Origin of the sequence: Paenibacillus xylaniclasticus, assembly GCF_004001065.1 — a bacterium.
In the GTDB taxonomy this organism is placed as follows: Bacteria; Bacillota; Bacilli; order Paenibacillales; family Paenibacillaceae; genus Paenibacillus_T; species Paenibacillus_T xylaniclasticus.
In genome coordinates this window covers 57,672-115,342 of the sequence record NZ_BIML01000005.1, presented here as the reverse complement: position 1 = coordinate 115,342, position 57,671 = coordinate 57,672, and the positions used below count along the sequence as shown (strand labels likewise).

45 protein-coding genes and 1 riboswitch (1 of these 46 only partly in view) are annotated in these 57,671 nt (G+C 49.7%); of the genes, 44 read left to right on the top strand and 1 reads right to left on the bottom strand.

Features of this window, described 5'->3' with window-relative positions:
- The first annotated feature begins 141 nt into the window (after window positions 1–141).
- The 10 genes from PXY01_RS07775 (at window position 142) to PXY01_RS07730 (ending at window position 11,531) form a co-directional block, all read left to right on the top strand.
- Complete coding sequence (locus tag PXY01_RS07775) at window positions 142–3,201, top strand: S8 family serine peptidase (RefSeq protein WP_246027835.1); 3,060 nt, start codon at window positions 142–144, stop codon at window positions 3,199–3,201.
- A gap of 21 nt (window positions 3,202–3,222) precedes the next feature.
- Window positions 3,223–3,474: a DUF1146 domain-containing protein gene (locus PXY01_RS07770; protein WP_246027834.1), complete on the top strand. Its 252-nt coding sequence runs from the start codon at window positions 3,223–3,225 to the stop codon at window positions 3,472–3,474.
- A 444-nt stretch (window positions 3,475–3,918) separates the two neighbouring features.
- Window positions 3,919–5,292, top strand: a complete 1,374-nt coding sequence (gene murA / locus PXY01_RS07765) for a UDP-N-acetylglucosamine 1-carboxyvinyltransferase (RefSeq protein WP_127569015.1) — start codon at window positions 3,919–3,921, stop codon at window positions 5,290–5,292.
- A gap of 221 nt (window positions 5,293–5,513) precedes the next feature.
- Window positions 5,514–6,797: a stage II sporulation protein D gene (spoIID, locus tag PXY01_RS07760; RefSeq protein WP_127569013.1), complete on the top strand. Its 1,284-nt coding sequence runs from the start codon at window positions 5,514–5,516 to the stop codon at window positions 6,795–6,797.
- A gap of 109 nt (window positions 6,798–6,906) precedes the next feature.
- Window positions 6,907–7,626 carry a M23 family metallopeptidase gene (locus PXY01_RS07755; protein ID WP_127569011.1) on the top strand — a complete coding sequence of 240 codons (720 nt, stop codon included), beginning with the start codon at window positions 6,907–6,909 and terminating at the stop codon, window positions 7,624–7,626.
- A 190-nt stretch (window positions 7,627–7,816) separates the two neighbouring features.
- Complete coding sequence (gene spoIIID, locus PXY01_RS07750; RefSeq protein WP_127569009.1) at window positions 7,817–8,101, top strand: sporulation transcriptional regulator SpoIIID; 285 nt, start codon at window positions 7,817–7,819, stop codon at window positions 8,099–8,101.
- Between the two features lie 137 nt (window positions 8,102–8,238).
- On the top strand, window positions 8,239–9,249 hold the full coding sequence (locus PXY01_RS07745) for a rod shape-determining protein (RefSeq protein WP_127569007.1): 1,011 nt from the start codon (window positions 8,239–8,241) through the stop codon (window positions 9,247–9,249).
- A 172-nt stretch (window positions 9,250–9,421) separates the two neighbouring features.
- A complete protein-coding gene (locus PXY01_RS07740) occupies window positions 9,422–10,288 on the top strand; it encodes a flagellar hook-basal body protein (protein WP_127569005.1) in 867 nt (288 codons plus the stop codon).
- Window positions 10,289–10,338: 50 nt separating this feature from the next.
- A complete protein-coding gene (locus PXY01_RS07735; RefSeq protein ID WP_127569003.1) occupies window positions 10,339–11,151 on the top strand; it encodes a flagellar hook-basal body protein in 813 nt (270 codons plus the stop codon).
- Between the two features lie 20 nt (window positions 11,152–11,171).
- Window positions 11,172–11,531, top strand: a complete 360-nt coding sequence (locus PXY01_RS07730; protein ID WP_127569001.1) for a DNA-directed RNA polymerase subunit beta — start codon at window positions 11,172–11,174, stop codon at window positions 11,529–11,531.
- Window positions 11,532–11,695: 164 nt separating this feature from the next.
- Here PXY01_RS07730 and PXY01_RS07725 read toward each other — a convergent pair whose 3' ends face one another.
- Window positions 11,696–13,876 carry an Ig-like domain-containing protein gene (locus tag PXY01_RS07725; RefSeq protein WP_127568999.1) on the bottom strand — a complete coding sequence of 727 codons (2,181 nt, stop codon included), beginning with the start codon at window positions 13,874–13,876 and terminating at the stop codon, window positions 11,696–11,698.
- A 248-nt stretch (window positions 13,877–14,124) separates the two neighbouring features.
- Between PXY01_RS07725 and PXY01_RS07720 the strand changes: the two genes are divergently transcribed.
- The 34 genes from PXY01_RS07720 to PXY01_RS07555 all read left to right on the top strand — a co-directional run.
- Entirely contained in the window at window positions 14,125–14,688 is a 564-nt protein-coding gene (locus PXY01_RS07720; RefSeq protein WP_127568997.1) for a CDP-alcohol phosphatidyltransferase family protein, read from the top strand.
- Window positions 14,689–14,858: 170 nt separating this feature from the next.
- Complete coding sequence (gene fabZ, locus PXY01_RS07715; protein ID WP_127568995.1) at window positions 14,859–15,290, top strand: 3-hydroxyacyl-ACP dehydratase FabZ; 432 nt, start codon at window positions 14,859–14,861, stop codon at window positions 15,288–15,290.
- 136 nt (window positions 15,291–15,426) lie between these two features.
- The gene (locus PXY01_RS07710; RefSeq protein WP_127568993.1) at window positions 15,427–17,145 is read left to right on the top strand and encodes a phospho-sugar mutase; all 1,719 of its coding nucleotides are present in this window, start codon (window positions 15,427–15,429) and stop codon (window positions 17,143–17,145) included.
- Window positions 17,146–17,158: 13 nt separating this feature from the next.
- Window positions 17,159–19,330: a DUF5693 family protein gene (locus PXY01_RS07705; protein WP_127568991.1), complete on the top strand. Its 2,172-nt coding sequence runs from the start codon at window positions 17,159–17,161 to the stop codon at window positions 19,328–19,330.
- The gene (gene csaB / locus PXY01_RS07700; protein ID WP_127568989.1) at window positions 19,285–20,418 is read left to right on the top strand and encodes a polysaccharide pyruvyl transferase CsaB; all 1,134 of its coding nucleotides are present in this window, start codon (window positions 19,285–19,287) and stop codon (window positions 20,416–20,418) included. The genes PXY01_RS07705 and csaB overlap by 46 nt, the downstream gene beginning before the upstream one ends.
- A gap of 23 nt (window positions 20,419–20,441) precedes the next feature.
- A complete protein-coding gene (locus tag PXY01_RS07695) occupies window positions 20,442–21,242 on the top strand; it encodes a WecB/TagA/CpsF family glycosyltransferase (RefSeq protein ID WP_127568987.1) in 801 nt (266 codons plus the stop codon).
- Between the two features lie 104 nt (window positions 21,243–21,346).
- A complete protein-coding gene (locus PXY01_RS07690; protein WP_127568985.1) occupies window positions 21,347–22,477 on the top strand; it encodes a glycosyltransferase family 4 protein in 1,131 nt (376 codons plus the stop codon).
- Between the two features lie 210 nt (window positions 22,478–22,687).
- Window positions 22,688–26,785 carry an S-layer homology domain-containing protein gene (locus PXY01_RS07685; protein ID WP_127568983.1) on the top strand — a complete coding sequence of 1,366 codons (4,098 nt, stop codon included), beginning with the start codon at window positions 22,688–22,690 and terminating at the stop codon, window positions 26,783–26,785.
- Window positions 26,786–27,352: 567 nt separating this feature from the next.
- Window positions 27,353–29,944 (top strand): S-layer homology domain-containing protein, encoded by a 2,592-nt coding sequence (locus PXY01_RS07680; protein ID WP_164744334.1) that lies wholly within the window; start codon window positions 27,353–27,355, stop codon window positions 29,942–29,944.
- 178 nt (window positions 29,945–30,122) lie between these two features.
- Entirely contained in the window at window positions 30,123–32,666 is a 2,544-nt protein-coding gene (locus tag PXY01_RS07675) for a hypothetical protein (RefSeq protein ID WP_127568979.1), read from the top strand.
- A gap of 69 nt (window positions 32,667–32,735) precedes the next feature.
- Window positions 32,736–33,254 carry a hypothetical protein gene (locus PXY01_RS07670; RefSeq protein ID WP_127568977.1) on the top strand — a complete coding sequence of 173 codons (519 nt, stop codon included), beginning with the start codon at window positions 32,736–32,738 and terminating at the stop codon, window positions 33,252–33,254.
- A gap of 179 nt (window positions 33,255–33,433) precedes the next feature.
- A complete protein-coding gene (locus tag PXY01_RS07665; RefSeq protein ID WP_127568975.1) occupies window positions 33,434–33,724 on the top strand; it encodes an alpha/beta-type small acid-soluble spore protein in 291 nt (96 codons plus the stop codon).
- A gap of 150 nt (window positions 33,725–33,874) precedes the next feature.
- Complete coding sequence (metK, locus tag PXY01_RS07660) at window positions 33,875–35,077, top strand: methionine adenosyltransferase (protein ID WP_127568973.1); 1,203 nt, start codon at window positions 33,875–33,877, stop codon at window positions 35,075–35,077.
- A 127-nt stretch (window positions 35,078–35,204) separates the two neighbouring features.
- The gene (locus tag PXY01_RS07655; protein ID WP_127568971.1) at window positions 35,205–39,557 is read left to right on the top strand and encodes an Ig-like domain-containing protein; all 4,353 of its coding nucleotides are present in this window, start codon (window positions 35,205–35,207) and stop codon (window positions 39,555–39,557) included.
- A 224-nt stretch (window positions 39,558–39,781) separates the two neighbouring features.
- Window positions 39,782–42,523: a stalk domain-containing protein gene (locus PXY01_RS07650; protein WP_127568969.1), complete on the top strand. Its 2,742-nt coding sequence runs from the start codon at window positions 39,782–39,784 to the stop codon at window positions 42,521–42,523.
- A gap of 131 nt (window positions 42,524–42,654) precedes the next feature.
- Window positions 42,655–43,821 carry a sensor histidine kinase gene (locus PXY01_RS07645; protein WP_127568967.1) on the top strand — a complete coding sequence of 389 codons (1,167 nt, stop codon included), beginning with the start codon at window positions 42,655–42,657 and terminating at the stop codon, window positions 43,819–43,821.
- A 6-nt stretch (window positions 43,822–43,827) separates the two neighbouring features.
- Complete coding sequence (locus PXY01_RS07640; RefSeq protein WP_127568965.1) at window positions 43,828–44,556, top strand: response regulator; 729 nt, start codon at window positions 43,828–43,830, stop codon at window positions 44,554–44,556.
- A gap of 141 nt (window positions 44,557–44,697) precedes the next feature.
- The gene (locus tag PXY01_RS07635; protein ID WP_127568963.1) at window positions 44,698–45,138 is read left to right on the top strand and encodes a hypothetical protein; all 441 of its coding nucleotides are present in this window, start codon (window positions 44,698–44,700) and stop codon (window positions 45,136–45,138) included.
- Between the two features lie 218 nt (window positions 45,139–45,356).
- Window positions 45,357–47,375, top strand: coding sequence for a helicase-related protein (locus PXY01_RS07630; protein ID WP_127568961.1), 2,019 nt, complete (start codon window positions 45,357–45,359; stop codon window positions 47,373–47,375).
- Complete coding sequence (locus PXY01_RS07625; RefSeq protein WP_127568959.1) at window positions 47,372–48,355, top strand: ComFC family protein; 984 nt, start codon at window positions 47,372–47,374, stop codon at window positions 48,353–48,355. The genes PXY01_RS07630 and PXY01_RS07625 overlap by 4 nt, the downstream gene beginning before the upstream one ends.
- A gap of 118 nt (window positions 48,356–48,473) precedes the next feature.
- The gene (locus tag PXY01_RS07620; protein WP_127568957.1) at window positions 48,474–48,881 is read left to right on the top strand and encodes a TIGR03826 family flagellar region protein; all 408 of its coding nucleotides are present in this window, start codon (window positions 48,474–48,476) and stop codon (window positions 48,879–48,881) included.
- Window positions 48,882–49,013: 132 nt separating this feature from the next.
- Window positions 49,014–49,298, top strand: coding sequence for a flagellar biosynthesis anti-sigma factor FlgM (gene flgM, locus PXY01_RS07615; RefSeq protein WP_307719371.1), 285 nt, complete (start codon window positions 49,014–49,016; stop codon window positions 49,296–49,298).
- Between the two features lie 24 nt (window positions 49,299–49,322).
- The gene (locus PXY01_RS07610) at window positions 49,323–49,826 is read left to right on the top strand and encodes a flagellar protein FlgN (RefSeq protein ID WP_127568955.1); all 504 of its coding nucleotides are present in this window, start codon (window positions 49,323–49,325) and stop codon (window positions 49,824–49,826) included.
- 13 nt (window positions 49,827–49,839) lie between these two features.
- Window positions 49,840–51,375: a flagellar hook-associated protein FlgK gene (flgK, locus tag PXY01_RS07605; RefSeq protein ID WP_127568953.1), complete on the top strand. Its 1,536-nt coding sequence runs from the start codon at window positions 49,840–49,842 to the stop codon at window positions 51,373–51,375.
- Between the two features lie 25 nt (window positions 51,376–51,400).
- Window positions 51,401–52,306, top strand: a complete 906-nt coding sequence (flgL, locus tag PXY01_RS07600; RefSeq protein ID WP_127568951.1) for a flagellar hook-associated protein FlgL — start codon at window positions 51,401–51,403, stop codon at window positions 52,304–52,306.
- Window positions 52,307–52,330: 24 nt separating this feature from the next.
- The gene (locus PXY01_RS07595) at window positions 52,331–52,900 is read left to right on the top strand and encodes a DUF6470 family protein (protein WP_127568949.1); all 570 of its coding nucleotides are present in this window, start codon (window positions 52,331–52,333) and stop codon (window positions 52,898–52,900) included.
- An 82-nt stretch (window positions 52,901–52,982) separates the two neighbouring features.
- Window positions 52,983–53,384, top strand: a complete 402-nt coding sequence (gene fliW, locus PXY01_RS07590; RefSeq protein ID WP_246027850.1) for a flagellar assembly protein FliW — start codon at window positions 52,983–52,985, stop codon at window positions 53,382–53,384.
- A 2-nt stretch (window positions 53,385–53,386) separates the two neighbouring features.
- Window positions 53,387–53,644, top strand: coding sequence for a carbon storage regulator CsrA (gene csrA, locus PXY01_RS07585; protein ID WP_127568945.1), 258 nt, complete (start codon window positions 53,387–53,389; stop codon window positions 53,642–53,644).
- A 107-nt stretch (window positions 53,645–53,751) separates the two neighbouring features.
- On the top strand, window positions 53,752–54,558 hold the full coding sequence (locus PXY01_RS07580; protein ID WP_127568943.1) for a flagellin N-terminal helical domain-containing protein: 807 nt from the start codon (window positions 53,752–53,754) through the stop codon (window positions 54,556–54,558).
- Between the two features lie 177 nt (window positions 54,559–54,735).
- A complete protein-coding gene (fliD, locus tag PXY01_RS07575) occupies window positions 54,736–55,665 on the top strand; it encodes a flagellar filament capping protein FliD (protein ID WP_127568941.1) in 930 nt (309 codons plus the stop codon).
- Window positions 55,666–55,683: 18 nt separating this feature from the next.
- Complete coding sequence (locus tag PXY01_RS07570; RefSeq protein WP_127568939.1) at window positions 55,684–56,037, top strand: flagellar protein FlaG; 354 nt, start codon at window positions 55,684–55,686, stop codon at window positions 56,035–56,037.
- Window positions 56,038–56,045: 8 nt separating this feature from the next.
- On the top strand, window positions 56,046–56,435 hold the full coding sequence (fliS, locus tag PXY01_RS07565) for a flagellar export chaperone FliS (RefSeq protein ID WP_127568937.1): 390 nt from the start codon (window positions 56,046–56,048) through the stop codon (window positions 56,433–56,435).
- On the top strand, window positions 56,432–56,791 hold the full coding sequence (locus tag PXY01_RS07560) for a hypothetical protein (RefSeq protein WP_127568935.1): 360 nt from the start codon (window positions 56,432–56,434) through the stop codon (window positions 56,789–56,791). The genes fliS and PXY01_RS07560 overlap by 4 nt, the downstream gene beginning before the upstream one ends.
- Window positions 56,792–56,857: 66 nt before the next feature.
- Window positions 56,858–56,954, top strand: a riboswitch (cyclic di-GMP riboswitch).
- 69 nt (window positions 56,955–57,023) lie between these two features.
- On the top strand, window positions 57,024–57,671 hold the 5' portion of the coding sequence (locus PXY01_RS07555) for a choice-of-anchor Z repeating domain-containing protein (protein ID WP_127568933.1). Its footprint extends 2,247 nt past the window's final position; the window shows 648 of its 2,895 coding nt (coding positions 1–648); it begins with the start codon at window positions 57,024–57,026; its stop codon lies beyond the right edge, outside the window.

Below are 57,671 nucleotides of genomic sequence, written 5' to 3'. Positions count from 1 at the left end.
CTGTGACAGACTGGAATTATCTCTGCAGCTGCAAGGAGTTTGTGGGATGAAAATCGAAACTATTGTAAGGTAAATACGTTAATATGTGCATAACGATACAGGAGTCTCAGTTACTAAGGACTCGGGCTAGGACGAGGTTACATGAAATATTATTCAAGCAATCGAAGCATTCTGTATTTGCACGCTATGTTAAGAAGTTTGCTGACGGGCAAGGCTTTGTGGCTGCTGTTGTCCTCTGTACTGTTATGGAGCAGTACAATGGACTACATCGCGGCTTATTCGTCGCCTTTGAATGCGCGGGCTCCGTCTGTTTACGAATTGTCCGAGGAGTTCGATCAAGCGGCAGACAGTTCCTTACTGCAGGGGAATGCACGTGCAGGATCAAGCTGGCTGCTGAAATGGAAATCGGCTCCGCCTGACACAATGCCAGCAGCAACGCGGTTAATTGCGCGGCAGGCTGAAACAGCTGTAGACGTCGTCGCCTTCGATGGTGAAGATCAATCGGAGCAGCAATGGCTTGATCGTCTACTAGCGGACGACTGCATAGAGTACGTGCATCCGAATGAGAAGGTACAAGCGCTATCATTCGTCTCGCCGGCTTCGTCTTCATCCTCAATTGTGGCCGCATCTAAGGCTGAATCTGTAGACAGATTAGTAAGTGCGTCAGCTAACGAATCGGTGATGGCATCACAGGCGGAATCGAAAGCAAGGGCCGCCGCTGCCGGTCAGGCGAACGATCCTTATTTGGAGAAGCAGACATATTTGAACCTAATTGGAGCCAAGAGCGCTTGGAAGAAAGTGAACAGTCAGACTGATATAACGATCGCTCTAGTCGACACAGGCGTGGATTGGGATCATCCGGATTTGAAGAACAATTTGGTTGAAGGGGCCAATTTGATTCATCCCGGGCAGCTGCCGATCGACGACAATGGGCACGGTACAAGCGTGGCGGGTGTGCTGGCCGCATCAGGAAATAATGGTATCGGGATTGCCGGATTGCTATGGAAAGCGCGTATTATGCCGATAAAAGCGCTAGATGAGGATGGCTCGGGTGATGAGAGCAAGCTGGGCGAGGCGATACTGTACGCTGTTCGCAACGGGGCCCGTATTGTTGTGCTGTCCGTCGGGCTTTATCGCTATTCGCCATATATGCAGGATGTGGTACAGTATGCAGAAAGCAAGGGAGTACTGCTCGTAGCGGCAACTGGTAACGACGGCACACTGCTTGGCAGTCGTGCCGCCGTTAAATATCCGGCAGCTTATCCGACGGTGCTTGCGGTAGGAGGCGTGACGGAAAACGGTAAGCCTGAGCCTCGTTCCAATCCGGGTCCAGAGGTTGATCTTGCTGCGCCTTGGAACGTTTATACGACTGCGATGGGCGGTGGCTATAAGAGGGAGGAAGGTACCTCATTGGCTGCCCCACAGGCGGCGGCCGCTGCCGCTCTTGTGCTTGCACAGCATCCGAATTATAAGCCTTATGAGGTTCGGGCGCTGCTGCGTCAGACGGCTAAGGATATCGGTCCTGCAGGGGTGGACGAGGCGTCGGGCTATGGACTGCTGCAGATCGGCGCTGCTGTAACGGCTAGCTTGAAGCCGGATGCATACGAGCCGAACGATGCTCGGGACCGTGCAGCTTATTTTCCGATCGAGACTCAAATTGCAGCTCGGCTGACCGGCGGAACAGACATCGACTGGTATGTGATTGATGCTCCTTATGACGGTTCGATAACGCTTCAGTTGCAAGGCTTGAACGAACCGGGAACAGCAATGCCGCCCGTGCGATTGACCATGTACGCGGGGAACAAAGCTATAAGCACACAGGATGCGAAGCTGGTCAACTCGACGATGGAGTGGGATGTGAAGAAGGGGAAAAATTATGTTCAAGTGCGGTTATATGATCGTGAACGAACGGATAAGCTGCCTTACTTGTTGACGGCTGATTATCATATTTATTCGGACGACTATGAGAACAACGATAAATCTAACGAGGCGGCTCCGCTGCAGCCTCGTTCGCAGGTCATACAGGGAACGTTCAGCAAGCAGGGCGATCGTGACTGGTATGCGGTGGAATTTAAGCGAAGCGGCACACTCCGGCTGAAAATGTTCACAGATACGGTGCGAATTGACCCGAGCATTGCTGTGCAGCGCGAAGGTCAGAAGCTTGTAACCTATGACGACAATGGAGACGGGGAGCCGGAACAGTCGCCGCTCATTACTGTCACGCCCGGAAAGTATTTAATCCGGGTACATAATGCAGCAGCTGTAGACGCAAGCGCTGTAACGGGGCTGTACACCCTTCGGATGGAGGTTGTAACTAAGTACGATGATCCGAATGAGCCGAATGACAAATCGTATGCTTCAACTTCTCTTCGTGCGGGTACGGAATATTTGGGCGTTATCAGCAGCAAGAATGACGAGGATTGGTTTCAGATCCGGCTAAGCGATATTTCGTTTGCGATTGTTGATTTGAATGGGATTCCGTCGGGCAGGTCAATGACGATCCAAATCTACGATAAGAAGCAGCAGCTTGTACGGGCGACCCGGTCTGAGGAGGGCCGATCACGTATCCATGCTGGCTTCCGCCTGGAAGCTGGTTTGTACTACATGAGACTGACAGCTGATGCGCCGTTCGATCAACAGTACTACCACTTCACGGTGAACATAGAATCGCTTAAGTCGGGCTATCGGGATATTAATGGACACTGGGCTGAAGAAGCAATTGCAGCTTTGGCCAAGAAAGGCATTGTATCCGGTTATGCGAATTACCGGTTCGAGCCGGACGGAGCTGTGACCCGTGCAGAAGGCGCCGCGATGCTGGTACGAGCGTTCTCCCCTGCTTCTTCGACAGCCGGTCTGTCCTTCCGTGATGTATCCTCGCGGCACTGGGCTTATAAGTCCATTATTCTATCAGCAGGAGCAGGTTATCTCAGCGGCTACCCAGATGGAACGTTTAGACCGGAGAGGCTTATGACCCGTGCGGAAATGGCGGTCACATTAGGGAAGGCTGCAGGATTGAGTCCGATTCGTTCTTCGTCGCCTTATGAAGACGTTGCTGCGTCGAATTGGGCTGCGCCGATGTTGACAGCTATGAAGCAGAGAGGCTGGCTCGGCACCTACGAGGGAGGCAGATTTGAGCCGGACCGATCAGCAAGCCGTGCTGAATTTGCTGCGCTGTTGTACCGGATTTTAAGTTCCATCTAATGTACGAAGGGAAATATTCCGATGAATATGGAAGATATAGAATTAAACTACGCAGTTAATGGGTTATTATCCATTGTTGTCGTTCTGTTAAGCATTATTTTGGCTTGGACGGTACTGCAGGAGCTGAAGCTGGATGCATTTCTTAGACATCCCCGTGCTCCTAAGGCACGTCTGCTGTTAATCGTGCTTGCCGTCGTTATTGGTCATTCCTTCGCGTCGTTCATTTTGGATTATTTTGAGTGGACGAGGATGTTGAGCGGGTTTGTCGAATAACGTAATCGAAACTTGTCAATAATGGGTAGCATATGACGGAACGAAAAAAGGAGGCCGCTCCGAATGGTATGAAAACGGTTGTCGAAAGACAGTGCCGGCGGACGGCTTCAATCTCCAAGCTCATGACCGGAAAACCGCGGGGTTATGGGAATTTCTATTCCCTGCCCGGCCAAGCTCGAATGCAGGTGTTTATGAAAATAGCCCTTGTCGATTGGTGTTGGAGAATGGTATGATGAAGGTTGGAGCAAATGACTATCGGGCAACATAATTGGAATAATCAGTAATTTCTAGATCGGCAAGTTATCACGTTTTCCGGGCGATGCATGGGAAGCGCAACTGCCGTTATTCGCAGTCATGATTGAAGTCCAATACGCAGTTTTAACCTTTATAATAGTCATGAAGCGGCAGGGAACATATTTTGCAGCGTGCGGAGGGAAAGCATAAATGAGCAAAATTATCGTCCGCGGAGGCCAGCGGCTATCAGGTACGGTCCGGATTGATGGTGCGAAAAACGCAGTACTTCCTATCTTGGCGGCGTCTTTGCTTGCAAGTGAAGGGGAGAGCGTTATAGCCGATGTGCCTCTCTTGGACGACGTGTTAACGATACGGGAAGTTATTGCATCACTGGGAGCGGAAGTCTCGCACGGACAAGAGACGATGAGCATTCGCGCAAACCGATTAGCGGTATACGAGCCGCCATACGAATTGGTGCGCAAGATGCGCGCCTCGATTCTAGTCATGGGGCCGCTGCTTGCCCGCACGGGACGGGTGAAGATATCGCTGCCGGGCGGCTGTGCGATCGGCATGCGGGCAATTGACCAGCATTTGAAAGGCTTTGAAGCGATGGGAGTCGATATTGCACTGGGACAGGGCTTTATCGATGCGACAGTGAACGGGCGTTTGAAAGGCTCGAAGGTGTATCTGGACGTCGCGAGCGTCGGTGCAACAGAGAATATTATGATGGCAGCAGCGCTTGCCGATGGAACTACGACGATCGAGAATGCGGCGAAGGAGCCGGAGATCGTCGATCTCGCTAACTACTTAAACGCAATGGGCGCTCGAATTCGCGGAGCAGGTACGGATATGATTCGGATTGAAGGCGTTGAAGCGCTGAAGGGCGTACGCCATACGGTCATTCCTGACCGCGTGGAAGCGGGTACTTATATGATCGCAGCGGCGATTACAGGCGGCGATGTCGTTGTTGAAGGTGCCATTGCGGATCATTTGGCGCCTGTTATTTCGAAGCTGCAAGAGATGGGCGTAACGGTAATGGAGATTGACAACGGATTGCGTGTTATTGCTGACAAGCGCTTGAAGGCAGTAGACGTTAAGACGCTGCCATATCCAGGCTTCCCGACCGATATGCAGTCGCAGATGATGTCGCTGTTGCTTACATCAGAGGGAACAAGTGTTGTGACGGAGACGATATTCGAGAATCGCTTCATGCACGTAGAGGAGTTTGCCAAAATGAACGCACAGATTAAAGTGGACGGCCGTTCCGCAATTATTAACGGCGGCGTGCAGTTGAATGGTGCGAAAGTGATGGCAACGGATCTTCGTGCAGGTGCAGCGCTTATATGCGCAGCGCTCGCAGCGAACGGCGAATCGGAAATTTCGGGCACGCATCATATTGACAGAGGCTACGTGAACATCGTCGGCAAGCTTGCTGCGCTCGGCGCCAGCATTGAGCGTGTGGAAGCTGTCCCTGCCCCGATGTCCGTACAGGAGCCTTCACCAGCAAGCAGCGTCGTTGAGACGGTGGCGTTCAAGCGAGAGAAGGAAGTCATCGTTCGCAACGTACAGCCAACCTGGGCTTAATATGGGGAATAATGAAGACGGAGCCGGTATATCGGCTTCGTCTTTATTTGGATTAGCGGGGCTCCTTGCGTGATGAGTCGGCGTATCCGCTGTATTTTTTTGACCAGGGATCTTCTAGCCTATCATTTCCGTTCATATAGTAGTGCTATAGGGACAAGAAGAGTCCGCGCCCGTGCGCGGGCTTTTGTCTTCCACATGCACACATAGAGAGGAAGAGGGATATGATAGATTGGCTGCGGGATTGGCGGACAAGTCGTAGAAGACAGGCGCGGAGACGGACGAATGCATGGTTATGGGGAGGGCTGTTATGGTGGTGCGCTTTCGCTGCCGGCATCATCATTGGAACTGTGATCGTGCTGATTCAGGCTGACGGCGAGATCATCGACCAGGATGATAAGCTGCTAACTGCTATAGATCATCGTGCGCCGCAGACGAGGGCTGTATCCGGACTGAATATGGTGGATAAAGCGAATAAGGAGAAGGCTGCCGGAGCTTCATTAAATGAAGATACGATGGAGCAGTTAGCCCGTAATTTGGAGAAGGTATCTGCGGTCGGCGGGCAAGAGTCGACTGTTAGGAAGCCGGGAGCCGGGAAAGCGGAGGCTGCTGCGGCGCCCGCTGTGGATAAGTCGTACAACGGGTTGGACAAGGTGCGGGTGCGCATATATTTGACTGAGACCGGACGCGTAGAAACGGTACCGCTTGAGCTTTATGTTCGGGGAGTGCTGGCCGGTGAGATGCCGATTGATTTCGAGCTTGAAGCGCTTAAAGCGCAGGCTATTGCTGCACGGACCTACATTGTTCGGCGTCTTGCATTGGATGACAAAAGCGGGGTGCCGGACGGTAAGGCGGATGTGACCGATACGGTGGTTCATCAGGTGTACATTCCGCTGAAGGAGCTGATCGACAAATGGCCGGCGGGCAAGGAGCGGGGTGAGGCGCTGGGCAAGCTGGAACGGGCGGTGCAGGAAACGAAAGGAATGGTGCTGACGTATGATGGGATGCCGATAGAAGCCGCCTTTTTTTCCACCAGCAATGGCTATACGGAAAACGCGGATGAATATTGGCAGCTGTCGCTGCCGTATTTGCACAGCGTAGCTAGTCCATGGGATGAGCAGGTGTCTCCTCGATATAAGCAAACGGTGTGGATGAGCGAGAAGGAGCTGTATCGACGGTTAGGCGTGAAGGACGACGGCAAGCCCCCTCGTATATTAGAGACGACGCAAGGGCATCGGATCAAGGAGATTGTTATCGGAGGCGAGACGTTCACGGGACGTCAGGTGAGAGAAAAGCTGGAGCTTGCCTCCTCGCATTTTGAATGGACCATTAATGACGGTAAGGCTGAAATTACAACGTACGGCTTCGGCCACGGTATCGGAATGAGCCAGTGGGGGGCGAACGGGATGGCTAAGGAAGGAGCGACGGCCAAGCAAATTTTGCTTCACTATTATACCGGCGTTAAGGTAGAACAAGCTTATAAGCTACTGGATATTGAAGATTCATAATGTCGCCTCAGGGCTTGATACAGTGCGAATCTCAAAATTTATGAAAATAGCGTCACCTCACGTATAAACCGTATGGTTCTGGCAACAATGGCTGATGAGGTGATCGACAATGAATGATCAGAACAACAAGCCGAAAGAAGCTCCCAAAACTATTCCGGGAGGTCCATCGGCCAAATCGAAAGGCTTACGCAGACTGCTCGCCAACAAATGGGTGACACCGGCGGCTTTCATGGTAGCGGCGGCAATTATCGTAACCTTAATGTGGCTCTATCGGGGAGAGCAGCAAGATCAATCGACGACAGCGCCCGAAACGGAAGTCAGTCAAGGTGAAGACGTGACGAAGCCGCAAGACGATACGATTGCCGTTATGACAGAAGGCGAGGAAATGCAGTGGCCTGTCGTCGATTTTAGCAAGATGGAAGTGGCTCTCCAATATTACGATGCTAACGGCACGGCAGAGGAGAAGCAAGCTTCCATGGTGCTGCAGGCGAATACGTCCACGTTCGCGCCGCATGTCGGCCTTGATCTGGCGAAGCCGGACAATACGACGTTTGATGTACTGGCAGCATTAAGCGGCAAGGTAACACATGTCGAGAAGGGTCATCCGACGAACGGAGACTCCATCGAGATCTCACATGGCGACGGTCTGGTGACGATTTACCAAAGCCTTAGCGACATAAGCGTCAAAGAAGGCGACGAGGTCCGGCAAGGTACAGTCATCGCCAAAGCCGGTCGCAATGATCTGGAGAAGGATGAAGGCATTCACCTTCACTTCGAAGCCCGCCAGAACGGTAAAGTGCTTAATCCGAACGATTTGATCAAAAAATAAGTCACCTGAAACGTCCGCTGCTTCTTATGAAGAGCGGGCGTTTTGCTGCTTAGTGGGACGTTAGTCCTGCTCTAAATACGAAATATTGAAAATAATTGGCTATTGCGGCTTGTCACGCTTGGCCTTAAAGAATATATAACCGCCCCCCTCATATAATGTACCAAACTATCTCGAGTAGGGAGGCGGGAACGTGCACGATTACATCAAAGAGCGAACCATTAAAATAGGCCGCTGCATCGTGGAAACGAAGCACACGGTTCGGACAATCGCCAAAGAGTTCGGGGTCTCGAAGAGCACGGTTCACAAGGATTTGACCGAGCGGTTGCCTGAGATCAATCCCGACCTGGCGGATCAGGTGAAGCACATTCTCGAATACCATAAGTCGATCCGGCACTTGAGGGGAGGAGAGGCGACCAAAATCAAGTATAAAAAGAACAGCAAGAAGCGTGAGGTGTTCGCCGCTTCGAAAAGCTGATCGAAATAAAAATTTCTACAAAAATAGAGGGATTTCGAGAATTTCAGCGAATAATAAATCGTAAGAAGTCTCTGGGAAATTCAGGGCTTACGCGATCGTTGCAATATATTCTTTATTCGTTGGAGGACTCTCGCCTTATGTTCAGCAAGGATATCGGAATCGATTTGGGAACGGCCAATGTATCGATACATGTGAAAGGAAAAGGTGTCGTCCTTGACGAGCCGTCTGTAGTTGCAATTGAAAGTGATACAAAGCGTGTATTAGCTGTCGGGGATGAAGCGCATCGGATGGTCGGGCGTACCCCCGGCAACATCGTAGCGATCCGTCCGCTGCGGGACGGCGTCATCGCGGACTTCGAGATTACGGAAATCATGTTGAAAGCGTTCATCGACCGGATAGGCGGCCGCAGCTGGTACGGCAAGCCGCGTATTCTGATCTGTGCGCCAACCAACATTACCTCCGTAGAGCAGAAGGCGATCCGTGAGGCGGCGGAGCGCAGCGGCGCTCGCGCGGTATACCTCGAGGAGGAGCCGAAAGCAGCGGCGATTGGTGCGGGAATGGATATCTACCAGCCTAGCGGGAATATGGTGGTCGATATTGGCGGAGGCACTACGGATATCGCCGTTCTATCCATGGGCGACATCGTGACGTCGTCGTCGATTAAGGTGGCGGGCAACAAGTTTGACGACGCCATTATGAAGTATATTAAAAGTAAGTACAAGCTGCTTGTCGGCGAGCGGACAAGCGAGGATATCAAAATTAAGATTGGTACGGTTAATTCGGAAGGCCGCGACGGTGAGATCGATATACGCGGACGCGACATGGTCACCGGCCTGCCGCAGACCGTGACGATTCGATCGGAGGAAGTGCGTGAAGCGCTGTGGGATTCGGTTATGCAGATCGTTACAGCTGCGAAGACCGTACTTGAGCGTACGCCGCCTGAGCTGTCGGCTGACATTATCGACCGGGGCGTTATTTTAACCGGTGGGGGAGCGCTGCTTGACGGACTGGACACACTCCTCTCGGAGGAGCTGATGGTGCCGGTGCTCGTCGCAGAAGATCCGATGCACTGCGTCGTGAAGGGGACAGGCATTATGCTGGATAACCTTGATAAAGTCGTCGGAGGGAAGAAAGCATCTTACAAATAGAAATAGACAAGTTCGGCGGGTAGGGCGTTCGGGGGGGACGTGCTGAGGCCGGCAACAGCAATCTTGTAAGCGGGTCATACCAAAGATTTATTAATGGTATGACCCGTTGTGCCGATATATAGAGTAGAAGAACATCTGACCGTAGGATCGGACAAGCTGGGAGGAATATGAAATGCTAAGAGGGCTGTATACAGCTGCCGCCGGATTGACGACGCAGCAACGCCGCCACGACACGATTACGAACAATATTTCGAACATTAACACGCCGGGGTATAAGCAGGCGAACGAAGTAACGCGTACATTCCCGGACGTGCTGATGGCGCTGACTGGCACAAGCGATAACTCCGACCGGACGATTGGACGGATGTCGACAGGCGTCTTCGCCGAGGAGAGCATCTCTTTACAGGTTCAAGGTGACTTGACCGAATCAGGGCTGGCAGGTGATTTTGCATTAATGTCCAGCATTCAAGTTCCGGGCGTTACGTTTGACAGCTCGGGCAAAGGGGTGACGGAGGACGGAGAAGTTGTATTCCGGCCTCAAGCGTTTTTCACAGTAGAAGGAGCCAACGGGGAGCCTCGTTATACGCGTGATGGACGGTTCGCTCTGAATGCAGAGGGCTATCTTGTGACGTCAGGCGGTCAGCGTGTCCTGGGCACGAATGGACAGCCGATTCAATTTCCTGCGGGCTCAAGCTTGAATGATGTTACGCTGACGAACGATTTCCGTTTTGTCGACCGGCTTACGGGAGCAGATATAGGAAGCGGACTGCAGCTTACTCGGATCAACAATCCGAATATGCTTGTACGTGAGGGAGATGGCAATTTCCGTCTGGAAGGGGACGAAACTTTAGCTGTACCGGTAACGGCGGCAGATGGCGTAGAAGTGCGTCAAGGCTACTATGAACGTTCTAATGTCGATGCTGCCCAGTCGATGGTGGATATGATGTCGGCGCTGCGTGCTTACGAGGCGAATCAGAAGGTCGTACAATTTTATGATAAAAGCTTGGACAAAGCGGTAAACGAGATCGGACGCGTGTAACCGCTGACGAACGATAAGACATAACGGTATCTGAGACGGAGGGTTGCTCGATGAACGGTTCAATGATTAATGCAATGGTATCGATGAACGGGCTTCAGCAGAAGCTCGATATTCTGGCGGACAACATCGCGAACGTGAATACGGTTGGATACAAGCGCAAGGATGCGTCGTTCCAAGATCTGCTGACGAATATGAAGGTGCAGTCGGACGAGTTCAAGGAGCCGGGGCGTTTGTCGCCGATGAACTATACACAAGGCTGGGGCTCCAGATTGATGGCGATTCAACCAGATTTGACGCAGGGGACGCTGAAAGCGACGGACAATGGACTCGATATTGCTATTGAGGGAGACGCATTGTATCAGGTTCAGACGCCTGAAGGAAGCGCATTTACACGCAACGGCGCATTCCAACTGTCGCTGCAGACTGACGGCAGAGCGCTGCTGGCGACGAGCGACGGCTACCCGGTTATGAGCGAGAACGATCAGCCGATTGTCATTCCGGCTAACCGTACGATTCGAGTAACTACGGATGGGACGGTTCAAGCAATCGCGCAGGATGATACGGTAACGACGATCGGCAAGCTGAAGCTGCTTCAGGTTACACGTCCGACGATGCTTACGACAGTTGCAGATAACTTGTATGCCGTGGCAGAAGGTGTTAATGTAGAAGATGTGTTGAGAACCGTAACGGCCGGAGAAGGCAGTGACATCGCTGTCCGTCAAGGCTTCCTCGAACAGTCGAATGTGGATTTGACGAGCGAGATGACGGAGCTCATTAACGTGCAGCGCGCCTATCAGTTGAGCGCCCGTGCGCTGACCTCCAGCGATACGATGATGGGACTGGCCAACAGTTTGCGCGCATAAACGGAGTTGAATGAATCGAGATGAATACGAACTGGCAGCAATCGACGGTTCATGGCAGTCGAACCGCGAGAACGGCCGCGTCGCCGGATGCAGACGATCGACGTCTGAATGCATCAGCAGAAGGTAACGAACATATTGAGCCTAAGCGTGCTGAACGCGGCGGCTCGTCACCATCGTCCAGCAAGAAGCCGCGGCGACGGAAGAAGCGCAGCATATGGCTCAGGTTATTGAGAATGACCATCGTGCCGATTCTGCTGCTCTGCTCAGTTGTTGCCGGACTATACGTTGGCTATAGTGTGTTCGGTAACCAATCCGGCGCCGAAGTGTACCAGGTAAAAACCTGGAGGCACTTGTATGATCTTATGTTTTCAAAGTCATAATGAACGAAGACAAGCCTGGTCTATGGACCGGGCTTGTTTATTTGTGCTGGACTGCATATCGGATTAATGTGCGTGAGCATGTATGATCGGGCCGTGACGGAACGGTCAGCGAATAAATAAAAGGCGTCTTCACGAGAGTGCTCTCGAGAAGACGCTTGTTTGCTCTATTTAACGGTTACACGGACGGTTGCTGTCTTTCCGCCGAACTTCGCTTTGATTGAGGTGGTGCCTTTCGCTTTCGCTACGATGACGCCATCAACAATCTCTGCAACTTTCGTGTTGGAGGAGGTCCATTCCGCCGCATTCGTCTGTATCGTCATCGTGCCGTCATTGTAGAATGCTTTAAGCACGACTGTGTGCGAAGCGCCGATCGCAAGGTTGAGCTTGGAATCGGACAGGACAAGCGACTTCAGCTTCGGTACGACACTAAGCGATATGGTAACCGATTTGTCCTGGTAAGTACCCGTAATGACCGCCGTTCCCTGCTTCACTGCACGAATCGTATTTTTACTAGAGAATTCGGCGACTGTCTCATCGCTGATGCTCCAATTTACTTTCGTGCTTACCACGGCTGTTTTGCCGCTTTTGTAGGTGGCTGTTACTTTCAGTGACTTAGATTGCTTTGGATTAAGTGTCAAGGTTTTCGGATCGACGACCAGCTTCACAGCTTCTTCTTCGATCGAGACGTTAACCTTCACCATCTTGTTCAAGTAAGTACCGGTCAACGTTGCGTTGGCCGCTGCGAGTCCTTTCAGGCCTTTGGCTTGAACGAGTAGATTAGCGGCAGAGGATTTCCAGGTTACCTTATCCGTAACGTCCATCTCCGTACCGTTCTCGTTCACAACAGTTACGGTCGGAAAGCTATATTCTTTGCCGATAATCATGCTTAGATTATCAACAGCTGCTGTGAGAAGAAGCGGCTTCTCATTAACGGTAACCGATACGCTAACCTTCAGTCCGTTAACGGAGGCGCTCAGCTCAGCGGTGCCTGCTGCTTCTGCTTTCCACTTGCCATTCGATATCGATACAACGCTCGAATTGCTAGACTGCCACGTTAGTAACGATGAGATGCTGATCGCATCGCCGCCGAACGAAGTTGCTTGGACTTGTGGAAGCGTTCCGGTTTGACCTGTATAGGTTTCAACTTTTTTGTCCGACTCGCTGATGGTCATAGTCGAGACCGACGGCAAAACTGTTACTTTAATGGAGCGGCTCGCACCTTTGTATGTCACTTTAATAGTAGTGGTGCCTAGACCTTTCGGCGTGACGACGCCTCCGGATACTGTAGCTACCAGAATATTCGACGACGACCATTCCGCAGTGTCTGTAACCTCAATAACGGTGTTGTTATTGCTAAGAGCCTGCGCCGTCAGCGTGACCGGCTGATCGTGCAGCTGGAGATTTAAATCAGCTCCAGGCGTTATTTTCAAATCCTGTGCACCTTGACGGACGGCAACTGTGACAGTGTCTGTAACGCCCATATACGAAGCGGTAATCGTCGTCGTACCTGAGCCGACAGCTTTGATGACACCCTTGTCTACCGTTGCGACAGAAGCAGCGGAGCTTGTCCACTCTGCCTTATCTGTCACGGACTCCGTACCGCCGCCTTGAAGCTGTACTTGCGCCGATAATGATACAGCGGCGTCGCCTACCGCCAGCTCGATCGTGTCGGAGCCGGAGATGACAAGCGATTGATAAGGAGAAGTTACCGTAATTTTGATGGAATCGGTCTTGCCTTTGTAGCTGGCAGTAATCGTTGTTGTGCCGGCGCTGTTAAGGGTAAGCTTACCCTTATCAACGGAAGCAACAGCTGTATTGGAGCTGCTCCAGCTTGCGCTGCTCGTAATGTTGGTGATTGTACCGTTCTTCGTGCCGTTGAGTGTAAATGCTACGCTCTGATCTAATGTATAGGCAGCTTCGTCCGGTGCGGCGCTTCCGCCGGATTGAATTGAAATTTCATCGTACAGCTCTTCGACTTTCACGTTGATCGACTTTGTATATCCGCCATAGGTAGCGCTGATCTTCGCGCTTCCTTTGGCAACGCCGACGATTGCGCCTTGCGTTACTTTGGCGACGGCTGTATTGGATGATTTCCAGGTTGCAGAATCTGTTACATCTACTCGCGTAGAGAGATTAGACATAGTGGCGTACAGATTCAAATAGTACGCGTCGTCAGCGGCGTATACGAGAATTTCGGACGCCGTCGTATCGAATTCAAGATTAGTAACTGTGTCGGCTGCGAAAGATCGGTCCGAAAGCCATGTGATGGTCAACATAAAGGCCAGCGCTAAGGCGATAAAAGAGCGCGCCGACTTCTTCTTCGGAGTCAAAATGTGTCGCTGCATAGAGTGGATTGTACCTCGCTTTCTCCATTTGCTGATTAGGTTCTCTTACTAATAACGGCTTCATGGACGAGATATTGAAGACCGAAAGAAACTTTTGGCAGTTTAATTAGGGTGAACAAGCAGCAGTAAAAGTCGTATGCAACGAGGCGGAGAGCAGGCGGACAGTTTTTTTTTTTAATAGGTAGAGGTATAATGGTTGGGTAACTTTGAGGCAGTATCCATTTCGTACCGGCAAAGGACGTGAACGTTTGAATCTTCCGAATCTGCTCACAATATCGCGATTTCTGCTTATACCGATCTATATCGTTGTTTTCGCGGGCGGAGAACGAATGATTCCGGCGTTCGGTGTTGTCGTGCTTGCCGGGTTAACAGACGTATTAGACGGTTATATTGCACGTAAGAGGGGGCAAATTACGGCAGTCGGAGCGATGCTTGATCCGCTGGCGGATAAGCTGATGCTCATTACCGTCATTTTGTCCTTGCTTCTGACGGGGCATATTCCGCTTGCGGCGGCGATCCTGATGTTCACTCGCGATTTGGGGATGATTATAGGGTCGGCGGTATTTCATTTCAGCGGGAGAAAGACCGTTCCAGCGAACTGGATGGGCAAGCTAACGACGGTGCTGTATTACATCGCGATATTGTTTATCTTCTTTGAGGCGCCTTTCGCTCAAGGCTACCTTTGGAGCGTCGTCATCTTCTCATTCGTGACGACAATGATGTATATGATTCAGATTTTTGCGATCAACCGCGGCGGGGACAAGTCTCAAGGCGGCAGCAATGAGATGACGACAGAACAAACGGGCAGCTAATCGCAATTCAAAGAAGCTCGAATGCGCTAGCGTCTTGCAGCTAACGGCATTCGAGCCCCCTTATCTCAACCTGCGCGAACTGCAGTTTCGCGAAGGATAGTTTTATGTTGTCACCGATCAGGGAGATTATGCTTAAGGCGGGTCATAATTTTATGGAGGAGGAGTTCCAAATGATGGACATTAATGAAATTCAACAAATTATTCCGCACCGTCAGCCTTTTCTGCTTGTAGACCGCATTGTCGAGGTAGAAGAAGGCGTACGCGCCGTCGGAATCAAAAATGTTACGATGAATGAACCGTTCTTCGCTGGACATTTTCCGGGATATCCGGTTATGCCGGGTGTTCTGATCGTAGAGGCGTTGGCGCAGGTCGGCGCGGTAGCGATATTGAAAATCGAGGAAAACCGCGGTAAGCTTGCTTTTTTTGCAGGGATTGATGAGTTCCGCTTCCGCGGACAGGTGACGCCGGGTGATACGCTTCGGCTTGAAGTCGAAATTACACGCCTGAAAGGCAAAGTAGGCAAGGGCCACGCAGTTGCGAAGGTGGATGATAAGGTTGTTGCTGAGGGCGGCATTATGTTCGCCCTGTCTGATCCTTCCTAAGTCTTATCACACTCTTATCGCATTAGAATCTAATTTCAAGCATCCGTTGATATCATCTTGGATTTAGACAGAAGGCATGAGCCGGATAGAGATAAGAACGTGATAAGTGAGAAACATAGAGAGAGGAATGGTTGAGATGTCTATATCCGTGAATGAGGCGGCGCTTGCAAAATATAAGGAGTGGCTTAACGATCCATCGATTGACGAAACGACCAAGGAGGAGCTTCGTCAAATTGCCGACAATGAGAAGGAGATTGTCGATCGGTTCTATCGGGATTTGGAGTTCGGTACGGGCGGCTTGCGCGGCGTAATGGGAGCGGGAACGAACCGGTTGAATGCTTATACAGTCGGTAAAGCGACTCAGGGGTTGTCGGATTGGGTGCTCTCGCAAGGAGCGAACAGTCCTTCGGTCGTGATCGCACACGATTCCCGCAACAATTCACCGGAATTCGCGCTAGATGCAGCGCTTGTGCTTGCGGCGAACGGCATTAAAGCTTATTTGTTCCCATCGCTTCGTCCGACACCTCAGCTGTCGTTCTCGGTGCGCGCGCTGAAGGCGACAGCAGGCATTGTCATTACGGCCAGCCATAATCCGCCGGAGTATAACGGCTACAAGGCTTACAATAAGGATGGCTGCCAGTTAGTTCCGCATGAAGCGGAACAGGCGATTGCGAAGATTCAGCAGGTTACTTCATTCGATCAAGTACGCAAAATTAGCCGCGAGCAAGCGGAAGCTAATGGTCTGCTGCATTGGATCGGCCAAGCGGAAGACGATCTTTACATTGATACTGTGGCAGCTTGCAGCTTGAATGCAGAGCTGCTGAAAGGCGGATTAGGTGATCGGGTGTCCATCGTCTACACGCCGTTGCATGGATCGGGTAATTTGCCGGTACGTGGGGTTCTCGCGAAGGCGGGTTTTAAACATGTACATATCGTGCCGGAGCAGGAACAGCCGGATGGATACTTCAGCACGGTCAAATCGCCGAATCCGGAAGAGCGCGAAGCGTTCACGAAAGCCATTGAGCTTGCCAAGCAAGCGGACGCGGACATCATTATCGGAACGGACCCTGATGCGGATCGGATGGGCGCCGTCGTGAAAAACAATCAGGGAGAATATGTCGTTCTGTCTGGTAACCAGTCCGGAGCGATAATGGTGTACTATACACTCAGCCAATTAAAGGAGCAAAGCCGGCTTCCGGCTAACGGCATCGTTGTCAAAACGATCGTGACGAGCGAGATGGGGGCGGACATTGCGAAATCTTTCGGAGTGGACGTTGCGAACACATTAACGGGCTTTAAGTACATCGGGGAGAAAATGACGCAGTATGAAGCGACGGGTGAGCGTACGTTCTTGTTCGGTTATGAGGAAAGCTACGGTTATTTGACAGGCACCTATGCACGCGATAAAGACGCTGTCGTCGCTTCCTTATTGATTTGCGAAGCTGCGGCATACTATAAAAATCAAGGGAAAACGCTGTATGATGTATTGCTAGAGCTATACGCGCAGTACGGTACTTATTTGGAGGGCCTCCAGTCCCGGACGCTCAAAGGGCTCGATGGCGTACAGAAGATCAGCGCTATTATGGAAGACTGGCGCAGCAATCCACCGAAGGAAATCGCGGGCATTAAAGTTGATCGTGTGCTTGATTACAGCGCAGGTCTGAACGGTCTCCCGCCGGAGAACGTACTGAAATACATGCTCGCCGATGGATCGTGGTTCTGCTTGCGACCATCCGGCACTGAACCGAAAATTAAAATATATTTCGCCGTTCGTGGACAATCGCAGCAGGATGCTTCGTCGGCGCTCAATAAGCTAACGACCGTCGTAATGGAACGTGTCGATCAACAAGCGTAAGGAGAGGACATCCGTGCTTCAATGGCAGTTATGGAACCGCAAGCTGAAAGTCGTATTGTGGGCGCTCGCGCTCATTGGCGTTATTGCCGCAATACCGCTGGGCACTTTGCGGTGGCAGATGGAACAATCATCCAAGCAAGTTGAATATGTAATGGATTTCAAGGATATCGAGCTGGTCGCATCTTATCAATATGATCCTAAAGGGTTCGTCGAGCAGCAGCTTACGCGATTGAAGGAGGCTGGCGTGACGACGATGGCCATCTTCGAAACGACGCTGGACGAGCTCGTAATGGCCAAACGTCTGAATGTGTATAATAATTCGCAGCTGTCGCTGCTTGAAGGCAGCACGCCGGTGCCGGGCCGTAACGAAACGTTCGTATTATTCGCCGGCCCCGAGGAGGAACGGCAGCTCAGTCCGCTAATTAATAGTGCGTTCGAACGCGTCGGCATTGCGGTTGAGCCTTGGTCGTTGAACGGTCGGCCGGGTCTTAAGCTGAGTGCTCCGATTGAGACCGCAACTTTAATCTCCATGAATCCTGATCCGATTGCGCTGGAACAGATTCATCAAGCGGGCTTCCGCATATTACCGCGTTTGTCAGATCGGATTCGTCCGTATAACGAAGAAGAGACACATGCGCTCATTAAGCAGTTGAAAGAGAAGTATGGTGTCGACCGCATTCTTTTTGACGGTGAAGCTGTCAAAGGTTATAACGACCATGCGGATATGAACAGTCTCATCTCGTTCGCAGATATATTGAAGGAAGAAGGAGTAGGAATTGCCGCGATTGAAGGCTTAAAGGCTCCGCAGCTTGGATTCAGTACACTGGCTTATTTGACAGATTACAACGTCGTGCGTCTCCATTCGATTGCTGACAGTCTTGCGGCGACAATTTCACCGGAGAAGCTCAGAGACCGGTTCCTGCTCGCGGCTAAGGATCGCAGCATTCGGATGTTCTATCTGAACGTCGGAGCAAGCCGCAGTCTGGACAAAGGCGGCGTTGTTCATCCGCTGGATAAGCTTGCGGAGGCGCTTGAAGGACCAGACGGCACCATTGCGAAGCTGGAGGAATGGGGCTTCCATCCAGGACCGGCTCAGCCGTTCGAGGTAGACAAGCCGGGTTGGACGAAGGCAGCCAAAGCAATTGTCGGCCTGGGAGCCATCAGCATGATTGCGCTGCTTATTGGCGCATTCGCAAGCTGGCTTACGATACCGGCGTTTGTACTCGGTTTGATTGGCAGCGCCGGCTTATATGTCGTGTCGATGCCGACCCTTGAACAAGGTCTGGCGCTTGGCGCAGCGATAAGCGCACCAACGCTTGCGGTGATTTGGGTGCTGCATGTAATTCGCAGACGGACAGAAGGAAGCCGCCGACTTGTCAGCGGCTCGGATTGGACGGTGAACAATAATCGTACGCATGCGGCAGCTGGCGCTGACAACAATGTACCAGGCTGGGGCGCTATGCTCAGCGATATTTTCAGCACGAGCCGTGTGAAGTGGGTTTTCGAAGGGTTGCCTGCTAGAAGTCGGTTCAGCAGCGCCATCGTCCTGTTCATTGTAACGTCGTTAATTTCGGTGCTTGCTATACCGCTTGTCATTGGACTTCTGAACAACATTACGTATACACTCTACATTCAACAGTTCCGCGGTGTCAGCCTGCTGCACCTTGCGCCAATTTTCCTCGTCGCGGTGTATCTGTTCCTCTATATGGGATCTTCCGTATGGGTGAGCCTGCGCCGGCTTCTGTCGATTCGGATTAACATTCTGATGGTCGTCGCCGCTGGAGTGCTTGGTTTTGTAGGCATGTACTATTTGTCACGGACGGGCAATGAAGGTCAGGCGTCTTCGCTCGAGATGGTGATTCGTAACGTACTGGAGACGACAATTGGCGTTAGACCGCGCTTCAAGGAGTTCGCGATCGCTCATCCGCTGCTGCTGCTCGGATTGTTCCTGTCGCTTCGTTACCGGGCGGCGTGGGTATTAGTTATTGTAGGTGTTATGGGACAGCTGTCGATGGTTGACACGTTCGCACATATTCATACGCCGCTGTATATTTCGACGATTCGCGACCTGCTTGGTCTCGGAATTGGATTAGTATTCGGCTGTGTATTCATTGCTGTATGGCAGATCGGAGAGGTAGTATGGCATCGTTGGGCTCGCGCCAAAATCATTCCGTCCGCCGAATAATCGTCTCCGGTTATTACGGCTTCCGCAACAGTGGCGACGAAGCAGTGCTCAAATCAATCTTAATCGCACTTCGTGAAGCAGGCGAAGCGCAGGGCGTTACTATTCATCCTGTCGTCTTATCTGGCGACCCGGCATGGACGACGAAGATGTACGGCTGCGAGGCGGTACCGCGGATGAGCCCGTCGGTGCTGCTGAGCGAAATTCGGCGATGTGATGGCCTTATTAGCGGCGGAGGAAGCCTGCTGCAGGACGCGACGGGCTGGAAGTCCGTTCCGTACTATACGGGAGTGCTCAAGCTGGCTCAGCTGCTGGGCAAGCCAACGTTTATTTATGCTCAAGGCATTGGACCGATTCATCGCCGTTGGCTGTTCGCGCCGATTCGCAGCGTCATGAAGCGGAGCCGGTACGTATCGGTGCGGGATGAGACCTCCGCAGCATTGCTTGCCTCGATGGGCTTGCCCCGTGAGCGGATCGAGGTAGTGCCGGATCCGGTGATGGGCTTGCCGTTGCCGGATGCGCCTGCTCCCGTTGCGGGTGGAGCTGGGCTGCCTGTTGTCGGTGTATCGCTGCGCCACTGGCGCAAGGACGGTGCCGACCTAGAGCGTTATGCGTCTGCACTTGCCGAACTGGCAAGGAGACGAGCGGTGTGTCTGCGCTTCTTGCCGTTCCATACGCCGGATGATCATGAAGCTTCATCCATCGTTATGAAGAGGCTTGAGGAGCTTGGAACGGGCGAAAGCCGAATCGAGCTGGCATCGCCGGGCGACGATCCGCAGCAAATGCTGCTGGAGGTTAGTCGGTGCGATATGCTGTTCGGCATGCGCTTGCACGCCTTGATTTATTCAGCGAATCAGCGTGTACCGATGCTGGGGCTGTCTTATGACCCTAAGATTGATGCATTTCTAAATCGGCTTGGGCTTACAGCAATCGGTACAACCGAGCAATTGAATCCGAAGCTATTCGCAGATCAGGCGGAGGCGCTGCTGGATGATCCGGAAGACTGGCGTACTAAGCACCGGGATGCAATCGATAAGCTAAAGCGTGAATCGCAGCATCCGGCGCAGCAAATCGCCGCGCTGCTTCGTTAAACGACAAGAAGGTGAACATTCGCATGACGACATCAATATCGAAGAATAAGGCTGCGTCCGAAAGTGTGAAACAGGTTCCTACTGTTTCGATTTACGGGCTGCCGTTTAGTAAATTAAATATGAACGACACGGTCGCCTATCTAACAGATGCGATCGAGCAACGTTCTGTTACGCACGTCATTACCGCGAATCCAATTATGGTCATGACAGCTGTAGAGGACCCTGGCTATCACGCGATGATGCGAACGGCGGAACTTATTATTCCGGACGGAACGGGTGTCGTCTGGGCCGCAGGGTATGTAGGTGAGCCCGTCGCGGAACGGGTGCCAGGCTTCGACTTGCTGCATCGGCTGATGGACGTCGGTCAGACGAAAGGCTGGAGCGTCTATCTGCTTGGTACGGACCAGCAGACGATTGATACAGCAGCGGATAACTTGCGCTTGAAGTTTCCTCGAACGCGAATTGTCGGCGTTCGCAACGGCTATTTCGGTCCGGAGCAGGATGCGGAGGTGGTCGCCGCAATTCGTGAGGCCAAGCCTGATATACTGTTCGTCGCACGCTCGGCAACGACGCAGGAGCCGTGGATTGCCCGCTATAAGCATGAACTGAACGTTCCGCTTGTAATGGGAGTCGGGGGCAGCTTCGACATCATTGCGGGTAAGCTGAAACGGGCACCTAAGCTGTTCCAGAAGCTGCGGCTCGAATGGTTCTATCGTCTTCTGCAGGAGCCCTCGCGCTATAAGCGGATGCTTGTTTTGCCGAAATTCGTCATCAAAGTGATTCGCGAGAAAGAAAAGGTGACGAAAGCTAGTCCCCACTCATGAAAACTGCTGAAAATCGGCTAAATCGGCGGAAATCGAGGATAGCGATTATTTTCGGCTCGGAGTATAATCATTCCGGTAGAAAATAAGAGGAGTTGGATGCGCCTGTGGGTATTCTCTATGGCATTTCATTCGTAATTGCATTAGGATTGGCGCTTGTTATGACGCCGCTTGTGAAGCGGCTCGCGTTCGCAGTCGGTGCAATTGACAAACCAAATTATCGAAAAGTGCATACACGCATTATGCCGCGTCTAGGCGGGCTTGCTATATATGTCGCATTCGTAGGTGCTGTTCTTATTGCGCTTCCGTTCATTCCGGAAGGGACGCTTCGCAGCTACGATTACAATATGATTCGCGCCATCCTAGTCGGTGGCACAATTATTGTAATCGTCGGTGCTCTGGATGATCGGTTTGAGCTGTCGGCCAAAGTGAAGCTGCTCGGACAGATCATCGCAGCCTGTGTTGTCGTATTCGGCTTCGGCGTTAAGATTGATCTGCTGAACATTCCGTTCGGCGAAGCGATGCAGCCTATTGCTTCGTGGTTGAGTATTCCGCTCACCATCTTGTGGATCGTAGGCGTAACGAATGCGATTAATCTGATTGACGGGCTGGACGGCTTGGCTGCCGGCGTATCGGGGATCGCGATTGCGACGATTCTCGTAATGGCTGCGATTATGGGCTTCGTGCCGGTTATATTGTTAAGCACGATTTTGCTCGGCGGTATTATCGGATTCCTTCATTATAATTTTCATCCGGCGAAGATCTTTATGGGAGACTCGGGCGCCTTGTTCCTAGGCTTCTGTCTTGCTACGCTGTCGATGCTCGGGTTCAAGCAGGTGGCGATCGTATCGTTCGTCACGCCGCTGCTCATCATTGGCGTTCCGCTGTCCGATACGTTCTTCGCGATTGTACGCCGCTGGCGCAACAAGAAGCCGATCTTCGCGCCTGACAAGGGCCATCTGCATCACTGCTTGCAGGAGCTTGGCTTCAGCCACCGCCGTACGGTATTAATTATTTGGGCGATTGCTGCTTTCTTCGGAGGCTGCGCAATTGTACAATCGACGCTTACGAGCTCACATGCGGCGAATTGGGTAACCTTCGCTGTTATATGTGTGCTGATGTTCTTCTTACAGATCGGCGCTGAGCTTATCGGAATCGTCGACAAGACAAAGCGGCCTATATTAGACTTACTGCTGCGCAACCGACTTAAGGCGCATCCGGAAACACGTTCGAAATAATCCAGCTCTTATTCATATATTTCATGATATTCAAGCTCCGGCTTCCTATTGGAACCGGAGTTTTTTATATGCTGGTCGGATGGCTGCTGGATCTGGAATGATTTGCGGTAAGGATGAATTAGTGGAACGGACTAAACTTTTACGTTCTTGTCTCCGATAACTAAGGTACATGAATTATTCGAGACTTAAGGTTATTGGAGGAGGCTTATTGTGGCTAAGAAATGTGGTATTTGGTTCGTTGTCCTGTCACTCCTGATCGGCCTGTTGCAATTTGCCGGAAGCGAGCAGGTGACAGCCGCGACATCCGGCAACTTCTCGTTCCCTAGCGAATTTGATAAACCGGAAAACGCTCGGGTGACGTCGAACGGAATGGTGACCATTACAGGTACGCTGAATGGTGTTGATCCTTCAACGGTCTCTTACAGCGTATTACAGATCACGGACCCGAATGATCCAAAGCAGAATGAGAATAATAGTAAGCGGGAAAATTTGACGAGCAACATCTATATTAACGGCAATACGATACAAGTGTTCAATGTTCAATTGTTCTCTGGACTCAACGAGATTAAGTTCCAAGGGGTTAAGGGCGGAGGGATCGTCGAGAACTCCATTTATATCGATTATCATGACGGTCCAACTCTTTATGACCTTGAAGCATCCTTGTACGGCAACAGCTTTCCGTTGAACGAGTCGACCACGACGGTTGTACATTCGACCGCAACGAAAGGAAAAAGCCAAACTGACATTTCGATCTCCGGTAAAGCTCCGAATGCTCAGAGCGTAACGGTTGAAGTGAATGGTAAAAGCCGCACGTTCAGTGTGAACAGCACGAACAATTATTCGTTTATCGCATCGCCGGTTACGGTTCAGAAAGGTAAAAACTTAATTAAGATTACAGTCGGCAACGGTACCCAGAAGATAGAGACGACTAGGGAGGTTGCTTTCTATAATGGTTCCGTAACTTTCTATGATATGTCGTTAACCGACGCATCGAGTAATAAGGTCTCGCTGGAGTATAGTCCAAGCTTGGTTACGGATAAGAACGGCACCCTAACTGTAACGGGACGAGTCATCGTACCGAACTTCTACGGCAAAGTCGGCTCAGAGATAGCTGATGCTCCGCACCCTAATCCGACCCTTGCGCTCCAATCGTTGAAGGGCGAAATTTTTGCGCAGGGCAGTGCTACGCCGGTGCTAACTTTCGATAATACTACCATCACTTCTGCTGCCGTACAGCCATATGATGTGAAGGACGCATTCTTTGTCTACGATTTAACATTTAACCTCGATGGATCGCAGTTGTTATATAACCAGCGTTATAACGTCCGCATGCAGGCTAATAACGAGGTTAACATTGCGAATGGCACGACGCCTACAGTAGAAGGTACCAATGCGCTCAATTTCACGCTGGTCGACTCGTCAACGCCATACATTGAGCAAGTGAATTATCTGCCAGGTTATGAGCCGGGCAATTATCTAGGGTTGACAGGCGATGAACTGGAAGGCAAGAGCTTGTACGGTATGCCGATTGGCGTTGAGGTAATCATAGGTAATTATTCGAATATGGATACAAGCGGAGGGCTAGGCGGTAGCGGTCTATATATTGATCAAATTACGAATTCAGCAGGAAAATCAGCCACGACTGGCTATACAACGACAGTGCTGAATCAAAGTGATGAAGTTCTCACGATTAACGGCAAGACCGGCAGCTACAGAAGAATCATTCTAGAGGTAAGCAAGCTTCCGTTCGAGGGTAAGCAGACAATTCAATTTAGCGTGAAGAGCAGCACCAGCGGCACATCGGTTACACATAAAGTTACGGTAACGATGCTGTTCGGACCATATGTAAGTTATACGAAGCTGTATGATACGATGCAATATAAATATGACACAACATCCAGCAACGTAGCTTATGATTTGATTAATGTTACGCTGGATATGTTCGCGGGCGAAATTCAGAACGTCAATAATACGGATGAAATCCGATATAAGCCTGATGCTAATGGTGCGCAATCTATCTATTTCTATGTGAACAACGTCGCATTCCCGCTGGTGCAGAAAAACGCTGCAGATGCTCACGATACGAAGTTTACGCTTGATTCTAGTGTAAATATCAATGATGTATTTGCAGTCATGTTCAGCGGCGAGAACAAGATTCGTTTCGTATTCCAAGGCACTTCGACGTTCTACGAGCGTACGGTTAAGCTGAACTTGATTCCGACGAACTTGCCGGTCATTCCGGTAGAAGGCTCATCCGGCGTATTCCCATTCACTTATGTGCCAACGGTCAGTGACTCGGAAATTGTTCCGACACCGAACGATCCGAACTTTCCGCTCTCCGGCTCGATTTATACAACCTCGAAGTCGAAGATGAACATTCATGGCACATTCGACTTCATTGATTTGGGTCAAAGTATGACGGAAGCCGATATTAAGGCAAACATGCCTGCAACGCCAAGCGATTATATTTTGAAAATTTCAAGCTCTACGTCCAAAGAGTATGAATGGAACTTGTCGCAGCCTTTCGTTGTCGTGAACAGCGACGATCCGAGCGCAAGCATGATTTATGATCCGGATAATAAAGGAATTTCTGGCCTGTTGGTGGTTCGTTATGATGTTAAGGAGCAGACGTTCTCCTTCATTTTGAAGGAGCAGGAGCTGAACAGCGATGGAAGCTCGAGCGTCTATAACTTCTATGTGTACAACAGTGGGATTTATGGTCCAAAGGCAAGCTACCGGCTCGAGGTTGATCCTACGGCATTGCCATACGACATTGTACGCCCTATTCTGCCTGCTAAAAGCATTGTGAATCAGAACTTCGTCGAAGTTGTCATCGATGCGAAAGGGGCAGAATCCGTCGTCATCAATAAGACCGAAGCGGTGAAGTCACAGTTCGATGCCGACTATGATGGCACAATCGATTATTATAATGCATACCGTGCAATAATCACCGATTTGAAGGTCGGCAAGAATACGATTAAATTTACAATTACTAGCGCAAACGATAAGACATCGGGCAGCTTCGATATTACTTATGCACCGACGAATATTCCAGGTGCGCAGTATATGAAGCAAATGTCGAATTCGCAGAAAGTATTTGACGGTGCACTTACGCTTACGTTCCCGAAAGGAACGACGCTGGTCCGGAGTGATTATAACGTGCCGGCAGAATTCAAGAACCAAGTCTTTACGAACCACACGCTGCTATATTCGATTGCAAACTCTGAGGATGGAGTTGTCGACCGACATGAATTTGACGGTTGGCCAGCTGATTTTGATAAGATCATAACGTCGTATGGGGAACAATTTAAATTCTCATTCCCGTCTCGATTCATGAAGGCTAGTCCGGTATACTGGATTGATGCAGGTCTGGCTGACGATACGACGACCAAATCTTTGTACGATCCGTTGACATACGGCGCGGAGCCATATCAGTTCCCTAATAGCGGCATTCCGTCCTATAATGATCGTGCTTCGGACCGTGAGCTCGTTGCATCGAAATCGGGCAAATTGACATTGTCCTTCGATCCGAACATGAAGGACGCGGTTGGTACGCTGATTACCGTATATCGTTATGACAATCAGAATAAATATTGGGAGAACTTAGGTGGCGTCGTAGATACGAAGAAGAATACGATCACGGTTCCATTCACCAAGTTTGGTTACTATGTCGCAGCGAAGATGGTCTATTCCTTCAGCGACATAACGGGTCATCCATATGCACGTAACTACATGGAATCTATCTACTCCAAGGGGATTTCGAACTCCATTGGATATGAAGATTTCGGTGCCGATATGTATACGACGCGCGGCGAGTTCGCTCGCATGATCGTTAAGGCTCTTGATATTCCGCTGAACTATGAGCTGGGCAACCCGTCCTTCGACGATGTGCCGCAGATTGTGAATCCAGATGCGATCTGGGATTACCGTTACATTGAGACGGCAGCGAGGGAAGGGATTATTCGCGGCACTCAGCCACGAACCTTTGATCCAAGCGGTAACATCACTCGCGAGGAAGCGGCTGTAATCTTGGCGCGGGCTCTAGAATTGAAGCTTGCTACCGATCCGGACAAAATAGCAGCGGATTTGGAAAAGCAGTTCAAAGACCATGGCAACATTAACTACTATGCGAAAGCATCTGTAGCTGCTATCGCGAAGAAAGGTTATATTAAAGGTTCGCCGGTTGATACTAAGGATCCGAAGAAGGGCTACGTATTCGAGCCGAGATCCAATCTTCTTCGTTCGGATGCGGCGATTATTGTAGGTAAGATGATGGCCGATCTGAAGAAGCTTCCGAAGCTGAACTAGTCGATAGAGAAGGGATTCCCGTTTTTATCCGGGAATCTCTTTTTTTACACTCATATCTCTAAAATCGACAACATTTTCAGCAAACAACGCTTTGGTAAATCTTTAGTATCGACGGTGCCATACGGACAAGTTATACTATAGAAGTCATTAAAGGATAGAATGTATTGGAAAGCATCGCAGCAGTAGAATTTGAAAAAAAAAGTTTCGCTTCAAGCGCAACCTTTCGTGATTCTATGCGTCTAAGTGTTAGGAAGACGGCGATGAACCAGCGATGATTAGAATGATGAGAAGTGGTACATATTCTCAAAGTCCTCTTTACGCTGGAAGTAGACTACTGTATAATGTTATAGTGTCCTAGCTTTCCTACCAGAATTTTCTTCGCCAGTTTACGAGTTTCTGCGACATGTTTTTACATAATGGGTTTAACATGATTGCAGACTGCATCTATAACAATTTCTGCTCTACTCTGGAAAGGAGGTGAATCGGCCAATGAGGGAAACGAGCAATTCACTATCCACTCAACACTCTCAACAACCGAAGCAATTTAGAGGAGGAGAAAAAAAGGTTATGAAGAAAAGTTTATCCTTGCTCGTAGCTATCGCTATGGTGTTCTCGATGTTCGCATCCGTAGCGTTCGCAGCTGAAGACGCACAACCGAGCACGCAAGACAAATTCGACACTCTTAAAGAAAAAGGCATTTTTGAAGGTTTCCCAGATGGTAGCGCAGGTCTTGACAAAAACATGACGCGCGCTCAATTCGCTAAAGTTCTGGGTCTCATCAATAACCTGACGGAAAACGCTGCAGCATCGAAATACAAAGACGTTCCAGCTAACCACTGGGCGAAAGGTTTCATCGGCGCTGTAACGGAAGCACAACTGATGAACGGCGTTGGTGCTAACAAATTCGATCCTAACGGTAACGTAACGATCGAAGCACTGGCAAAAACGCTGGTACTGTCCAAAGGCCTTGAGCCAGTTGAAGGCGCAACGGTAGCAGGTACGAGCGCATGGGCAGCTGGTTATGTTCAAGCAGCTCTGGACGCTGGCCTGATCCCTGCTCTGTCTAACTACAAAGTAGCAGCTACGCGTGCTCAACTCGTTGAAGCAACGTACACGTATGTTGTAGGTGCAGTAGACAACAGCGTACTGAAAATCACGAAAGCTGCTCAAACGGGCGCTAAAAAAATCACGATCGAATTCAGCAAAGCGGTAGATAAAAACATCGCTATCGATGCTAAATATCTGGCGCAATCGCTGTCGGTAACGAAAACTTTCGCAGAAGACCTGAAATCGGTTGTTCTCGAAGCTGGTTACCTCCCAGCAGGCGACGTTGTCGTTAAAGTTGGCGATCTGGAAGAAGTAACGGTAAAAGCTGAAGCTGAGAAAGCAAGCAAAATTGTGATCGAAGCTGAATCCCTGCAAAAAGCAGCTAACCAAAAACTGGGCGTTAAAAAACTGAACCAATTCGGTGAAGAAACGTCTGTTGGTCAAACGGTTTACACTCGCGTATTTAACTCGACGAAATCCAAAGACCTGACGTCTCTGGTAAACGACGACAAAATCGATCTGTCGCATGACGACAACGCTAAAATCGATGATGTAATCGTTGTAACGGCAACTTCTGCAGATGCGCTGAACGAAGCTAAATCTTTCAAAGTGACGGCAGCTAGCTCCGCTACGAAAATTAAACTCGGCGCTCCTGTTCCACTGAAAGACAAAACGCGTATCACGGTTGGTGAAGAAGGTATCGTTCTCCCAATCGAGCTGACGGACCAATTTGGTAAATCGGTAACGCTTGCTACTTACGGTCCTTGGACGCCACAAAATGGTCAATTCGAACTGAGCGGCATTAAATTCTATGTTGGTCAAGACGGCGAAATCGACCAAATTAAAGTTGACGACAAAGGCGTAGTAACGTTCACGGCTAAGAAAGCTGGTACGGTAGTTCTGACGGCAAGCAACCCAGCAACGGGTGCTTACGACGCTGTATCGTTCAAAATTGAAGATGCAGTTAAAGTTAAAGAGCTGAAACTGAACGCTCCTGCATCGCTCGTTGTACAAAAAGAGAAAGTAGTAGTACCTTACACGGCTGTTGACCAATTCGGTAACGTAATTGCACCTAAAGATGTGAAGCTGGACAACGTAAAAATTCACTCTACGGTTGACGCTACGTACAAACTGAATGGTAAAGGTGAACTTGAGTTCACGTTCAGCGGCAAAGGTACAACTCTTCTTCAAGCATTTGTTGATAATGCACTGACTTCTTCGGTAACGTTCGAAGTTAGAGAAGAAGCTACGATCAAATCGGTTAAAGGCCTGAAAGACGTTCTGACGACGCTGGAAAACGGCGCTTCGGTAACGATCGCTGAGAAAAACATCGAAGTTGTTGACAACTACGGTCGCGTTAAAACGCTCGACGCACTGTCTGTAACGGGCAAAACGTACTCGATCACTGCAAGCGGCAGCTTCAAGTATGAAAACGGCAAACTGAATGCTATCTCCGTAGGTACGGGTAAACTGACGATTGAATACAGCGACTCCAAAGTATCCGGTCTGAAATCGTCCGAAATTTCGTTGACTTCGGTTAAACACGAAGACATCAAATCGTACGAAATCAAATCGATCGGTACGATCTACGGTAACAAAGACAATGTTTCCGGCGGTAAATACTCCAAAACGGTTGAACTGAACGGTAAAACGTCCGGCGGTACGTCCGTAGCTCTGAAAAATACGGCTCCTGAGTTCGTAACGAGCTCCGACGAGACAATCGTTAAAGCTGATACGGTTAATAACGCTGTATACGGTCTGAAAGCTGGTACGGCAACGGTTGTTGCATACCTCGACGGCGACAAAGTTGCTGAAGCTGAAGTTACGGCTTCCGATGCAGCTCCAGTAGCTGCAACGGCTAAATTCGTTGACAAAGACGAGTACTCGCTTGCTAAAGGTGCAACGGTAACGCTGACTGTAGAAGTTAAAGACCAATACGGCGTAGTAATCGAACCTGCTGGTCTTCTGACGACGAAAGATACTGCAGTTGTTAGCATCGTTAAAGTTGACAACAAAACGTTCAAAGTAACGGGTAACGAGAAAGGTTATGCTACGGTAACGTACATCTCGTCGAACAACACGACGGTAACGGCTACGATCGTAGTTGACTAATCAATTACTCATCACAAACAAGCAGAAGCTTAGGCTTCTGCTTGTTTTTTTATACCGTAATTTATTCAAACAGCGTTCATATTAGATTACAATAGTTTTGAGGAAAATTTAGGTGATGCGCGAAACAAAGTAGAGGGTTCATACGTCATATTAGTAATATTGAATAGGGGGATTGAAATTGAAGAACAAGTGGATGAAACGCGGAACCGCAGCGGTTGCCGTTGCTGCATTAGTATGGAGCAATGCACCGATTGTAACGCATCAGATTCCTGTCGCCAGCGCAGCTGCCACAGCGGAGAAATCGTTGTCTTCTCAAATTGTTAAATTGAACAGTAAGAGCACGCTTTCGATTAGTAATGCGCAGTTTCTGATGCAGGACAAAGGCAAAGTGCTTGCTTTTACAGTTACGATTACGAACAACAGCTCTTCACCAATTGATCTGACAGACTATTGGCTTCGGATTAAGACGAAGAGTGGAAAGTCGTTTAAAGCGAACGTTAAGGAATCGGATAAAGAGATTACAACGATCTCTCCTAAAACAAGTCAGTTTATTACATATTACTCCGTAGTCGATAATGCAACGACATTAACAGATCTGATGTTTGAAGTCGTGAAATGGGATTTCAATGTTGCCAACTACGAGAGAACGCTGGGCGTTATTAAAGCGTCCAGTAAAGAGACGAATCAGGCGGCCGCATACAAGGCTCAAGTGATGATCGTGAACAGCACGAAGATTCGCTCGGCGATTAAACAAGCCTTCATTACGAAAGATCAGGGTAATGCATACATTGCGGTTAACTTTTTATTGGAGAATGTAGGCTTGAAGCCGGCCGATTTATCGAAGATCAACTTCTATATACAGACGGAGAGTAACTCGGTTTATAAGGTAAGTGCAGCCGAGCTGGAGACAATGTCTCTGCAGCCGAATGAGCGTAAAATAACGACGTTAACCGTTAAGCTGCCAAGCTCGGTAGCGAGTAAGAAGTTATCGTTAGTTATGGGGATTAATGATGAAGCTAGTAAAGTTATTTTGCCTACAGGTGCATTCTTGCTGCCCGCTTTAACATCCTCTCCTGTTACAGCAGTCGGCAAGCAGCGTTCGGTTTATTTGTCCGGCCAGCAAGTGACAACCTCGATCGGGAAGGCGTCTCTTGAGGATAAAGGTGATGAATCAGGCCTATCAGTCGATTATAAATTGGTGAATAACGGTTCAGAAGCTATTAAGCTTCCAGAGCTAGAAATTTACCTGAGAACGAAGCAGAACGTGAACTATCCGCTTACGTTCACCAAGGATGAGACCAACCTTCTGCCAGGTATTGAGAAAACGTTGACGCTTACGGGAGATATTCCATCTAGTGTGAAGGTCGCGGATGCAGAAATCGTCGTACGGACGGTACCGAGCGACAAAGATCTGGGATATGTAGTCGGTACGTACAAGACGAATTCTACGATTCAAGAAGGCTCCTTAGGAAGCGCCTTCACGCTGGACAAGTACAGCATCAAGCTGAACAATATTCAGCGTTCGCCGCTTGAAGATTCGGATATGCTCGTGGCTGACCTGAGCATTACGAATAATGATAAGGTTTCACGTAAAATACCGTCGCTGAGCGGATACTTCCTAATTAATGGAGTTAAAGTAGAGGGAGAGGCTACAGCTGTCGCACTGGACGATACGATATCAATTGCTCCAGGTGAGATATACAACATGGTTGTCTATACGAAAATTCCGTATACGACAACGGTGAATAAAATTGCATTTGTAGCAGTTGAACCCGTAAAAGATAAAGCAGCGAAAGTGCTTTACCAGTTCTCTGGACAGTCGTTAAGCGCAGTACCATCTTATTCTACTACGACACCTTATGAGATTACGAGCGTAGGTAAGAAATCGAGCGTTAAGCTTATTCGGCATGCCGTGTTCAGCAGCCTGTCTAATAAGCAATTTTATGCAGAATTTGTGGTTGAGAACAAAGAGAGCCGTATGGCTAACATCGGCAATCTCGGAGGGTATTTGCTGGACAGTCAAGGACAAGTTGTGCCAATCACATTCGCATCGCTTAAGAATAAAGTGCTTCCGAATGGCAAAGTGCTTCTAACAGCGTGGGCGATACTCCCTAGCGGCTTCACGAGCGATCAAGATTATAGACTATATCTTGGACAAGCCGTTGGTTCGACAGATGGATCAGGCGGAGGAACAACTGGAACGGAGGGGAACGCTGCTTCATCCAGTAGTGCAATCGCCCGAATGGTATCCTATCAACTAACGAAGAGCAGCCAGGTAGGTGTCAATACAAGCTTGAATAACATCTCGGTAGCTGGTTACAGCATCTCGTTATCAAAGCTGTATGCCCAATTAAGAACAAGTGGAAGCTATACGATTGAAGGTGTAGAGGTTCGCTCTTATTATACGCTTGAGAAGGATAGCCAATATGATTATGTAACTGGTGATCACAAGCTTACGTTCGAATTTGTGAATGGAGACAGTAAGCAAGCAACGTTCACCAAGACGTACAGCTTGCCGTCATCTGTAAGCGACGGCTCGAAATCACAAGAAGATCAGCTGAAGACGGGGACAAATATTGAGCTGTCCATTCCATTTAACGCTGATAATGTTCAAAGTCAAATTGATGAATACAAACAGTATACTCTTAACATCTATGATGAATTCCAAGGTACGAAGCTGTTGATCGCAACGAAAGAACTAACTTGGTTCAAGGAACAATAAAAGGGTAGTCTACCTGCTCTTTATCTAGTATGCTAGTCATATAGCATACGAGAGGAAGGTATTGACTGAATGAAGAAAGCGGTATTAAAGCTCACGATGGCAGTCGTCCTTCTCGGCGGCGGAATTTTGCTGGGAACGCAATGGACAAGCACTGCGTTAGGCGACGGAGATCAGCCGACACCAGGATCTGTTAACGATCCTGTCGTGACGAAGAGCTACGTAGATCAAGCGGTCGCGCAGCAGAGCGGTGGTATTACATCCGAACAGGTACAACATATGCTAGAGCAATTACGGGAAGAGCTGAGCTCCTCAAGTGATGATGTTGTTATCGTATCTGTACCGAATGGCAAGACGCTTATTGCGAATGATGGAGCTGAATTCGTCGTTCGAGCAGGCAAGGCAGTCGCGTACAGCGCGGATGCGAACGGTATTTCCGATCTTACGGACGGCCAAGATATTACGAATGGCAACCGGGTTCCGAATAATCATCTCATTCTGTTCCCGCGAGGCGGGCGCGGCGTTATGCCAGACCCAGCGCAGAAGAACGGACTTACGGTACTCGTACGCGGACAATATGAGTTAAAGTAGTAATGATAACATTATTTCTACGACGGTCTCCCTATATTGGAGACCGTCGTTCGTTATAGTCGATACCAAACGCTCCTAATCTTTCCCGTTATAACAAAAGGTTATACGCTTCAATTGGAGCCGAACTGCACACGATAATAGCACAAGAAACATATTAATTTAACGGAGGTGCTGTTAGCATGAGTCGTCGTTCTAATTTGAAAGTCGTTCCGGAGAGCCGGCAAGCACTGAACCAAATGAAGTATGAGATTGCTGCTGAGCTTGGCCTCGTACAGTATACATCATCATTACAAGGCGATGATACCGAGTTTGCTTCTGAGCTTGGAGCAAGCGGTGGAAGCAATGGAGGAGGAAGTGCGTATATCCCGTGGTCGCAGCTGGAGACTCGTCAGGCAGGAGCGGTAGGCGGAGCAATTACAAGACGACTAGTTCAACAGGCAGAGGCTGTGTTAAACGGCTATTCAACATGACTCCATTGACATATAGTAGTCATTCCGGTATCATATTGTTTTAGAAGAGTTGCTAATGACAACCTTTTCCTCTCGGAAAAGGTTCATTTTTTGTGTAGCCACATCTCTCTTATGCGCATAATAAAGTAAAGGGTTTAGGAGGTTGATGAAATGTCGTTGAAAGGTAGACATTTGTTTACTTCGGAATCGGTTACGGAAGGCCATCCGGACAAAATTTGCGACCAGATCTCTGACGCAGTTCTTGACGCATTCCTCGAAGTTGATCCGCACGCTCGTGTAGCGTGTGAAGTATCAGTAGCAACGGGTCTTGTACTCGTTATCGGTGAAATCAGCAGCCGTGCCGATTATGTCGATATTCCTGCTATCGTTCGCCGTACGATTAAGGAAATCGGATATACGCGTGCGAAATATGGCTTCGACTCGAGCACTTGCGCTGTACTGACTTCACTCAACGAACAGTCAGCCGATATCGCGCAAGGCGTTAATGCGGCATTGGAATCGCGTGAAGGTAAAGACGTGCATCAAGAGAGCGAAAATATCGGTGCAGGTGACCAAGGTCTCATGTTCGGCTTCGCGACGAACGAGACGCCAGAGCTTATGCCGCTTCCAATTGCGCTTTCGCACCGTATTGCGCGTCGTCTGTCGGAAGTACGCAAAAGTGGTCAGCTCGACTATCTTCGTCCGGACGGTAAGACACAAGTTACGATCGAATATGTGGACGGCAAACCAGTTCGCGTAGATACGATCGTCGTGTCGACGCAGCACGCAGAAGAAGTTACATTGGAGCAAATCCAAGCCGACATCCGTGAGCATGTCATTAAGCCTGTCGTTCCAACTGAATGGCTCGACGAGGAAACGAAATATTTCATCAACCCTACGGGACGTTTCGTCATTGGCGGACCACAAGGCGATGCTGGTCTAACAGGCCGCAAAATCATTGTCGATACGTATGGTGGCTATGCTCGCCATGGCGGCGGCGCATTCTCTGGTAAGGATCCAACGAAAGTCGACCGTTCGGCAGCTTATGCTGCTCGTTACGTAGCGAAGAACATCGTAGCGGCAGGTCTGGCTGATAAATGCGAAATTCAGCTCGCTTATGCGATCGGCGTAGCTCATCCGGTATCGATCAACGTCGATACGTATGGCACGGGCAAAGTAAGCGAGGAGAAGCTTGTTGAAGTCATTAAGAACAACTTCGACCTTCGTCCTGCAGGTATAATTAAGATGCTTGACCTTCGTCGTCCGATCTATGCGAAGACGGCGGCTTATGGTCACTTTGGCCGTACCGATATCGACCTTCCTTGGGAACGCGTCGACAAGTCGGAGAAGCTCAAAGCAGATGCACTCGCATAAAATTATTTTGTTAGCAGGACCGGTTCGCCTTATGGCGGATCGGTCTTTTTTTGCATCCAGCCTAAACTTTCCTCTTACATTAACCGACAAAATATATACGACTGTCTTGCTGGGGAGTGAATGAAAATTGAAACGTTCTACGAAATATATCGCCACGGCTACGATTGCTGCGCTGTTGCTGCAGTCCTCTGGAATGACGCCATGGACGGCTGTTCATTATAAAGCAGAGGCTGCCTCGGCAGGTCCCGTCGTCGTAAGCACCTACCCGGCGAACGGCGCCGTCAGCATCCCAAGCAATACGAGCCTGAAGCTAACCTTTGACGAGCCGGTTAATAAAGGGGCTGAATCCGCATACATTCATGTGCGTCGAGTGGATACGAACGAAGAAGTGCAGACGATTTCGGCTGCGTCAGCTGCGGTATCCATGAGCGCAGGGGGATTGCTTGCGACGATTAGCTTACAGAACGCGCTAACAGCAGGTGCTGCTTACTATGTGCGTATTGATCAAGGAGCATTCGTTAACGTATCGAACGGTGCGAATTTTGCAGGCATTAATGATGCGACCAACTGGCGGTTTAGTGTGGAAGGGGCAGATACGACGCCGCCGTCCATCACGGCAACATCGCCGGCAGTGAACGAAGCGAACGTTCCGATTGGAGCGTTAAGGATCGAGTTTAACGAGAACGTATACGCTTCCAGCGGCTACATTACGATTACAAGAACGGGCGGAGATACACAAAGCATTGACGTAGGCTCTGCATTGGTTAAAGGCAGCGGTACGGGAGTCATTACGATTTTTCCGGATACGCCGCTGCTAGCGAACAGCGAGTATACCGTTAACGTGCCAGCTGGTGCGTTCAAGGACGGAGCGGGTAACAGCCATGCCGGTATAAGTGGTTGGAAGTTTACGACCGCGGCTGCTAATTTGGCAGTAGTTATGGCTCCTGAGAGCCGTTCGATGGGAGCCAGCCGTACTGGTGACCTAACGCTGACGGTAACGAATGCTGCTTCCGTAGCGAAGAGTACTGTCGGTAAAATAACAATTAAGCGAGTCGGGGACAATTCGCAATTTCAACAGCTGGACGTCACAGCTGCCGAAGTGAGCGTGACCGGCAACGTCATAACCATTAAGCATAACGAATTCGAGGTCAATCAAAGCTATTATGTATTGATCGATCCTGGTACCTTTACAGCCGATGGTCAGGTCTATCAGGGAATAACGGATGCTTCTACATGGACGTTCTCGACGGCGTCCGGAATCGATACAGCGGTACCCAAATTGTTGTCATTAAGCCCAGCTCCTAATGGCACCGCATCCATTGCAACGGCCAGCCTTTATTTAACGTTCGACGAGCCTGTATATCCAAGCAGCGGATCGATCGTTATTATGAACGCTGCGAACGATTCTATATTCCAGACCATTCCGATTACCTCTCCGAACATTAAGGGCGGCGGAACGAATACCATTACAATCGATCACAATGCCTTTATTACGAATAGCTCTTATTATGTTCAAGTAAGTCAGCAAGCGTTCAGGGATTTAGCCGGAAATTATTACGGGGGCATATTGAATAAGGATTGGTCGTTCCGCGTAACAACAGACACGACAGCACCGCTCATCAGTTCATTGTCGCCTGCCAGCGGCGTGAACAATGCATCGGTCAACTCACAGGTGTCAATTACGTTTAACGAACCTGTTCAAGTCCGACAAAGTACAGGAAGCGCTGTATTCCGCAGAACGGGAAGCTCGAGCGGCGCGATCAATGCAACCTTATCCGTCGATCCGGCAGACAATAGACGAGTCATTCTGACTCCGAAGTCGGCACTAGCAGCGTCCGCCAATTATTATGTTGAGATCAGCAACACGGCGATCGCGGATTTGGCTGGGAATGCATTCGCTGGCATTCAGAATGCTTCACAGTGGACTTTCAGTACAATTGGGACGGACCGGACGGCCCCGAATCTGACGGGTGCTGCGATGTCAGGCTCTTCAACTATCGTATTGACCTATAACGAGGCGCTGGACCCGAGTTCTGTTCCGTCAGCTGGAAGCTTCTACGTAACCGTGAACGGCGAAGCACGTCAGGTAACGTCGGTTACGATATCGGATAAGACGGTATCACTGACCTTAAGCAAAGGGGTTATTTTCGGACAAACGGTTACGGTCTCTTATACGAAAGGGCTGTCGCCAATTCAAGACGCGTCAGGCAATGCAGCATCCAGCTTAACGAATCGTACCGTGACGAACACATTGGATACAACGCTGCCGAAACCAACCAGCGGAACGATCAATGGCAATATCATCGTCGTGCTGACGAATCAATCGTTAGGTCTGATTGACCCGAATACGATCAGTCAATTTACCGTTAAAATTAACGGAATTATTACACCGATTCTGGGAGTTAACGGGGCTGGAAACATGATCGTTCTGACGCTTGGAACGAACATAACGACAGGCGTTCCAGTATCGGTCAGCTATGTACAGGGTTCTAATCCTATTGTTGATGTGAATGGCAATGCACTGCAATCGTTCACGGATTATTATGTCAGGAACGTTGCTGATAATATCGCACCGAAGCTGCAATCCACTACGGTTAGCGGCAATACGATAACACTCACGTACGACGAGGGTCTGGACAGTACGAATGCGCCAGGTAAAGCTTCATACTCCGTCGTCCAGAACGGAACGTCGAAGACGATCAATACTGTAGAAGTTAAAAATAATCAAGTCATATTGACATTGTCCTCCTCAATCTCGACGAGCGCTGGTCCTGTGCTTGTCACCTATGTGCCTGGGGAGAATGCACTTCGTGACTTGGCAGGCAATTTGGCGGTCATGTTCAGTGGCATTCAAGCGGTTGCAGGGACAAGCGGGGCGACGGTAGGTCAACCTACAGCGACAGTAGACAAGGCGACGTTGACGCTTACGTTCAGCGAAGCACTGAATACATCCTATGTGCCTAAGGTCAATCAGTTCACCGTTAAGACGAATGGATTGACCAGCCCTGTTGCGAACGTCACGTTGAATGGTTCAACGGCCGTGTTGACGCTCTATACTGCAGTACCGGCGGGCAGCACCGTTACGGTCAGCTACGCTGCGGAATCCGGGGGGCTTCGGAATCAGAAGGGAACGCTGATCAGTTCGTTCAGCAATATTACGGCGGTCAATTCTACACAGGGTGAGTCGGGGGGCGTATCTGGCAGCTTTGAAGCGACGCCCGACGGAGCGATTGTTCTCCAGCCTTCGCATTACACAGTCGCTTCGTCGTTGTCACCAGGTAAGCAGACGGCTAACCTATATACGGTGAAGGAAGAAAGCTTAAATAATGGCTTTGATGCGGCTCGCTCGATTAGTAAGAATTCGCCGAAGGTTATGCTCACCATTCCTAGTACTGAGAAGGCTGGCTTGGCGTCGATTCCACTGCAGGCGTTAGAGAATGCGAAGAATGCTGGCGGTGATCCGGTATTCGTGATTCAGTATGGCGATGTAACCTACGAGATTCCATGCTCTGCGCTAGATTACGCACAAATCATAAGGACGCTGAACGTTGGTGGAACTACGGGTTATCTTATCGTCAAAATTGATAAGACTACGAATCTTACCTACTCATTAACTAGCGCACTGAACAAGGCTGGTACGGTTGCGTTTATAAACCCTATTCACTTTGAGACGAGTGTTATGGTCGCAGGTACGGAGAAAGAAATGCCGCCGTACAACAAACATGTAACGATCAGCATCAATACACCGAGTACGATGCTTGCAGAGCAGACGGCCGTCGTAACGTTCGATTCAGAGACGAATGCGTTATCGTATGTACCGACCAAAGTGGCAGCAAGCGGTACATCAGGCTCCAAAATATCGTTCATGCGTAAGAACAACGGCGATTTCGCCGTGGTGAAAGGAAACGTCAGTTACAGCGACATCAGTAGTCATTGGGCGCGCAAAAGCATTCAGCTGCTCGCGAACAAATACATTGTCGAGGGGCGTACCACAACCAAATACGAACCGAATAAGCCGATAACGCGCGGGGAATTCGCGATGTTCATCGCGCGGGGGCTAGGTTTGTCCGGCGATAAAGCGGCAGCGGGGGCCTATACGGATCTGAACAAGAATACGGCGCTTGCTGCCTACATCGGCGCTGCGTCGAAGGCTGGGATCGTGACGGGCAATTCGGACGGTACGTTCAAGCCGAACAGCTTTATTACTCGTCAAGAGGCGGCTGCCATGTTGAACCGGGCTGCCGTATATGCAGGCGTTAACATTACGCTTCCGCAATCGGCTGATTCATACTTGAATCGGTTCGTTGATCGTGCGAAGATCGGTACCTGGGCTAAGCAGGACGTCGCGAAGTCAGTCAGCACAGGCTTTATGACCGGCGTGACCGCGAAAACGTTCGTACCGCTGGCCAACACGACTCGCGCAGAGGCTGCGATTATGATCCAGCGTTTGCTGACATACGTAGGCTTCCTGCAAGCATAGTTCAATTCGTCATAGCATAACTAGTTTTACCAAGATGAAAGACTATCGTTCTTCGTCAGTCGCTTCGATCCGGCTGACAGAAGGCGATAGTCTTATTTTTTGTACGATAGAGTTTTCTCTGTTTGGGCGGATGAGTGATAGAGTTATTCTATCACCTGTAACTTTTTATCGAGACGGTAGTCTATAATGAAGTAGAGTTCTAGGATGGGAGTGTTGAAATTACAATGAAATTCGGCAGCAGCGAGAATCGTCAGACGAAGAATAAAGGAGCATCTAAGCTCATTATTGTAACATTGGGAGGAGCACTTCTGCTGCAGACGCTTCAGATTGGCTCGTCGGTTGTGTTCCCGGATATCGTACGTGCTGGGCATGCGTATGCTGCAACGGCGTCAACAGCCGTTATTCAGGCGGCGAACGCCAAGCTGACTCTGCAGCAGCAGCATATGATTGCATCGGGCGTGAAGCGGCTGGATTATGTGTGGACGCCGAAGTCGGGCAGCGGGACGGTTAATTTACATGTCATCGAGGTCGATTTGACGAATCCGTATGTTCAGCTGAATGCGCTCAGCGGCAAGAACAACACCGTCGCTAACTTGAACAACGTATTGAATATGGCTAAGGAGACAGGGGCCGTCGCAGCTGTGAATGCGGACGTATTCCAGACGGGGAGTACTACGGAGCATTCCCCGATGGGTCCGCAAATTACGAGCGGCACCATGATGTCCGGGCCGATGGAATTGAAGGGCATGTATGCATTCGGGTTATCGAAGGATAAAGTGCCGTCGATTGATTTGTACAGCTTCACTGGTACCGTGACGGCTGAGGATGGAGCGACGTTCCCGATTCGTGGTATGAATGAGTCGGCATATCGCACGGAACCAGACAATGGCTATAGTCATGTCAATTCGATTTATGTATATACAAGCGCATGGACCGCGGCGGAGCGTCCGCAAAGCAGCGGATCGACGCCGACGGAGGTGCTTGTGCAGGGCGGCGTCGTTCAACAGATTCAGGACAACGGTCAATCGCTGCCTATGCAGCCTCCGGAGGATGGCTACATCTTGCGCGCGCACGGAACGGGAGCCAAATACGTCCGCGAGCATTTACAGGTTGGCAGCCGAGTGACCAGCGATTACAGTCTCGTATCGCAGACGACTGGCAGCAAGGTTGATCCTTCATCGTTCCAAATGATGGTCGGCGGACATACAATTCTCGTCGACCAAGGCAAGGCGGCAGCCTTCTCTCGCGATATTAGCGGAGTCAGTGGCTCGAGCGCAGTATACCGGACGGCTGTCGGCTATACGAAGGATGCCAAGAAAGTGCTTATTCTGACGGCGGAAGGGACGTCTACGCGCAACGGTATGTCATTGAAGGAGCTGCAGGAGGCCATGATTGCGCTAGGCGTCTGGAAAGGCGTAAATATGGATGGAGGCGGCTCGACGACAATGGTCGAACGACCGCTTGGCGAGTTTAATTTGAAGACGTCTCATCCGACAACGGGAGGCACTTACTTGCGTCCGGTTGCCAATGGCATCGGCGTATTCAGCACGGCGCCTCAGGGCAAGCTGGCTGGCTTGCTGCCGAGCGGTCCAACCGTTCTGTTCATCGGTCAGTCTGTGACTTATACAGCGAAGGCTTATGACAGCTATTATAATCCGGTAGACGCTTCTACTCTGCAGACACAATGGAAAACGGAAGGCTCGCTTGGCATGTTTACGGCTAACACCTTCACGGCGCTTAAATCGGGCACGGGCAAAGTGCAGGTCACGTCTGGTGGCGTTACGGGTGAACAGAACGTAACCGTTATCGGCGCTGATCAAATCGCGAGCATGACGATTGAAGCGTCTGGTGCGACTTTAGACCCAGGAGCGAAAATTAAGCCCGTGGTCAAAATGACGACTAAAGACGGGTATACGTATACCATTCCTTCCGAACTGGTTGAGTGGGAATATAAAGGGTTTACGGCCGAGGAAGGCGAAGGCTCCTTCACGGTTAAAAGTGTAAGTGATAACGCTGCTGCGGGCTATGCTATCGCTCGTTATGATGGTTATCCGGCGCTGCTGACGCTGACGAAGGGCTCATCGGAAACGATGTGGGAAACGTTCGAGAAGGTCGGCTACAGTATTACGTTCCAAGGAACGGAGGGTGCGTCCGGCAGCGTGTCACTTGTTACGGGTATTACAGGTAAGGAAGCTTCTCATGGATTGCAGCTGTCGTATGATTTCAGCAGCGGTATCGGATCGGGTAAGACGCTTGCAGCATATGCGGTGCTTAACAATAGCGGCAGGACGGTAAGCGGAACGCCGACTGGGTTGAAGCTGGACGTGTATGGCGATCAGAGCTTTAACTGGCTGCGCATGGAAGTGAAGGACGCTACCGGGAAGCTTCACTATATCGATCTGGCCAAATCGATTAATTGGAAAGGATGGAAGACGCTTAAGGTCGATCTGTCGAGCTATGGTCTAACTGCGCCTATAACGATTAAGCGGCTGTACGTTGCCAACATCGCGCAGGGGCAGGATGAACGCGCGGTGAAAGGCTCAATTGTATTTGACGACATGACGATGCTGTATCCGCCGGCTGTACCCGAGACCACTCGTCCTGCGATTAAGCTGACGATTAATAAGAAGGTGGCGACGGTTAACGGTAATTCGGTTAGTCTGGATGCATCTCCAATTGCACTAAGTGGTGTTACGTATTTGCCGCTCCGCTTCATTGCTGACTCGATGGGTGCTCAGGTCGATTGGGATCAAGTACAGAAGAAGGTAATGGTTATACGTGGCGGCACGATGCTGGAGCTTCGGATTGGCAGCAGTGAGCTTGTCGCCAATGGCGTTCGCCAGCCTGCGGCAGCGGCGCCGATTGTGCGAGGCGGCCGAACGTTAGTGCCTCTGCGTCTCATTTCCGAGCAACTCGGTTTGACGGTAGGCTGGGATCAAGCAACGAAGACCGTTACGATCAAATAATTTCATAAATCTGCTAACAATAGGTACGGAGCACGATTGCCTTCGTACGGGATTATATGGTTTTCTAGGAGGGGGGCACATTTGCTATAATAGAACCAGCCCCCCTTTACATAGAAAGGACCCCGGTGCGGATGGATAATCGGATGCATGATATTAATAAAGTAATTAACAATGCAATTCGGGTTATGGAAGACTCGAAGGTACAAATCTTTGAAATTTGCGAGTCTGCTCGTCAAGAGCTTCAAGCGCTGGAGCTTGAGCTGGAGAACGTAATGAAAGAGACGGGTGAAGTCATTGAGAAGGCAGATGAGCTGGAGTACCAGTATCGGCTGGCCCGTATTCGACTGACGGAGGTTAGCCGTGATTTTGTAAAGTTTGACGAGCAAGATATTAAGAACGCTTATGATAAAGCAACGCAAATTCAAGTCGAGAAAATGCTGTATATGGAGAAGGAGCAGCAGCTTAAAGCCCGGCGGGATGATCTGCAAAAAAGGGTCCGAAATGTCGATATGTCTATTGAGAGGGCCCAAACTATCCATTCTCAGATCAATGTTGTACTGGAATACTTGTCTGGCGACTTAAATCAGGTGACACGAATACTAGAATCTGCGAAGAACCGTCAATTGATCGGGCTTAAGATTATTATGGCTCAAGAGGAAGAGCGGAAACGGATGGCCCGCGACATACACGATGGTCCTGCCCAATCGCTTGCGAATTTAGTGCTAAGGATGGAAATTGCAGAAAGAATGATCGTAAAGCAGGAATTCGAGATGGTGCAGCACGAATTAAAAGATTTGAAGGCACAAGTGCGCACTGGTCTTGAAGAAATTCGAAAAATTATTTTCAATCTGAGACCGATGGCATTGGACGATCTCGGATTAGTTCCGACGTTGCGGAAATACGTGCAGGACTTTGAAGAAAAAACACGAATTCGGACGAAATTCGAAACGATCGGGCGGGAAATTCGGTTGCCTTCCGCGATGGAGGCAGGAATTTACCGGCTAGTCCAGGAAGCGTTTACTAACGTGATCAAACATGCCAATGCAACGTATGTGTCCCTCGATATGACGTATCAGGCGCAATTGGTGAAAATTGTCGTAGCAGATAACGGAGTCGGCTTCCAAGTGGAGACGAGCGAGAACTTGGCTGCGCAGCACCAAGGCTCCCATTTCGGATTGATTGGAATGAGAGAACGCGTCGAACTGTTGGAGGGGAGGCTTGAGATCGAATCGGCTAAAGATCAGGGAACGAAGGTTTCGATCATCATTCCCGTAAACGCACAGGAAAGAAAGGAGTAATTGACGATGGACCAGAAAGCAGCGGGCGATAAACGCCGGATTAAGCTTCTTATTGCGGATGATCACCAGCTTTTCCGTGAAGGGCTGAAACGGATTCTAAATATGGAAGAGGATTTGGAAGTTATCGGAGAATGCCATAACGGAATTCAGGTGCTTGAATTCTGCAATCATACGCAGCCGGAGATCGTTCTAATGGATATTAATATGCCAATTGAGAACGGGGTCGTAGCAACAGAGCGACTGCGCGATATGTTTCCTGAAATCAAGGTCATTATTTTATCGATCCATGATGATGAAAGCTACGTATTCGAGACGCTGCGTAAAGGTGCAACCGGCTATTTGCTGAAGGATATGGAGGCTGAGGCGCTCATTAATGCAATCCGTTCTGTTATGAACGGATACTCCTACATTCATCCGAAGGTAACGGGCAAGCTCATTAATCAGCTTCGCCGCATGACATATCTAGACGAGATGGGAGCCGTATCGGCCGCGGCTGCAGGCAAGGAAGCAGGCGTCAAGTTCGTTGCAAGCGAGGATAATCCGCTTACCCGTCGCGAGGCAGAGGTGCTCCGGCTTATGGCGGAAGGTAAGAGCAACAAGACGATTGGCGAATACTTATTTATTAGCGAGAAGACGGTCAAAAACCATGTCAGCAGCATTCTGCAGAAGATGGAAGTTGACGACCGGACGCAAGCTGTTATCCATTCGATCAAATGCGGATGGGTTACGCTGTAAGGTGTATCGGAAGCCGTCCACGGGCAGGCAATTTGTCCGTGGGCGGTTTTTTGTTATATGGTTACCCTCTTATATGACACTATTGATTCCGTTCGTCCGTAACCGATGGGCGGTGCAGAGCATATATTGGCGTATAAGGAGGTGGCCGCAATAGTTTCATTAATTGTGCTTGTGCTCGGCAGTTACGTGCTTGCGGCGTTGTCGGTGCACTTAATTCGATATTTGGATTTACGAAAAAATACGAGCCGCAGCCGGCATTATATTTTGTTCGCACGCAATCATGAGACGCGAATGGAATGGTTCATCCGCTCGATTCGATGGTTCTCCTACCGTTCTGGCATCGATGTCCGCATTACGGTCGTCGATTGCGGCGCTTCAGAGGAGACGCTTGCGATCGTCGGCCGATTCGCCGCCAAGGACGGCTGTCCTGTTGAAGCATCATCGCTGGATCATTTTCGAGAAGCCCGTGGAAGCTTCCGAGATCGGGGTATTGATGCCGGGGAATGCCTGTACCGAAGCGGGCACGCGGTCATTGTGGATTTGAACCGGCGGGAGGATCTTGCAAAGCTGCCTCTATTCTGATGTTACTTCTGATACAGTAAGGATGAGGGGCTTGCTGCCAAGTTGGAATTGGATTACAATGGATTAGTATGGTTATTATTGTTAATTATTTGGGATGTGAAGCACACTCCTATCGCTTAAGAGCGAGGGGTGTGCTTTTTTTGTTGTGAGTTAATCGAGGGGGGGATTGAAGCGAAATTGATTATTGGGTTTATATCCTTGGGAAGGAGGCATTAAGGATGAAGGTTCAGCTCTACATTATTCGTTGCAAAGAGATTTGGAAAGCCTATTGGACAATTGCAATTCAAGCCGATATTTATTACTGGCGAGCTGTACAGTCAGGACATGAAGCATTGGCAGGCGGAGATAGCTTTAGTGGTGCAGCAGCTAAGGTAGGGGAAGTGTTCAGCTCGATTTATTTATGGAAGCCGCAGCTGCCATTAGGCATTGCTGTAGATGCTGTTGAACGTTGGAGGGCAAGAAGCAAGAATAGAAGAATGAGCGATCATGAAGCGATGCGGCTGCTTGTACGTCAAGCTGCTGTGTGTAGTGGAGAAGAGGGGATCAGAGCGGCAGGCTCGATCGAATCGATCGAGCTTGGTGTATCATCGACGAGGGATTCGACGATGATCAGCGAAGAAGCGGTGCGCGCCATAGCTGCACGGCTGAACGGTCGGGCTGCGCTGCTTGGCGAAGCGCAGCAGCTGCTCGCCGCCGGGCCGCCTATATGCCGGGCGGCCGCCGGCGATTGGAGCGCGCTGTCTGCCGCGCTCCAGCTGGCCGCGCTTCGCGGCCAGCTGCGACTGCGGACCGCAGTCGCAGCTTCGCAGCCGGCGGCTTCGCCGCTGCGCCGGCTGCTGCCCGCGCCGCTTCGGCGCGGGGGCCGCCGCTGCCTGCGATGCGGCAGCGGCGAAGAGCGGATGAACCGCACCGCATGCGAAGCGTGCGGTTCATCCGCGTGCGCGTATTGCGAGGCATGCCTCACCATGGGACGCAGCCGCGAGTGCGGGCTGCTAATCCTAGGTGGAGGCATGGAAGGTCTCGCATACGCGCACCGCGCCGCCGTGCCGAAGGCGGCGCAGCCTAGCGCCGCGGCGCGCGGGCGTGGCGGGCGCGTGCCGGCGGCGCCGGATGCGCGCTGGGGGCTCAGCCCAGCGCAGCATGCTGCAGCCTCGGCCGCGCTGCAATATGCGCTTCCGAGGCTGCAGCTTACCGCTACGCAAGCTTCTGCGCGCATCAATACCCCGTTCCTGCTGTGGGCAGTAACAGGAGCGGGTAAGACAGAGATGGTGTTTCCGCTCATTGAAGCGGCTCTTGCTTCAGGAGGGAGGGCGCTTGTGGCGACGCCTCGCCGTGATGTCGTGCTGGAGCTTGATCCTCGAATTCGCCGGGCATTCCCGGAAGCACGCGTTGTAACGCTGTACGGGGGGAGCGAGCAGCGGTGGGACGAAGGCGAGATTATGCTGGCGACGACCCATCAATTGTTTCGGTTCCATGAATATTTCCAGCTGGTCATCGTTGATGAGCTGGACGCCTTTCCATATCATGGAGATCTGCGTCTTCAATATGCAGCGGCGAAGGCATCTGTACCGGGCGGGGCTGTTATTCTGCTGACAGCCACGCCGTCAAGAGCGCTACAGCTAGCTGCAAGACGGAAGAAGCTCGAATACGTTCGCGTGCCAGTCAGGTATCACCGCTATCCGCTGCCGGTGCCGATATATGTTCGTATACCGCAGGTAGCCAAGCTCATCGCACAGCGCCGCGTCCCGTCATCGTTGTTATTGCGGTTAAGAGCGTCCATTGAACGCGGAGCTCAGTGCTTTGTGTTCGTTCAGCAGATTCGCCATGCCGAGCCGACAGCAAGCCTGCTTCGGGCGGCGCTTCCCGGCGTGCCGATTGGTGCGACCTCATCGAAGGATGAAGATCGATCCCATCATGTTCAATCATTTCGCGAGCGGCAGCTTCGCGTTCTGGTGACGACGACGATTTTGGAGAGAGGGGTAACGGTCACTCACAGTGACGTGTTTATTTTGGATGCGGACGGAAGATTGTTCGATGAAGCCTCGCTTGTGCAGATGGCTGGCCGTGCCGGAAGGTCCAAGGACGATCCCGATGGACGGGTATATTTTTGCGCGCCGGTGCGCAGTCTCTCACAGCTGAGCGCCATTAAACAAATCAAGAGTATGAACAGAGAAGCGAAGGCCAAAGGCTTCTTATTTAGCAAGTTGCAGCCTGTGAATGAGGTGAGCAGCGATTGATTCGGCATTTGACTCCTATCCTCCGTACCGCAGCTGTACAGCTTGGCGGGCTGCTCAGCGAATCGGCCCGTCCATGCCCGTTATGCCGGACGCCTGCTTCCGGCGTGCATTTGTTACCGGAAGTGCGTATAACGCTGCCGAAGGAAGCGGTGCTTCACGATATTTGCCGCGACTGCGCTTTAGGAATCGCGTGGATTGGACCTATTGCATGTGTCGTATGCGGTCGGCCAGATCCTTGCGGCGACTGTATAAGGCGGGACAATGCCAATTTCATATGCAGCCGTAGCGCTGTCCGATACAATGACCAGGTTCGGGAGTGGCTCGCACAGTTCAAGTACCGCGGAGACGAACGGCTGGCGCAGCCCTTGGCAGACATGCTCGATATCGCCTGGTGCCGTCTTGAGGCGACGCTCCAAAGCCGCGACGCCAGTCATCGGTGGGATGCGATCATACCGGTGCCTGTCAGCGCTGAACGTCTGGCGGAGAGAGGTTTTAATCAGGCTGAGCTGCTCGCAGGGCAGCTTTGTGACAGAAGAGGCTTGCCGCTATACAAGCTGCTCATTCGTACGCGGCACTCGGAGAAGAAGAGCTTGCAATCACGACATGCACGGCTAAAGAGCACGAAGGGATTATTTGTTGCAGATGAGGCGGTCATGCATACATTTTTGCAGGATATGTCCGCACGGGCGCATAGATCTTCTGTTTCCTCTGAAGCGTCTGTCAATCTCATAAGCCGACTTCGGTTGAATATGCAGCGGCAGCGTCGTGACCGCGGAATGTCATGCAAGCCTGCTCAAGGTCTCCTTCGAACCGATCGGCAAATGTCTGTATCTCAGCCGATCAGAATTTTGCTCATCGATGATATTTATACGACTGGCAGTACAATCGAGGCTTGCTCGGAGGCTATTATGACAAAGTTACAGCAATATGCACCTGAACGAAATGTTTATGTGTATGCCATTACATTGGCGAGATCGTAACAATATGTATGACATAAGGATGAATTCTGCAAAAAAAGCGATGAAAAATCGACAAAAGTAAGGTAGAATAGGAATAAAACTAGAAGCGGCCATGAGAGGGCCAAAGGGGCTGGACCGAATGAACTTAGACAATTGTCCACGCTGTGGCAGGCTGTATTTGAAAAATCCGCAGGAGATCTGTCCGGTATGTATTAAGGAGACGGATCATATGTACGAGCTTTGTGCACAATATTTACGCGAGAATCGTGGGGCTACGATCTACGAGGTATCGGAGGCAACCGAGGTAAGCATTCCTCAAATTACAAAGTTTATCCGGGAAGGACGTATCTCACTTATGGATGCGCCGAATCTCGGTTATCCATGTGAGACATGCGGACAGATGATTCGCGAGGGCAACATATGCGATTCGTGCAGAACACGCTTGCAGAAGGATATTAGCAAGCTGAACCTGAACCAAAAACCGGATCATAACGTGAAACGAGGCACCGTTGTTTATCAGACTCCTGAAGAAGACCGCAGGGATTGAGACGGGAAGAAGATTTTCACACATTTTCACGGTATGAAGCAATTCTATAAACAATTCCAATATGACGGCCGATAATAACATTAGTTGATTATCGGCTTGTTTTATTTCAGGCTGGAACGATCGGAGCGATAGATGATGAAAATTAATGAAACTCAGCGTATTGGCGCTATTAACCCTTATCATAAGAACAACGGACAACGCGTATTTGAAAGCATCGGCAAGAAGAAACGAGACGATGTTCAGATCTCAACAGAAGCGAAAGAGATGCTGCAATCGCAGCAGGGCGTACAGTCTCCTGAGCGTCAGAAGCAAATCGAAGAGCTGAAGAATCAAGTATCGACAGGCACTTATTATGTAGACGCAGGTAAGGTGGCGGAGAAGCTTCTTCCGTACCTCAGGCAGCAGGATCGGAACTAATCATCGGAAGCATGGGGGGACGATATGGAGCTAGCTAACATTATTGGCCTGCTGGAGCAGATGGTCGAGGCGCATGAGGAACTGCTGGAGACAGCTAACAGCAAGAAACAGGCGATTATCGCGGGTGAACTGAACGAGTTGACGAAGTTCATGATGGCGGAGAATCGACTTGTCAAACGGATAGCTCAGCTTGAGAACGAGCGCGGAATGGAATCGACTCGATTCATGGCGGCCAAAGGAGTATACTCTCGCGTACCGGTTACGCAGAAGCAGCTCATGAGCGTCGTGTTCGATGTCGAAGATCGGCTTAAGCTTCAGCAGCTTCACGAGCAGCTCGGACAAGTCGTGAACGAGCTCAGCCGGGTGAACGAGACGAATCAGATGCTGCTTAAGCAATCCATCGAGTTCGTTCAGTTCTCACTCGACGTCATCCTTATGCCAGAGGATGAGAGCTACACCTATAAGAATCCGGCCACAGAGCCTAGTTACGATACGCTTGGTTACGGACGATACCAATCGAGAAAATAGAGGAGTGTAACCGATGAGATCAACCTTCCATAGCATAGAGACCGCCAAGCGCAGTCTGTTCACGGAGCAAGCCAATATTAACACGACCGGCCATAATATCGCGAATGCGAATACGCCCGGCTTCTCCCGCCAACGGGTGAATCTGGTCGCATCCCGTCCGATTGAAGCGCCTGGCTACATGCGTTCGAATATACCGGGACAGCTTGGTACCGGTGTTGAATTTACTTCCATTACACGTGTTCGTGAGAAATTTCTGGACGATCAATTTCGCAATGCGAACCGCAGCCTTGGCGAATGGTCCATTCAGTCCGATACATTGAGCAAGCTCGAGACGGTGTTTAACGAGCCTTCGAATTCCGGCGTCCGCACAGTTATGGATAATTTCTGGACGTCTTGGACGGACCTGAGTAAAGACCCGGAGAGCATTACCGGACGCAAAATCGTCCGTGAGAACGCATTGGCTCTGGTGGATGCATTGAACGAGACGAGCAAGCACTTGACCGACTTAAGGAGCGATTTGACAGCGAATATTACGACCAAGACCGAGCAGATCAATACGCTCGCTAGATCGATCGCTGATTTGAACTTAGAGATCAAAAGACTCGAAGCATACGGCGATAACCCGAACGATCTAATGGATCAGAGGGACTATTTGGTTGATCAGCTGTCCTTAATGGTTAACGTCACGGTAGTCAATACAGCGGATGGCTACAATGTGTCTGTCGGAGCCATCGATCTCGTAACGGGAATTAATGCCCCGGGCACGACGGTACAGGCTTTGGAAGCTCAATTCAATATGAACGGGGTCGTCGGCGGTGAAATAGAAGGGCTATTGATCTCGCGAGATCGGATCGTAGCTGACTACAAGAATCAGCTCGATGCGATGGCCGATACGTTAGTAAATGGTGAAATTAAGATCACAATCCCTGCAGGATCAACATATAACGGGGCGCAGCTAGCTGTGGATACTGAGGTTACGGTTAAAGGTATTAACGGACTGCACAAGCTGGGCTATCTGTTTAATACGCCGCCTAACGCACCGGTTCTAGCGGGCGATATCTTTGTCACAAGTGACAACACAGGTGTAGTTACGGCCGACAATATTAGGCTCAGCCAAGATATTATTAACGACCCGATGAATATTGCGACCTCAATGCGTACTGCAGTCATTAACGGGTCTCTTGAGACGGTCAAAGGAAACAACACGCTGGCGAATCTGATGGCAGGCTTGAAGGAAACACCGTTTAAATTTACGCCAGTGCCAAGTCAGAACGGGATTACAGAAGGCACGCTGGACGAGTTCTACGCCTCGATGATTGGGCAGCTTGGTCTGCAGACGCAGGAAGCGGAACGTCAAGCGACGAATCAGCAGGATATCGTGACGCAGGTTGACTCGCGCCGTCAAGCGGTAAGCGGAGTATCGCTCGACGAGGAGATGTCAGAGCTGATCAAGTTTCAGCATGCTTACTCGGCAGCAGCTCGTTTCATGACGACGATCGATGAGACGCTCGACAAAGTCATTAATGGTATGGGTGTTGTAGGACGTTAATAGTTAACGGTGAGGAGGAATTAGAATGGCATTACGCGTTACCTCTGGAATGATGCATAACCAATTGATGCGTAACATTAACCATAACTTGACTCGGATGACCGATCAGCAGAATCAATTGTCGACTGGACGCAAGCTGAACAAGCCGTCTGACGATCCGGTAGGCATTACTTATTCCCTGCGTTATCGCAGTGAATTGGCGATGAATGAACAATATGATAAAAATATCGCTCAAGCGAAAGCGCAGCTCGATCATACCGACACGGTACTGGGGCAGTTAAGCGATCTTGTCCAGCGGGCACAGGAATTGACGGTTCAAGCTCTGAACGATACGAACCCGCAAACTGCGCTTGACGCTATCGCGGTTGAGATTAATCAAATTTATGAACAGGTCATCATGATCGGCAATGATCAGTTGAACGGCAAATATATTTTTAACGGCCAAATGACCGATATTAGGCCGTACGATGCAGCTACTGCTTTTACTCCGAATGCCGTTGACACTGACAATCAGCTTATAAAAGTTCGATTTGCTGCAGGAGTAACTGTGGGGACGAATGTGACGGGCGGAGAAGTGTTCGGCAGAACAGCTGATGCCAATAATTTGTTCAAAACATTAAAAGATATCGCGAACTCGATCTCAACGGCGGATAAAGCTGCATTGTTAGATGCATCTAATCGTTTGAACTCCCGGTATGAGCAAGTTATTAATATCCGTTCGGAGGTCGGGGCGCGTGTGAATCGAATCGATCTCATCGATCAGCGCATGCAGGATTTGAACTATAACCTTACGGATTTGCAGAGTAAAGTTGAGGATGCGGATATGGCCGAAACCATTATGCGCTACAATCAGGAGGAAGCCGTCTATCAAGCGTCGCTGTCTACCGGTGCTAAAGTCATTCAGAGAACGCTTATTGATTATTTGAGATAAGATGACTAGGGGCGGATGGACGAGATGATTGATTTAAGACTGTCGATTAGGCAGACGAATGCTGCAATAGGGATTCAGACTGAGCCATCACGTCAAATTATGGAGTCGCCGTCAGGAGAGCAATCGATTGAAACACAGAACGGGGCGATGGAATTCGAATATTCAGATTCCAAGCTGTCGATTGACTCCTCTGAGGCATGGCATGGGCTTGGTAAAGGGCCGAATTTGGAATGGAGCAGCGGAATTTACAGTCAGATGCAATCAATCTTTCTGCAGCATCTGGCGAAGAAGGTTGAGGAAGGGCAGCGGATGGCGGATATTACGAACCCGCGCAGCGCGTTCGCCGATCTTGCAATGGATGCGCTGTTCCGTGAGAATCCGGTCGATTATCAAGTCGGAACTCCCGGATACGATAATGTGAAGCTGGATTATGAAGCAGGCAGTGTCCAGACGACAATAGAGCCGACAACTGTACAAATCAATTATATCCCGCATCGTCCGAATATTGAGGTGCAGCGCGGCAATCTTGAAATTTACTTACGGCAGAAGAACACGATTGAAATCGAGGTTACTCCATACGACTGGTATAGATAAGAATGCTATAGCGAAAGCTATAGCATTGTTTTTTAAATATATTTTTCGATGAAGTGAATGCGGAGGGAATAAAGTGGAATATATGAATGATAAACGTCTGGATTTAGGGGACAGTATACTCGGATTTACAGAGCATCGTTATTTTCGAATGGAAAAAATCGATGATCAAATGCCATTCGTGCTGCTCCAAAGTGAAGCGGATGCTAACGTTGGCTTCGTTGTCGTATCGCCTTTCGAATTTTATCCGGAGTATGAGTTTAAGCTTAGCGATGAAGTAATCGCAGGGTTGAATATTGAGAAAACAGAAGATGTGGCCGTATTCTGTATTGTAACCGTTAATCAGCCCTTTGATCGGTCCACCATTAATTTGATTGCCCCTATTGTTATTAATATAAAGAGTGGTCATGGCCGGCAAATTATATTGAATAATGTGACGTATTCCATTCACTCTCCTTTACTTCCCAATAAGGAAGGCGGAATTTAGAGATGCTGATCTTGAGCAGAAAACGGGGACAAACGATTGTCATCAATCAAAACATTGAGATCATCATAACCGCAATCGATGGTGATCAAGTGAAGATAGGCATTGAGGCGCCTAGAGAGTACAGTATCGTGCGTAAGGAAGTCATGGATGATGTCAAAATCTCGAATCGGGAGGCTGTCTCCACTTCTGCGAGTGTAGATGGACTAAAGAAGTGGGTACAAAGTCGCAAAAAAGAAGAAAAAAATAATAAAAATGATTGAATAGCTATAAACTCTCCCTCATGAATTGCCGATGATATTAATGTGAGCCGGTAACGGCTACTCCACAAGGAAGTGGACAATTCATATTTTCAGGGAGGAAAACAAACATGATTATCAACCACAATCTTAACGCGATGAACTCGCACCGTAACCTGGTTTTCAACAACATCCAACAAGGTAAATCCAGCGAGAAACTCTCGTCGGGCTACCGGATCAACCGTGCAGCTGACGATGCAGCTGGTCTGTCGATCTCCCAAAAAATGCGTGCTGACATCCGTGCGATGAACCAAGGTATGCGTAACACGCAAGACGGTATCTCGATGGTACAAGCTGCTGAGGGTGCAATGAACGAAATCTCCGACATGCTGACGCGCATGAAAGAGCTCGTAACGCAAGCATCCAACGGTACGCTGACGGAAGCTGAAGACATTGCAGCTATTCAAAACGAATACAGCAACCTCAGCTCGGAAATTAACCGTATCGCAGAGAACTTTACGTTCAACGGCATCACGCTGCTTGACGGTAGCGGCGGTAACATCACGATCCAAACGGCTGGTAAAGATACGGACCAAATCGTTCTCGATTTCTCCGGTATCGATGCGAAAATCAATTTCGGTACGCTGACGGACCAAGCTTCCGCTCGTACGGAGAATGGTGTAGTTGACGCTGCAATTTCGCAAATCAATACGGCTCGTTCTACGCTGGGTGCTTACCAGAACCGTCTGGAGCATACGTATAACAACGTCGGCGTAAACGCTGAAAACCTGCAAGCAGCTGAATCGCGTATCCGTGATACGGATATGGCAGCTGAAATGATGAACTACACGAAGTTCAACATTCTGCAACAAGCTTCGACGGCAATGCTGGCACAAGCTAACCAAGCGCCACAAGGCGTACTGCAACTGCTCCGTTAATTCTCGGATTAGGGTAAGGAGGGGTCCACGATTAATGTGGGCCTCTTTTTCCTTAAAAAGGGATATGAAATTGATTTATTGCAGCTACTCATATATTTCATTTGTACACTATAAATTTATGACATTTTTATTTCGATATATAAGATAAGAACATTGGGAAGAAAGGCGGGGAAATATATGCCAATTCGTTTGACCGGCATGGGTTCAGGTCTCGATATTGATTCATTAGTATCGGATCTAATGAAAGCAGAACGAATTCCTGTTGATAAGCTGGGACAGAAGAAACAGTCGTATCAATGGAAGGTTGAAGCTTATAACGATTATAACTTGAAATTTGCAAGCCTTCGCGATTCCGTCTCCTCATTGCGTTTCGCAAGCGGTTGGAAGAAGTCAGACGGTAACGGTGGCACTGTACGTCTGAGTACGGATGAGATCATTGCGAAGGTGAAAGATTTTGTAGGGAAGTATAACGAGCTTGTTACCGCAGTGAACGGCGATTTGACGGAGAAGGCAGATCGGAATTATACGCCATTAACGTCGGATCAGAAATCTGCCATGAAGGACTCTGATATTGCGACCTGGGAGGCTAAGGCGAAGGAAGGAATGCTGCGGAACGATTCTACTCTTCGCAAGGTACTCACAGATCTTCGCGGTATTACATCCTCCGTTGTTGATGGAGTTGATTCCTCCTATGATACTTTGAGCGAGATTGGAATTACGACCAATAAGTTCGTTATTGGAGGCTCTACGGAGAACGGGAAGCTGACGATTGACGAGAATAAGCTTCGGGCAGCGATCGAGGCGAATCCGGATGCTGTCGTATCGTTGTTTACCCAGCAGGGAGACGGCGACTCCAAGGGGCTCATTCAACGTGTATACGAGTCGATGAACACAGCCATTACCCAAATATCGCGTAAAATCAATGGCGGGGTCGGTGCAGCTCCTAGTCTGAACAAACAAATTTCCGACATCGAGAAGCGAATTAACCAAATGAACGATCGTTTGTATAGAAGAGAGGATTACTACTACCAAATGTTTTCTAGTATGGAATCTGCGGTTAGTAAAGGCAACTCTACATTGAGCTGGCTAATGCAACAATTCGGATAACGAAAGGCTGTGATCGGTATGGAAATATCTACTCATACGCAGCCAGTACAGTCACAATCATTCAAAGAAGAAATTTCCTTCCAACGTGTAGCTGGAGAGTATCAGACTCTAAAGCAAAAAGGCAAAACGAGTATTCTGTCCGTTAGTGAGCAGGCATTGGTGAAAGCGATCGAGAAAGCCAATCAAGCCGCCCAGGGTACAGAGCATGCGTTTAATTACAAGATTCATGAAGCAACCAAAGCAGTGATCGTGCAAATACTCGATAAGAACACGAATGAGGTTGTGCATGAGATTCCTTCAGAGAAGTTCATTGAACTGATTGAAAAGCTGAAAGAATTAACAGTGGGAGCTATCATTGACGAAAAAAGGTGAGATAAATCATGCAGCAGGCGCAGAATAGTTATATGCAGACGAAAGTTCAGACTTCGACTCCGGGCCAATTGACGCTGATGCTTTACAATGGATGCCTCAAGTTTATTAAGCTTGCCATTATGTGCATCGAGAAACGAGATTATGAGGGCAAGCATGTCAACTTTGTAAAAGCACAAAATATAATCGAAGAGCTTCAATCAACCTTGAATATGGAGTATGACCTATCGCTGCAGCTAAGCAGCCTGTACACCTTTATTAATGAGAAGCTCGCAGAGGCAAATGTAAAGCAAGATATTAAAGCGGCTGAAGATTGCATCCGTCTCGTGACGGAGCTGCGTGACGTCTGGGCTGAAGCGTTGAAGGAGCTTGGACAAGGCGGAATGGCGGCTTCGGTATGAGTACCGTTGATGTATTATTAGCGGAATTGCGGGAAGTAACGCAGGCGGCCTTCAAGATTGACTTGAATGAAGAAGCAAACCTCGGTTTGCTTCTTTCACTTCAGGATCGTCAGATTGAGATCCAAACTCAAATTGACGAGATTCTGTCGAACTCCCCAATGACTTATACAACGGAGCAGCTTGCCATTCTTCAAGAATGCCTTCAGCTAGAGCAGCAAGGTATGGTTCGAAAGATGCAGTTCCAAGCCGAGTTAGGAGCCAAGCTGTCCTCTCTAACGGCAGGGAAAAAGAGTAAACAAGCGTATCAAGCTGAACAAATTCAACAATTTGGATATTTTATTGATAAGCAACAATAAATATGTTGTAATATTAGCCAATTTGCACTAGTATAAAAGTATGATTTAATTATTATCATTGAAACAATCAAATAATGGCAAAATTACAGAAATGTAATGACGCAAAGCCATGGGTCTTAACTCTTGGGGCAATAGCCCTAGAGAAGATTGCCAGGTTGCCCATTGATTTGGTTTTCCAAAACAATAGCATCCTGCTGTTGTTTTTTTTTATTAAACTAGAGGAGGAAAAAGCATGGTAAAAGCAAGACGCAGTATAATGTTCTTGTTTGCCCTCTGGTTTGCTATCGGCGGAATATTGTTGCAGCCGCAGCAAACAGAAGCAGCATCAAGTGACTATGTTACGGTCACGAAGACGGTTAACCCTGCAGCAATTACAACATTGGATGAAGTAGATGTCCAACTCAACATTACGGGTAATCCCCCGGCTAATGTAATCGTGCCGAACGATGTCGTGTTAATTATCGACAAGTCCGGCAGTATGGCTCCAAGCAGTAACAACGGCGAAGATAAAATGACTAATGCGAAGGAAGCGGCCAAAGGCTTCATCGATTTGATGGATATGTCCGTTCACCGCGTAGCGATCGTTGACTATTCGTCCACGAATATGATTGGCAGCTTTGATTTTACGGCCGATAAGCAGCAGGCTAAGACATATATTGATACGATTAAAGCAAGCGGTAACACTGCAACAGGGGATGCGATCGTAGCTGCACAAGCGCTGCTTGAGAACCATCGTCCGGAAGCACAGCCGGTTATCGTTATTATGACGGACGGCGATGCTACACTTCCTACTCCTAATCCGTACCAATACGCTAAAGATAAAGCGAACGAAGCGAAAGAAGCAGGCATCATTTTCTACACGATCGCTCTGCTAGGGTCG

Coding starts and splice junctions, on each gene's coding strand:
- PXY01_RS07770 (WP_246027834.1), top strand. CDS start 3,223: ATGAATATGGAAGATATAGAATTAAACTACGCAGTTAATGGGTTATTA.
- PXY01_RS07680 (WP_164744334.1), top strand. CDS start 27,353: ATGAAGAAAAGTTTATCCTTGCTCGTAGCTATCGCTATGGTGTTCTCG.
- PXY01_RS07620 (WP_127568957.1), top strand. CDS start 48,474: ATGAACTTAGACAATTGTCCACGCTGTGGCAGGCTGTATTTGAAAAAT.
- PXY01_RS07755 (WP_127569011.1), top strand. CDS start 6,907: ATGAATGATCAGAACAACAAGCCGAAAGAAGCTCCCAAAACTATTCCG.
- PXY01_RS07735 (WP_127569003.1), top strand. CDS start 10,339: ATGAACGGTTCAATGATTAATGCAATGGTATCGATGAACGGGCTTCAG.
- flgL (WP_127568951.1), top strand. CDS start 51,401: ATGGCATTACGCGTTACCTCTGGAATGATGCATAACCAATTGATGCGT.
- PXY01_RS07640 (WP_127568965.1), top strand. CDS start 43,828: ATGGACCAGAAAGCAGCGGGCGATAAACGCCGGATTAAGCTTCTTATT.
- fliW (WP_246027850.1), top strand. CDS start 52,983: ATGAATGATAAACGTCTGGATTTAGGGGACAGTATACTCGGATTTACA.
- PXY01_RS07595 (WP_127568949.1), top strand. CDS start 52,331: ATGATTGATTTAAGACTGTCGATTAGGCAGACGAATGCTGCAATAGGG.
- PXY01_RS07580 (WP_127568943.1), top strand. CDS start 53,752: ATGATTATCAACCACAATCTTAACGCGATGAACTCGCACCGTAACCTG.
- PXY01_RS07670 (WP_127568977.1), top strand. CDS start 32,736: ATGAAGAAAGCGGTATTAAAGCTCACGATGGCAGTCGTCCTTCTCGGC.
- PXY01_RS07630 (WP_127568961.1), top strand. CDS start 45,357: ATGAAGGTTCAGCTCTACATTATTCGTTGCAAAGAGATTTGGAAAGCC.
- murA (WP_127569015.1), top strand. CDS start 3,919: ATGAGCAAAATTATCGTCCGCGGAGGCCAGCGGCTATCAGGTACGGTC.
- csrA (WP_127568945.1), top strand. CDS start 53,387: ATGCTGATCTTGAGCAGAAAACGGGGACAAACGATTGTCATCAATCAA.
- PXY01_RS07710 (WP_127568993.1), top strand. CDS start 15,427: ATGTCTATATCCGTGAATGAGGCGGCGCTTGCAAAATATAAGGAGTGG.
- fabZ (WP_127568995.1), top strand. CDS start 14,859: ATGATGGACATTAATGAAATTCAACAAATTATTCCGCACCGTCAGCCT.
- PXY01_RS07745 (WP_127569007.1), top strand. CDS start 8,239: ATGTTCAGCAAGGATATCGGAATCGATTTGGGAACGGCCAATGTATCG.
- PXY01_RS07560 (WP_127568935.1), top strand. CDS start 56,432: ATGAGTACCGTTGATGTATTATTAGCGGAATTGCGGGAAGTAACGCAG.
- csaB (WP_127568989.1), top strand. CDS start 19,285: ATGGCATCGTTGGGCTCGCGCCAAAATCATTCCGTCCGCCGAATAATC.
- PXY01_RS07650 (WP_127568969.1), top strand. CDS start 39,782: ATGAAATTCGGCAGCAGCGAGAATCGTCAGACGAAGAATAAAGGAGCA.
- PXY01_RS07665 (WP_127568975.1), top strand. CDS start 33,434: ATGAGTCGTCGTTCTAATTTGAAAGTCGTTCCGGAGAGCCGGCAAGCA.
- PXY01_RS07740 (WP_127569005.1), top strand. CDS start 9,422: ATGCTAAGAGGGCTGTATACAGCTGCCGCCGGATTGACGACGCAGCAA.
- PXY01_RS07610 (WP_127568955.1), top strand. CDS start 49,323: ATGGAGCTAGCTAACATTATTGGCCTGCTGGAGCAGATGGTCGAGGCG.
- metK (WP_127568973.1), top strand. CDS start 33,875: ATGTCGTTGAAAGGTAGACATTTGTTTACTTCGGAATCGGTTACGGAA.
- PXY01_RS07730 (WP_127569001.1), top strand. CDS start 11,172: ATGAATACGAACTGGCAGCAATCGACGGTTCATGGCAGTCGAACCGCG.
- flgK (WP_127568953.1), top strand. CDS start 49,840: ATGAGATCAACCTTCCATAGCATAGAGACCGCCAAGCGCAGTCTGTTC.
- PXY01_RS07695 (WP_127568987.1), top strand. CDS start 20,442: ATGACGACATCAATATCGAAGAATAAGGCTGCGTCCGAAAGTGTGAAA.
- PXY01_RS07645 (WP_127568967.1), top strand. CDS start 42,655: ATGGATAATCGGATGCATGATATTAATAAAGTAATTAACAATGCAATT.
- PXY01_RS07775 (WP_246027835.1), top strand. CDS start 142: ATGAAATATTATTCAAGCAATCGAAGCATTCTGTATTTGCACGCTATG.
- flgM (WP_307719371.1), top strand. CDS start 49,014: ATGATGAAAATTAATGAAACTCAGCGTATTGGCGCTATTAACCCTTAT.
- spoIID (WP_127569013.1), top strand. CDS start 5,514: ATGATAGATTGGCTGCGGGATTGGCGGACAAGTCGTAGAAGACAGGCG.
- PXY01_RS07570 (WP_127568939.1), top strand. CDS start 55,684: ATGGAAATATCTACTCATACGCAGCCAGTACAGTCACAATCATTCAAA.
- fliS (WP_127568937.1), top strand. CDS start 56,046: ATGCAGCAGGCGCAGAATAGTTATATGCAGACGAAAGTTCAGACTTCG.
- fliD (WP_127568941.1), top strand. CDS start 54,736: ATGCCAATTCGTTTGACCGGCATGGGTTCAGGTCTCGATATTGATTCA.
- PXY01_RS07725 (WP_127568999.1), bottom strand. CDS start 13,876: ATGCAGCGACACATTTTGACTCCGAAGAAGAAGTCGGCGCGCTCTTTT.